Origin of the sequence: Acinetobacter sp. 766875 (assembly GCF_000582055.1) — a bacterium.
Lineage (GTDB): Bacteria > Pseudomonadota > Gammaproteobacteria > Pseudomonadales > Moraxellaceae > Acinetobacter > Acinetobacter nosocomialis.
Map to the genome: position 1 here is coordinate 57,672 of NZ_JEXX01000010.1, position 46,289 is coordinate 103,960.

Annotated in this window: 45 protein-coding genes and 4 pseudogenes (1 of these 49 only partly in view); 12 read left to right on the forward strand and 37 right to left on the reverse strand. The window is 36.7% G+C overall.

From position 1 onward, the window contains the following. The 11 genes from J576_RS10740 to J576_RS10790 form a co-directional block, all read right to left on the reverse strand. Window positions 1–881: the 5' portion of an acetyl/propionyl/methylcrotonyl-CoA carboxylase subunit alpha gene (locus J576_RS10740; protein WP_031951057.1), read on the reverse strand. The gene continues 838 nt to the left of window position 1, outside the view; the window shows 881 of its 1,719 coding nt (coding positions 1–881); its start codon is at window positions 879–881; its stop codon lies off the left edge, out of view. After that, window positions 881–2,464, reverse strand: a complete 1,584-nt coding sequence (locus J576_RS10745; protein WP_002048425.1) for a 5-oxoprolinase subunit B/C family protein — start codon at window positions 2,462–2,464, stop codon at window positions 881–883. The genes J576_RS10740 and J576_RS10745 overlap by 1 nt, the downstream gene beginning before the upstream one ends. A gap of 32 nt (window positions 2,465–2,496) precedes the next feature. Then, window positions 2,497–3,312, reverse strand: coding sequence for a putative hydro-lyase (locus J576_RS10750; RefSeq protein WP_081400864.1), 816 nt, complete (start codon window positions 3,310–3,312; stop codon window positions 2,497–2,499). A gap of 2 nt (window positions 3,313–3,314) precedes the next feature. After that, window positions 3,315–4,079 (reverse strand): LamB/YcsF family protein, encoded by a 765-nt coding sequence (locus J576_RS10755; RefSeq protein ID WP_002048452.1) that lies wholly within the window; start codon window positions 4,077–4,079, stop codon window positions 3,315–3,317. A gap of 34 nt (window positions 4,080–4,113) precedes the next feature. Continuing rightward, entirely contained in the window at window positions 4,114–5,367 is a 1,254-nt protein-coding gene (locus tag J576_RS10760) for an NRAMP family divalent metal transporter (protein WP_081400863.1), read from the reverse strand. Window positions 5,368–5,711: 344 nt separating this feature from the next. After that, the gene (mumR, locus tag J576_RS10765) at window positions 5,712–6,623 is read right to left on the reverse strand and encodes a LysR family transcriptional regulator MumR (protein ID WP_001049897.1); all 912 of its coding nucleotides are present in this window, start codon (window positions 6,621–6,623) and stop codon (window positions 5,712–5,714) included. A gap of 90 nt (window positions 6,624–6,713) precedes the next feature. Next, the gene (locus tag J576_RS10770) at window positions 6,714–6,893 is read right to left on the reverse strand and encodes a zf-HC2 domain-containing protein (protein ID WP_002048456.1); all 180 of its coding nucleotides are present in this window, start codon (window positions 6,891–6,893) and stop codon (window positions 6,714–6,716) included. Continuing rightward, entirely contained in the window at window positions 6,887–7,507 is a 621-nt protein-coding gene (locus tag J576_RS10775) for an RNA polymerase factor sigma-70 (protein WP_002048466.1), read from the reverse strand. Before J576_RS10775 ends, J576_RS10770 begins: the two co-directional genes overlap by 7 nt. Continuing rightward, on the reverse strand, window positions 7,504–8,265 hold the full coding sequence (locus tag J576_RS10780) for an HvfC family RiPP maturation protein (protein ID WP_002048471.1): 762 nt from the start codon (window positions 8,263–8,265) through the stop codon (window positions 7,504–7,506). Before J576_RS10780 ends, J576_RS10775 begins: the two co-directional genes overlap by 4 nt. Further along, window positions 8,216–9,079 (reverse strand): HvfB family MNIO-type RiPP peptide maturase, encoded by an 864-nt coding sequence (locus J576_RS10785; protein ID WP_002048427.1) that lies wholly within the window; start codon window positions 9,077–9,079, stop codon window positions 8,216–8,218. The genes J576_RS10780 and J576_RS10785 overlap by 50 nt, the downstream gene beginning before the upstream one ends. Window positions 9,080–9,148: 69 nt before the next feature. Continuing rightward, complete coding sequence (locus J576_RS10790) at window positions 9,149–9,457, reverse strand: HvfA family oxazolone/thioamide-modified RiPP metallophore (protein ID WP_002048443.1); 309 nt, start codon at window positions 9,455–9,457, stop codon at window positions 9,149–9,151. A 164-nt stretch (window positions 9,458–9,621) separates the two neighbouring features. Between J576_RS10790 and J576_RS10795 the strand changes: the two genes are divergently transcribed. Continuing rightward, complete coding sequence (locus J576_RS10795; RefSeq protein ID WP_002048435.1) at window positions 9,622–10,224, forward strand: HvfX family Cu-binding RiPP maturation protein; 603 nt, start codon at window positions 9,622–9,624, stop codon at window positions 10,222–10,224. Here the strand turns inward: J576_RS10795 and J576_RS10800 are convergent. From J576_RS10800 to J576_RS10825, 6 genes and pseudogenes are all read right to left on the reverse strand, one after another. Next, window positions 10,221–11,018: pseudogene (locus J576_RS10800) on the reverse strand (SDR family NAD(P)-dependent oxidoreductase). The gene J576_RS10795 and the pseudogene J576_RS10800 sit on opposite strands and share 4 nt — an antisense overlap. A 91-nt stretch (window positions 11,019–11,109) precedes the next feature. Beyond that, entirely contained in the window at window positions 11,110–12,054 is a 945-nt protein-coding gene (locus J576_RS10805) for a DUF4424 family protein (protein ID WP_025467671.1), read from the reverse strand. A gap of 194 nt (window positions 12,055–12,248) precedes the next feature. Then, complete coding sequence (locus J576_RS10810) at window positions 12,249–12,647, reverse strand: DMT family transporter (RefSeq protein ID WP_002048474.1); 399 nt, start codon at window positions 12,645–12,647, stop codon at window positions 12,249–12,251. Next, complete coding sequence (locus J576_RS10815; protein ID WP_002048441.1) at window positions 12,644–13,003, reverse strand: EamA family transporter; 360 nt, start codon at window positions 13,001–13,003, stop codon at window positions 12,644–12,646. The genes J576_RS10810 and J576_RS10815 overlap by 4 nt, the downstream gene beginning before the upstream one ends. Beyond that, entirely contained in the window at window positions 13,000–13,884 is an 885-nt protein-coding gene (locus J576_RS10820; RefSeq protein WP_002048437.1) for an alpha/beta hydrolase, read from the reverse strand. The genes J576_RS10815 and J576_RS10820 overlap by 4 nt, the downstream gene beginning before the upstream one ends. After that, the gene (locus tag J576_RS10825; RefSeq protein ID WP_002048479.1) at window positions 13,881–14,600 is read right to left on the reverse strand and encodes an MtnX-like HAD-IB family phosphatase; all 720 of its coding nucleotides are present in this window, start codon (window positions 14,598–14,600) and stop codon (window positions 13,881–13,883) included. The genes J576_RS10820 and J576_RS10825 overlap by 4 nt, the downstream gene beginning before the upstream one ends. A gap of 433 nt (window positions 14,601–15,033) precedes the next feature. Between J576_RS10825 and J576_RS10830 the strand changes: the two genes are divergently transcribed. From J576_RS10830 to J576_RS10845, 4 genes are all read left to right on the forward strand, one after another. Continuing rightward, on the forward strand, window positions 15,034–15,789 hold the full coding sequence (locus tag J576_RS10830; RefSeq protein WP_002048463.1) for a MipA/OmpV family protein: 756 nt from the start codon (window positions 15,034–15,036) through the stop codon (window positions 15,787–15,789). A gap of 78 nt (window positions 15,790–15,867) precedes the next feature. Further along, a complete protein-coding gene (locus tag J576_RS10835) occupies window positions 15,868–17,307 on the forward strand; it encodes an aspartate aminotransferase family protein (protein ID WP_002048430.1) in 1,440 nt (479 codons plus the stop codon). A 9-nt stretch (window positions 17,308–17,316) separates the two neighbouring features. After that, window positions 17,317–18,384, forward strand: coding sequence for a GNAT family N-acetyltransferase (locus tag J576_RS10840; RefSeq protein ID WP_002048436.1), 1,068 nt, complete (start codon window positions 17,317–17,319; stop codon window positions 18,382–18,384). Further along, window positions 18,381–19,271 (forward strand): hypothetical protein, encoded by an 891-nt coding sequence (locus J576_RS10845; protein WP_002048462.1) that lies wholly within the window; start codon window positions 18,381–18,383, stop codon window positions 19,269–19,271. Before J576_RS10840 ends, J576_RS10845 begins: the two co-directional genes overlap by 4 nt. Before the next feature lie 33 nt (window positions 19,272–19,304). On the opposite strand, the gene J576_RS10850 is transcribed toward J576_RS10845, so the two are convergent. From J576_RS10850 to J576_RS10910, 13 genes and pseudogenes are all read right to left on the reverse strand, one after another. Further along, the gene (locus J576_RS10850; RefSeq protein WP_002048460.1) at window positions 19,305–19,622 is read right to left on the reverse strand and encodes a hypothetical protein; all 318 of its coding nucleotides are present in this window, start codon (window positions 19,620–19,622) and stop codon (window positions 19,305–19,307) included. A gap of 278 nt (window positions 19,623–19,900) precedes the next feature. After that, window positions 19,901–20,341 (reverse strand): hypothetical protein, encoded by a 441-nt coding sequence (locus J576_RS10855; RefSeq protein WP_025467996.1) that lies wholly within the window; start codon window positions 20,339–20,341, stop codon window positions 19,901–19,903. Between the two features lie 141 nt (window positions 20,342–20,482). Next, window positions 20,483–20,761, reverse strand: a complete 279-nt coding sequence (locus J576_RS10860) for a hypothetical protein (RefSeq protein WP_002053706.1) — start codon at window positions 20,759–20,761, stop codon at window positions 20,483–20,485. 140 nt (window positions 20,762–20,901) lie between these two features. Further along, a complete protein-coding gene (locus tag J576_RS10865) occupies window positions 20,902–21,417 on the reverse strand; it encodes a hypothetical protein (RefSeq protein ID WP_002053708.1) in 516 nt (171 codons plus the stop codon). A 17-nt stretch (window positions 21,418–21,434) separates the two neighbouring features. Next, window positions 21,435–21,584, reverse strand: coding sequence for a hypothetical protein (locus tag J576_RS20445; RefSeq protein WP_002053714.1), 150 nt, complete (start codon window positions 21,582–21,584; stop codon window positions 21,435–21,437). 180 nt (window positions 21,585–21,764) lie between these two features. Then, window positions 21,765–22,424 (reverse strand): annotated as a pseudogene (locus J576_RS20450) (RHS repeat domain-containing protein); the annotation flags it as partial. A gap of 307 nt (window positions 22,425–22,731) precedes the next feature. Next, a pseudogene (locus tag J576_RS10880) lies at window positions 22,732–23,070 on the reverse strand (hypothetical protein); the annotation flags it as partial. A gap of 259 nt (window positions 23,071–23,329) precedes the next feature. Then, complete coding sequence (locus J576_RS10885) at window positions 23,330–23,998, reverse strand: hypothetical protein (protein WP_002053703.1); 669 nt, start codon at window positions 23,996–23,998, stop codon at window positions 23,330–23,332. Window positions 23,999–24,010: 12 nt separating this feature from the next. After that, a pseudogene (locus J576_RS10890) lies at window positions 24,011–24,547 on the reverse strand (RHS repeat-associated core domain-containing protein); the annotation flags it as partial. Window positions 24,548–24,712: 165 nt separating this feature from the next. Continuing rightward, on the reverse strand, window positions 24,713–25,192 hold the full coding sequence (locus tag J576_RS10895; RefSeq protein ID WP_000589266.1) for a hypothetical protein: 480 nt from the start codon (window positions 25,190–25,192) through the stop codon (window positions 24,713–24,715). A gap of 8 nt (window positions 25,193–25,200) precedes the next feature. After that, complete coding sequence (locus J576_RS10900; protein ID WP_002053701.1) at window positions 25,201–30,084, reverse strand: RHS repeat-associated core domain-containing protein; 4,884 nt, start codon at window positions 30,082–30,084, stop codon at window positions 25,201–25,203. A 12-nt stretch (window positions 30,085–30,096) separates the two neighbouring features. Next, window positions 30,097–33,246, reverse strand: a complete 3,150-nt coding sequence (locus tag J576_RS10905) for a type VI secretion system Vgr family protein (RefSeq protein ID WP_025467994.1) — start codon at window positions 33,244–33,246, stop codon at window positions 30,097–30,099. A 200-nt stretch (window positions 33,247–33,446) separates the two neighbouring features. Next, window positions 33,447–34,010, reverse strand: a complete 564-nt coding sequence (locus J576_RS10910; RefSeq protein ID WP_002053716.1) for a TetR/AcrR family transcriptional regulator — start codon at window positions 34,008–34,010, stop codon at window positions 33,447–33,449. Between the two features lie 689 nt (window positions 34,011–34,699). Here J576_RS10910 and J576_RS10920 point away from each other — a divergent pair. From J576_RS10920 to J576_RS10930, 3 genes are all read left to right on the forward strand, one after another. Beyond that, window positions 34,700–35,947 (forward strand): serine hydrolase, encoded by a 1,248-nt coding sequence (locus J576_RS10920; RefSeq protein ID WP_002054499.1) that lies wholly within the window; start codon window positions 34,700–34,702, stop codon window positions 35,945–35,947. Window positions 35,948–36,082: 135 nt separating this feature from the next. Next, window positions 36,083–36,427, forward strand: coding sequence for a hypothetical protein (locus J576_RS10925; protein ID WP_002054498.1), 345 nt, complete (start codon window positions 36,083–36,085; stop codon window positions 36,425–36,427). Between the two features lie 18 nt (window positions 36,428–36,445). Next, the gene (locus J576_RS10930) at window positions 36,446–36,874 is read left to right on the forward strand and encodes a GNAT family N-acetyltransferase (protein WP_002054493.1); all 429 of its coding nucleotides are present in this window, start codon (window positions 36,446–36,448) and stop codon (window positions 36,872–36,874) included. Window positions 36,875–36,969: 95 nt separating this feature from the next. Here J576_RS10930 and J576_RS10935 read toward each other — a convergent pair whose 3' ends face one another. The 3 genes from J576_RS10935 to J576_RS10940 form a co-directional block, all read right to left on the reverse strand. Beyond that, the gene (locus J576_RS10935; RefSeq protein ID WP_002054486.1) at window positions 36,970–37,428 is read right to left on the reverse strand and encodes a hypothetical protein; all 459 of its coding nucleotides are present in this window, start codon (window positions 37,426–37,428) and stop codon (window positions 36,970–36,972) included. A 251-nt stretch (window positions 37,429–37,679) separates the two neighbouring features. Beyond that, window positions 37,680–37,874 (reverse strand): hypothetical protein, encoded by a 195-nt coding sequence (locus J576_RS19745; protein WP_002054484.1) that lies wholly within the window; start codon window positions 37,872–37,874, stop codon window positions 37,680–37,682. Window positions 37,875–38,030: 156 nt separating this feature from the next. Beyond that, window positions 38,031–38,981: a 3-hydroxyacyl-CoA dehydrogenase NAD-binding domain-containing protein gene (locus J576_RS10940; RefSeq protein WP_002054494.1), complete on the reverse strand. Its 951-nt coding sequence runs from the start codon at window positions 38,979–38,981 to the stop codon at window positions 38,031–38,033. Window positions 38,982–39,225: 244 nt separating this feature from the next. Here J576_RS10940 and J576_RS10945 point away from each other — a divergent pair, with 244 nt between their 5' ends. Continuing rightward, window positions 39,226–39,924 (forward strand): DUF1826 domain-containing protein, encoded by a 699-nt coding sequence (locus J576_RS10945; protein WP_002054490.1) that lies wholly within the window; start codon window positions 39,226–39,228, stop codon window positions 39,922–39,924. A gap of 241 nt (window positions 39,925–40,165) precedes the next feature. After that, window positions 40,166–41,194 (forward strand): MerR family transcriptional regulator, encoded by a 1,029-nt coding sequence (locus J576_RS10950; RefSeq protein WP_033855597.1) that lies wholly within the window; start codon window positions 40,166–40,168, stop codon window positions 41,192–41,194. A gap of 77 nt (window positions 41,195–41,271) precedes the next feature. Here the strand turns inward: J576_RS10950 and J576_RS10955 are convergent, their stop codons facing one another. Then, on the reverse strand, window positions 41,272–41,484 hold the full coding sequence (locus tag J576_RS10955; RefSeq protein ID WP_002054492.1) for a cold-shock protein: 213 nt from the start codon (window positions 41,482–41,484) through the stop codon (window positions 41,272–41,274). Window positions 41,485–42,238: 754 nt separating this feature from the next. On the opposite strand from J576_RS10955, the gene J576_RS10960 reads away from it, so the two are divergent. Continuing rightward, window positions 42,239–42,961 (forward strand): type 1 glutamine amidotransferase, encoded by a 723-nt coding sequence (locus tag J576_RS10960; protein WP_002054503.1) that lies wholly within the window; start codon window positions 42,239–42,241, stop codon window positions 42,959–42,961. A 225-nt stretch (window positions 42,962–43,186) separates the two neighbouring features. Here J576_RS10960 and metC read toward each other — a convergent pair whose 3' ends face one another. From metC to J576_RS10975, 3 genes are all read right to left on the reverse strand, one after another. After that, on the reverse strand, window positions 43,187–44,368 hold the full coding sequence (metC, locus tag J576_RS10965; protein WP_002054497.1) for a cystathionine beta-lyase: 1,182 nt from the start codon (window positions 44,366–44,368) through the stop codon (window positions 43,187–43,189). A gap of 240 nt (window positions 44,369–44,608) precedes the next feature. Next, the gene (locus J576_RS10970; RefSeq protein WP_002054502.1) at window positions 44,609–45,337 is read right to left on the reverse strand and encodes an AAA family ATPase; all 729 of its coding nucleotides are present in this window, start codon (window positions 45,335–45,337) and stop codon (window positions 44,609–44,611) included. A 41-nt stretch (window positions 45,338–45,378) separates the two neighbouring features. Then, complete coding sequence (locus J576_RS10975) at window positions 45,379–45,849, reverse strand: Lrp/AsnC family transcriptional regulator (protein WP_002054496.1); 471 nt, start codon at window positions 45,847–45,849, stop codon at window positions 45,379–45,381. A gap of 177 nt (window positions 45,850–46,026) precedes the next feature. On the opposite strand from J576_RS10975, the gene J576_RS19750 reads away from it, so the two are divergent. Then, the coding region (locus J576_RS19750; protein ID WP_171072082.1) for a transposase at window positions 46,027–46,289 on the forward strand (263 nt) is incomplete at its 3' end.

Sequence of the window (46,289 nt, forward strand, 5' to 3'; positions counted from 1 at the left end):
AAGCGCGTATTTACTTCTAAAAATGAAAGCTTGCCATCACGGCTCAGTAAATATTCAACTGTTCCCGCACCCACATAGTTTGCAGCCTGACAAATATTTTTTGCCGAGCTTAAAATTTGCTGGTAAATCTCATCGCTAATAAATGGCGCTGGCGCTTCTTCGACTAACTTTTGGTTACGGCGTTGCAACGAACAATCACGTGTACCAACCACTACAATATTGCCATGTTGGTCGGCTATGACTTGCACTTCTACATGGCGTGGCTTATCTAAATATTGCTCGACAAAACATTCACCACGGCCAAAGGCAGCTTTTGCTTCACGTACTGCCGACTCATAAAGCTCTTTGACTTCTTCGAGTTTCCACGCGACTTTTAAGCCACGGCCACCACCACCAAATGCGGCTTTAATGGCAATCGGCAAACCAAACTGCTTGGCAAACTCTAAAGCTTCATCTGCATTGTTGAGTGGGTCTTGCGTACCCTGAACCAACGGTGCACCGACTGAAGCAGCAATTTTACGTGCTTCGATTTTATCGCCTAGTTTTTCAATCGCACTTGGAGATGGCCCTACCCATTTTAAGCCCGCATCAATCACGGCTTGGGCAAATTCGGCACGTTCAGATAAAAAGCCATAACCCGGATGCACCATCGTTGCTTTCGATTTTTTTGCAACTTCAATAATTGCAGGAATATTTAAATAGGTTTCACTGGCGGTCGCACCAGCCAAGCCCCATGCTTCATCTGCAAGTTCGACATGCATGCTACCAATGTCGTCATCTGCATATAACGCGACCGATGAAATTCCCATATCACGGCAAGCATGGATAATACGAACAGCAATTTCACCACGATTAGCAATCAATAATTTTTCTGTATTCATCATTCATTCTCAAAATCTGTAAATTCGGCAATTTTTTTAAATTTGATGTGGCAACCTGCCGGAATCTGTGCCACCAAGTCCCAATGGTGTTTAGCAACAGAGGCAATGACCGGATATCCGCCTGTTAAAGGGTGATCATTCATAAACAAAACCGGCTGGCCACTCGGTGGAATTTGCAAAGCGCCAATGCATGTGCCTTCACTTTCCAGTTCATGGGTAATTTTGCGAGTTAAAGACTGCTCACCTGACAGTCTTAGCCCAACTCGGTTGCTCTCATTGGTCACGAGCCATTCTTGCTGACAGAGCAGCTCAATACTGTCTTGTTCAAACCAGTCTGTGCGCGGTCCCATCACAATATCTAGCTCAACGACTTCGCCAGCTTTTGGCAAATCGTTTTTACCCACTTCATTTACACTAATGTTGGTCGCCTTCACCTGTCCTTGGTAAATAGTATCTCCAAGCTTTAATGGTTCTGGCCCTAACACTGCCAAGCTGTCAAACGAAGCACTATTCAGTACTGGTTCAACGTCTATGCCACCACGAACAGCCAAATAGTTTCTTAAGCCTGCTGTTGGTGGCTGAATTTGAAATTCATCGCCTTCATCTAAATCAATCGGCTGATAGCTTGCAAAGTCTGAGGTTTGACCGTCGGCAAATTTCACCCGAATGTTTGAAATGGCACCTGCCACTGCAATGACGCCTGCATGCTGCATTTTGGCTTTTAGGCCGCCATTTAAAACTTCAATAACAGGTGTAGCGGTTGGATTACCCACAATACGGTTAGCACTATGCATGGCAGATAAATCCATTGCACCAGCCACGCCAACACCAATATTGGTCTGGTTTAAACGCCCTTCGTCTTGAATAAGCATTTGTAAACTTGGCGCAATAATCGTAAATAGTGGCACCGATTGTTTCGGCTCAGCCTTACGCGTAATTTGCTGCGGTACATTTACGGTGGTCGGACGATGCGTGACATCTTCAAAATGTACAGTCATGCCCGGTAAAAGTAGTGCAGGATTTTTGCGCTCTAAATCCCACATTTTTTCCGATGTTGTACCAATCAGCTGCCAGCCACCCGGACTGTCTTTTGGGTAAATACCAGAGTATTTCCCAGCCAAGCCCAACGAGCCTGACGGTATTTTTTTACGCGGAACCGTTAGACGTGGAATATCGGTAAAAGGCTTATCGGGACTGCTCATATAAGCAAAGCCCGGCGCAAAACCAATAAAAGCCACATTCCACACGCTTTGGTGATGTTTTCTAATCACATCAGCCACAGACAAACCTTGTAGCTCGGCAACCTGAGCAAGGTCTTCACCATCGTAACGAATCGGTACAATCACTTCTTGGTTGCTACGCTCAAACCCAGAATCAACTTTAAGGCTCTGAATAGAAGTAACCAGCGTTTTAAAGTTGGTTTCAATCTCGTTGAAAAAAACCAAAATTGTTTTTGCAGCAGGGACTAAGTCTTTAATTCCATTCAATTGCGTATTTTGCAATTTATTGTATAACGCCAAAGTTTCTTCTAGGCTCGCAAGCTCAATCAGAAAACAGTCGGCGTTTACCGATAAAAAACGCATTTGCTTATCCTTTTAATTCTTCTTTAGTCCAATTAGCCCATCCAAGCACGGTCAGGAATATCGGTAATAAACATGTAACCCGGAGCATGACTAATCGCAAAAGGAATTTTCGAGTTCATCACCGCAGCTTGCGGTGTTACCCCACATGCCCAAAACACTGGGATTTCACCTGCTTCAATACGGGAAGCATCGCCAAAGTCAGGCTTATTTACATCCTTAATACCTAAGCTTTCAGGGTGCCCGATATGTACAGGCGCGCCGTGCACACTTGGCATACGTGCAGTAATTTTTACCGCTTCACTAATTTGATGAGATGGAATTGGTCGCATGGAAACCACCATATTTCCTGAGATTCGCCCTGCTGGTTCGCACTTGATATTGCTCAGATACATCGGCACATTGGTGTCATCATGAATATGACGCACTTCGATGCCCGCTTCTTGCAATGCCGTTTCAAACGAAAAACTACAACCAATCAAGAAAGTCACCAAATCAGGATGCGCGTTATAAATCTCACTTGCATCGGTCACTTCATCGACCATTTCCCCATCTTTCCAAATACGATAGCGTGGGAAGTCGGTTCGGATGTCTGAATCTGCTGCAAGCTTAGTTGCATAGATGCCTTCTTCGAGTACATCGAGCACTGGACAGCTTTGCGGGTTACGGTGTGCATAGAGCAAAAAGTCGTATGCCCACTCTTTTGGCACCGAAATCATATTGACCTGTGTCATGCCCGCGGCCATGCCTGCTGTTGGTTTATCAAAACCTGCACGGATTTTTAAACGCGCATCTAAAGCGGCTTCAAGCTGAGCTGGGTCGACTTTAATATCCTTATACATGGTGCTCATCCTTATGCTTTGTTTACAAATGGGCGGATTTCAATATTGTTTTTTACAAGTTCGGCTTTAATGGCTGCCGACATCTCAAGCGCACCGTCAGTGTCGCCATGTAAGCAAATGGTATCGGCTTGAATTGGGGTAAAGACACCATCAATTGACTCGACCCCACCATTTTTAAGCATAGACACCACACGGCTCGCAATAAATGCCGAGTCGTGTAAAACCGCACCTTCTAGACGACGAGACACCAGTGAACCATCGCTGTTATAAGCACGGTCTGCAAATGCTTCTGACACAACTTTTAAGCCAGCCGCACGTGCCTGCTCGACTAAGTTCGAACCTGCTAAAGCCACCAAAACCAGTTCAGGGTTATACATTTTAATGGCATCAATCACAGCTGCTGCCTGAGCTTGGTCATGTGCAATGGTGTTATAAAGCGCGCCATGCGGTTTAACGTATTGCACTTTTGAGCCTGCCACTTTCGCCAAACCATCGAGCGCAGAAATTTGGTAAAGCACATCGGCAATAAGCTCGTCACGCGACAAATCCATATTACGGCGACCAAAGCCTACAAGGTCTGGGTAAGACACATGAGCACCTATGGTCACGCCAAGTTCAACTGCTTTACGAACCGTTTTTAAAATGCCGAGTGGGTCGCCAGCATGGAAGCCACAGGCAATATTGGCACTGGTCACGACAGGTAAAATCTGGTCATCATTACCCATTTTCCATGAGCCAAAGCTTTCACCCAAATCACTATTTAAATCTACAAACATGGCATTATTCCTTTATCAATTCATGTTGTCTGGCTTAAAGTTTGGTCAAATAGTTAAACACTGTCGTAAATGACATATAACCCATCCACCACGTTAACAGACATGTTAATCCACCTAAAATAAGCAACCACTTTGGATAGTTATAATTACCCATTAAATCTTTACGGCACGCAGCTACGTATACAAAAATTGTAAGGCCAATTGGTAACACCAAACCGTTAAAACCACCCACAAAAATGAGTAGACCTGCCGGAGTTGCACCCAATAACACATACAGCAATAAAGCCAATGCGATAAAGGTAATGGTCGTATAGTTGGTTTGTTTTGGCGTTAAATTCTTTTTAAAGGCGGTAAAGAATGAAACCGAAGTATATGCGGCACCAATCGTACTGCTAATACCCGCGGCCCAGAAAATTAAACCAAATAATTTAAAACCGAATGTACCTGCTGCATATTGAAATGCTTGGGCTGCCGGATTGGCGTCATGGCTGGCTAAATCAATATGGGCACCGCTCACCACCACACCTAAGAACGCTAAAAACAGCACATAACGCATGATGCCAACTACAACAATGCCTTTGGTTGCAGCTTTAGCAACTTCATTAATATTTTCAGGGCCAACAGCACCTTTATCGAGTAAACGGTGCGCACCCGCATAACAGATATAGCCACCCACTGTACCACCCACAATAGTGGTAATAATGGCAAAGTCGATATGATCTGGAGCAAATGTCTGATGTACAGCTTGACCAACTGGAGGCATCACAATTACTGCAACAATAATAATCAGCAGGATTTTAAGCAATCCCAACACGATCATGCTTTTATCCATGGCAAGCGTTGCTTTTTTAGAAGCAAAAATCAAAATGGCTAAGGCGCCACTTAAAATACCACCCCACTTTGTGTCTAGGCCAAAAAGTGCATTTAAACCTAAAGCCGCACCTGCAATGTTACCGACACTAAAGAAAAACCCACCCAATATCACCAGAAACGCCAGTAAATAACCACTACCCGGTAAGGCTTTATTGGCAATATCAGATGCACGCATCTGGGTAAGTGTCACCACTCGCCAGATATTTTGTTGGACGACATAATCAATCAAAATAGAAATTAAAATTGCAAAACCAAATGCAGCACCTAACTTAACTGTAAATACAGCAGTTTGGGTTAAAAATCCTGGCCCCATTGCAGAGGTCGCCATCATAAAAATTGAGGCAACAATGGCCCATTGGCGATCTGATAAAAAAGAAGATTTCAGTAAAGACATATTAATGCGTTCCTCATCCATTTGAGCTTAACAACGCTATTTTCAAATTGAATCAAGAACATCATTTTTGTCCCAAACGATATTCTTTAATCCTTTTAAATGACAAAGATTCCCTGTTCCCCAATCAACACAATCGGTGATCAAATCTTGTGTTTAAAATAAAAACATAGCTAATCCCTACGAACAATAAGACTTTTTACAGAAATTTAAAATTTTAATTTTTTGATTTTTATAAACTTATCTTCAAAAGTAAGAGTGGGATAAATTTTACTTATTGAAGTACATAAGCTGCTTTTATCGTTTTACCTACAAAACAGCTTTTTTTAATAAGAAAAAATAGGGATAAAAAGCATTCAAGAAATAGCTTATTTTTTAATTTGTTCATTGAGTCTTTTCATGGCACTTTCTGAAACCTGAACCGCCACTTCAGTTAATTTTTCTTTCAAAGCAACGTCATTACCATGAATATAAATAGACGTGAAATGAAAGGTTTTTAAACGGATGGGCGTATTTAATATTTCCAATCGTCCGTCGGTAATTTCCTTTAATGCCGTTAAGGTCGGCACGACCGCAATACCCAAACCTTGCTCTGCTAGACGCAATAACGTTGCTAACGAATAACTGGTAATAGAAAGTGGTTCATCAATCCCCTTTTCTTTCATTTTTGCCTTTAATTCTTTATAGGGATAGGTAATTTTTGGATAGGTTAAAATGGTATGCGACATTAAGGTTTTAAAAGACATTTGCCCAATTCCACCTTTAAAAGATGGCGCCGCCAAGAAACTCAGTTCAAAGTTACAAAGCGACTGCTCAATACATTCAAAAGCCAAAGTTGGCCCAAGCAAAAAGGCCATGTCCAAGTCGCCTGTACGTACCCCTTCTTGCAAGTTAGGGGTCAGATCTACCACAATTTCAACTGAAACTTTTGGGAATTCCTGTTGAACTTTTTCGATATATTCAACCAACCACGTATACACGATAGTCTCAGAAACGCCTAAACGTATGGTTCCGGTCAGGTGCTGATTTTCGGTAAGCTCTGCAACCAAATCAGTTTCTAAACGCATAAACTTTTCGGCATACTTAAATAATGTCATGCCTTTATGGGTCAGTTTAAACTGCCGCAAGCTCCGGTCTAAAACTTTAAAACCTAATTCATTTTCAAGAGATGTGATTTTTTGAGATACCGCAGGCTGCGTGGTTTGTAATTTAGTTGCTGCCTTATTGAAGCTATTTAAAGTCACCACCCAGTAAAATGCTTCAAGATTCTTTAAATTCACGTTTCGTCCTGTCTTAAAAATTCCTTTACTTTTATAGTATGGGAGCTTTTAGCGTGTTAAGGCTAGCAATAAATAAATTTTTAACTAAAGTTAGCCATCCAAATTTTTAAATGCTTTAGAAAGCTGACTAATTGTTTTGATCTGTTTTGCATAACGACGGCATGATCGGCATGCCAATAAATGTAATTGCAAACTACTTTGCTCACGTAAAAACAAAGGTCTATCTTGTTTCTCAGACAAAAGTTGAGTGGCTTGTCGACATGTCAACATGAACAATCCTCCTTCAATAACCATTTATTTTCTAAGCATTCGCGTAATCGGGTACGACTTCGATACATCAACACATTAAAGTTGGAAATAGATAACTCTAGCTTGCTACAAATCTCATTAGAACTCAGCTCTATCACTTCTCTCATCATAAAAACTTGAGCATATTTGGCAGGCAAATGATCTAAGCAAGCTTCAAAAATTATCCAAAAATCTGACTGCTCTATCATTTCTTCAGGGCTTTGCCATGCTTGAGGTGCTTCATATTTATGCCAGTGTCCTGAAGCATCAAATAATTCATCAACACTGAGTTCACTTTCCTCGTCTTTAAATAATTCAGACATGGCAACCAAGCGCGACTTTTGCCGAAGTACATCAATAATTTTATTTTTTAAAATAGAAAATACCCATGTTTTGAAAGCAGCTCGCCCTTTAAATGAATCTAAATGTTGAAAAGCGCTCGTTAATGCTTCTTGCACCACATCTTCAGCTTGCGCAAGTGAGGACAACTGTAAAAAAGCAAATTTAATCATTTGCTGCCTTAAATCTTGTAAAAAGACTGGGCTATGCAGTTGATCCCCTAGATCGTCATGATGTGATGCCGCGGCTGAAGTCATCCTTGTACCTCTTTAAAATCATGGGGAATTTGAATTAATTGTAGTCGTGTTAAGAGGTTTTTGAGTTCTTGAATTTGCAGATAAATTTCAGGCTCAGACAAGTCAGTAAGTACAGAATGAATGAGTGTGAAAATATCATGGTCAGTTAACGCTATATTTTTCGTTAACTGTTCAATCAGCATAGCAAACAAAGGCGAAAGCTGTTCAATACATACTTTATCTTGTTCATCGCGCCAGACCATTACTGCACCTGGTGCAAGTTCAACTTGTTCTAGCGTCATCAAAGTTGTCCACGTATAAACGGGATATTGATAAACCAATACCCATACTTTGGTGGTTAACTGCCAAGCACAATTTTCGTGTAAAACATCATTTTCAATTTCAACAGTATCTAAATACAGTTCAAGCCATTCAAACTGCAATAACTCAGCCAACCAAGGAAAATTTTGTAATATCGGATGCTGTTGCTCTGTTAAATACTCTCTAAACTCTAAAGAAATATCATTATATAAAGGTGAGCGACTCTTAGCTTTTTGAAAGAACTCTAACAGCAATTGTTGCCACTTTAATTCTGGCAACATCGCACGAGCTACCGGATAAACTAACTCAATAAATGAGCTGACATTATTAAAAAGCAAGTCCCGATAAATTTGCATTCGTTGAGCAGGAAGTGCTTGAGGTATTTCCAAATCAGGATCACGAATCCATTCACAAAACTGTCGTTGCATGGTTTGGAAGGATATTTGATTTCCCTTCATAGCCACTCTCCTGTTGTTGAATGAGTTTAATTTTGGCGAGTTCCTCTTCTAATTCTTGCCATGATGGAATATTAAAGTCGCGTTCTAATAAAGTCGGTTTTACTCCACATACTTGATAGGTATATCTCAATAGCTCCCAAACACGGTCACACACTTCTGCCCCATGGGTATCAATTAATAAGTTCTTCTGAACTTTTTCATGCCCAGCAATATGTAAATAACGGATTCTTTCTTTTGGCATTTTCTGGATAAAACCAAATGCATCGCTACCATGATTGATACTGTTGACATAGACATTATTTACATCAAGGAGCAAATCACAGTCTGCATGTTGAATCACTTCACGGATAAATTCAGCTTCACTCATTTCGGCATTCGGCATTAAATAAGTAGAAACATTCTCTATAACTAATCTTTTTCCTAAAATATCCTGCACACGTAAAATACGTTCAGCCACATATTTAACAGCGGCTTCTGTCATCGGTATGGGCAACAAATCGTATAAATAGCCGCCGTCATTTGTATAACTTAAATGTTCAGAATAAATTGGTACATCATATTGTTCTAAAAAGCTTTTTACTTTACCTATAAATTCGAGATTAAGTGGATGCGGCCCTCCAATAGATAATGACAAGCCGTGACAAATTAACGGCGATTTTTCAGCACACTGTGCAAGTAGTTTTGCATGTCGACCACCAAAACCTAACCAGTTTTCTGGGGCAACTTCGATAAAGTCCGGATATGTTTTTGCAGCTAGAAACGAATCTATAAAGTCACGTCTCAAACCAAGCCCCACACCATTCAACTCCATCATGGTGATTACTCCTTTTGGAAATGATGCCGACACTTACTAGAAGGCCGACATCATCCATGATTAGATTGTTTACTTGGCGCCACACTTGCCATCAGCAACTTTTTTATCTGCCCCGCACTTGCCGTCCGCTGCTTTTTTAGTTGCTCCGCATTTACCATCTGCTGCTTTTTTATTTGCTCCACATTTTGCTTCAGCAGACTTTTCGTGTTTTTTCATTTTGTTGGCTCCGCATTTCGCTTCACCACATTTACCATCGGCTGCTTTGGTTGCATGTACTTCGGTTGTTGTATTGGTTGCTGCTACAGCCACTTGCGTAGCACCCGCAACTGAAAGTGCTAATAATGCTGCTACTGAAGTCATTGAGTTGAGTTTATTCATTTTCGTATTCCTTTAATGCTAATTTCTCGGTTTGTACACATGTACATAAAGTTAGACGGACTAAATCCCTTTTTATTACACCGTAAATAAAAAAAAATTTTATGTAAGAAATACAGTTTCCTTCCGACTAATTATTATTCAATCGCATTGGATGTGAAATTATCATGAAGAACTTTATTTATGGCTTATCTCGATATTATCAAAACCTCGGTAAGTCTTTACAACATATTGATGGCATTGCCGCACTTGCTCTTCGATTGTACCTAGTCCCCATATTTTGGATGGCGGGCACAAATAAACTGATGCACTTCAATGACATTGTAGAATGGTTCGGCAGTTCAGATGGAGGATTGGGCCTTCCCTTTCCCTATTTAATGGCCGTTCTTGCAACGTCAACTGAACTGGCAGGTGCCATACTTTTAACATTAGGTTTATTTACCCGTTTAATTAGTATTCCTCTTATTATTACCATGTTAGTTGCAATATTTACGGTACACCTCCCAAATGGATGGCAAGCAATTGCAGACCCACATGCTCCCTTCGCGAACATGCAAGTATTGGCTTCCGCTGAAAAGTTAGATAAAGCTCGAGAGATCTTACAGAACTATGGCAACTATGACTGGCTTACATCGAGCGGCTCGTTTGTTATTTTAAATAACGGAATTGAATTTGCCACGACCTATATGATTATGCTACTTGCCCTTCTTGTACTTGGAGGCGGCCGTTATTTCAGTTTAGATTATTGGATTAGAAATAAACTACGCTAATCGATTATTGTGCCAGCAGTCATGTTTACAACCGTTGCGGTCATTGAGTTCGCATGTTCCGATGCAAGAAAAGCAACGGTTTCTGCAACTTGTGAAAGTGTCGGTAGTCGTTTTAGCATGGTGCTCTGAGCAGCACCTTCAAGCTATTGTCCTATGCTAAGTCCCATGGCCTGTGCTTTAGACTCAAACAATTCACGTGTATAAGAACCCGCTTGAACAGCATCAACTATTGCATGTGAGCGCACACCGAGTACCCGTATATTATTAGGGCCTAGCTCACTGGCAAGCGCTTTAATAAAGGCCTCAATTCCAGCACAGCCCACAATATGTCCTAAATGCCCCGGTATCGCCATTCGTGCTGAAGGTGCCACAATTGAAATGATGGTTCCGCCGCGCTTACCGCCCATATAAGGAACCACAGCTTTAGAGATATTAAACTGCGCCGTTAGAAATGGATTTATTCCCCCAACGAACTCATCAAGGTTTAATTCTAAAATTTCTTTACCTTGATTATGAGTAAAACTGGTCGCATTGATGACGATATCTAAACCGATCGCCTCTTGAGCAATTTGAGCAACTACCTCACTGATTGCTTGGCTATCTAGCACATCGACACTGACGGTATGTACCGCGCCTTCGTATTTTTGCAGTTGTGTCGCAATGTTTTGCAGTTTATTTAAATCCCTTGCGCATAAATAAACATGTGCTCCTTCACGAACTAAAACTTTTGTAATGGCAGTGCCAATTGCACCACTGCCTCCAAAAATTACTGCTACTTTTCCTTTGAGCAACATACGGCATCCTCTTGTTATTGTGCGCCATGCTTAGGTTATGACACACAATCAAAAGTGATGCAATTTTATACAGATTAAAGTTTGTATGAGCTTATGGCAGATGAACAAAAATAACGTCTAAGTCTTGCTTTGGTACAAACTTGGTTTTGGTCATTTGAAATTGAGTCGGACTAATTTTGTTAACTTTGCCATCCCAACAAAATGACACTAGTTCGCCTTTATCACGTTCAATCGTTAACTTAAAGTTTTCAATAGGCTTTGCCCAGTTAGCACCTGTCGTCAAAATATAACCTAAAGCACTAAACGGCGAATGTTCTGCCTGAGCTTTTTTAAGACCCTGCTTAAATTGTTTATCCATGCAAAATTGCTTGCTATCTTCATCTGGATAAAGCGCAACAGAACCGCCGACCAAAGGTTTATATTCATGATGAATTTTAGTCAAACCATTTGCTTTAAAAGTTTGCTTCCAGCTATAAATGACTTGAGATGACCACGGGATTACATCATCTTTTTCAAATTGGGCTAAAATTTTCTGCATTCGTGGTTTATTACATTGTTTTAGTTTGTCTACATAATCGTCATAATTATTATTGTTGCGCGTCCATGGATTGAGCATATCTTTTTCAGTAAAACCGCATTGCTTAAACTCTTCAGTTACATCCATTAAAGGAGATTTTTCATCTTTTTGAATAAACGTTCTAACATGCATTTCAGGTTTTATATTTTGGCCATCCACTACAATTTTAAAGCTCTTTAAAAGTGCTTCAGTATTTGCAAAATCTGCTTCAAAAAAGTTATCTACACGTGGTAGCGGAAATAAAATAGTTTCAGTGACATCCTTATTACTTAAATTTTTATATAGATAATCAACTCTAATTATCTTTTTACTTATAAATAAATCTTCACTTTGCATGGCAACTTGAGAGTTTTTTAAATACTGAATGCCACCTGTTCCGACATAACCCGTCGAGTCATTGGCTAAGCTATAACTTGAGAGCGGAATCAAAACAGCTAAAGTCATTACAAGCTTTTTCATTTTAAAGTCTCTATATCGTTTTTTAATTATGAAATATCAACCTAAATGATAGCTGTTTTAAGACTGTTGAGGTAAGTAAGTTAAAAGTAATTAAAAAGATGTAAATAATTTGGCTAAAACAATCTTTTATGAGCCACTCACTTTCACAAAATCAGCGGCTATAAAGATAATCGCTTTAAAAGAATTCATATATTTTATTTTGTGGCGACTTCTTCATGACTATGGCTCTCTTCTTCGTCTTTAGCCAAGAAGCAAACACCTGCAAAAATAAGAATAGCGCCAGTAACTTTTGTAAATGTTAGCGGTTCATTAAACAGCCAAATCGACAAAAACATCACCGTGATGAGTTCTAAATGTGAAGCTGCAAAAGCCGGCCCTATAGGCGCATGCTTTAATAAGTTCATCCAGATAAAAAAGGCACCTATATATCCAATAAAAGCCCCATAAATCCAAGGATGTCCAAAAACTCGGAACAGCCAATCTACATCAAAAGTTAAAGGCATCGCATGAATGGAAGCTAACTTAAAACTGATTTGAGCCAATGTATCGAAGAGCATTAATATTAAAAAACCAATAATATAAAATTTTTTCATGCCCCAATCCCAACAATAGTGACACCGACCGCAATCAGAACTACACCAATTAAGCGATTTCGAGTTAGTTTTTCATTAAAGAATAAGCGCCCAGCAAGCATAATCACGACAATGTTGATACAGCCTAACATGACCCCAATAGAGAGAGGAACTAACGAGAGGAAAGCAAGCCAAACGACAAACTCAAAGATATAGCAAAAAATCCCGAGCCATATCCATGGACGTTTCGCCATGAACCACCAATGCTCTAGACCTTCATTGGTTTTACTTTCATGAGCAGCGGCCTTAAAAGCCAACTGCCCAACAGTATCAATCAAAATGGTTAGCATCCATACACTGAACACCACAATATTCATAAAAGCTCACCAATTTTTTCAGGTGAAGTTTTACGTTCTTGACGAGTTGATAGATGCTCTGACTGCTTTTTTTGATGTTGGTACTGTTCAATAAATCGAATGGACTCTTCAATCACTTGTTTACGGTCATTATCAATCGTAATCATGTGATAACTATTGTAAAGCCAGATTAAGGTTTTAGGCCCCTTCACTTTGGCATAAATTAACTCACTATTTCTTCGATGAGCAATGTCATCGTCATAGGCATGTAATAACAGACATGGTGCAGTAATGTTGGGTAGATTTTTGCGAACATTCCGCGAAAGTCGCTGTAACTGGAATAATGAATGCCAAGGGTTCCCCGGCAAGCCTGCTTCGCTACTTTCACCGCTATTCATGGCCTGAACAATACGCGAACGCAATACCTCATTTTTGATGCCATAAGGTTCAGCTTCGTCAAAAGTATTGTTACGACAGATATTTAAATAATGAACACTCGGCAGAACAATAGGTGCAAGCACTTTTGACCATAAAGGAATGCTCCAGCCGTCGTATTGGAAGGTCGGACTATAGGCAATGACCCCTGCAACCGGATAAGCCGATGCATATTTTAATGCCAGCAAAGAACCCATTGATAAACCGGCAACAAATATCTCATCTGTATGTTCTTTTAGCGTTTCTGCGGCTGCAACTACGCTATTAAACCAATCTTCCCATTGGCTATTTACCAAATCTTCGACATCACCACAGTGTCCAGCCAACTGCACGCCATATACACTATAGCCAGCCTGATGAAGTACACGTGCAATTCCTCTCATTTCATTTGGCGTACCCGTCAAACCATGAATGAGTAAAATACCAGTTCGGTTCCCCGATAAAAAAAATGAGTTGTCTTTTATCATGTAATCACCGTCACTGGAGTATCTATTCCAAAATCACTGCTTAATAGCTTAGCCAAGGGTTGATAAATTTCTACAAAGTTTTCAAACTTTGTATGGAAAATATGGTTTTCTCTACAATGGTCTATCAAAGATTTTTTTGCAAAAACATAATCTGCATTTCCGGCTAGACAATAGTCTGAACGCCCATCTCCAATCAAAATAATTTGATTTTGAGGTTTCTGGTTTGCAATCTTACATTTGCAAGTTCCACTTTGACTTATGCAGCTCGCTTCTTGATTTGGAAACTCGAGTCGCCATGATCTCTCACCTGTCTGAACGAGATGGTTTGCAATTACAGGCAAATGTTCCAAATTATATTTTTTTAAAATATGACGAATAACGAAATCAAGCCCATCACTTACAATCGTCAACGGAATTTTATACTGCGCAGTAATCTTTACTAATTCAATAAAGCCGAGGTCAATATCAATTTGGTCAAGACATTGCTGCAACTCATCAATAGAGACATCCAACAGCTCAATTTGTTTTTGCATACAGACTTTGGAACCAATTTTGCCTTGCTCCCACTCTTCCTCAATTTCTTCCCAACCAGCTTTTGCATAAGTTTCAAGCAAATAGTCCGTCGTATCTTTTAAGCTGATTGTCCCATCAAAGTCACATAAAATATGCCAAGGTACAGTGTGATCTGTATAGTAATGCTGGTTGACCATGAACATAAAATGCCTCACACGAATAATTTAAGAATTTTTATAAAAAACACCGTCTGACTTTAGGTGGGAAATCTTAAAAATTTCTTTAATTAAAAATATTTCAAAAAAATATGAAAAAATGATTATATTATTCTGTAATTTACAAAATTATTGGTCGTTAATAATTTAACTCAAAAATGTTGAGTCATTTCTTAAAATAAAAAATAATTAATAAAAATCAAATATTTAATAAAATAAAATGTATAAATAATCAATCATTATACCTTCTTCAAAAATCTATTTTTATACAAAATTAAAGGGTTTTAATAGAAAAATACAAAATTAAGATTTTTTTAATTTTTCATTAAGATTTGTATAAGAATTAACTTTTATATTCAAGAAAATTTTGAACAGAACACAACCAGAAAACGATTATTTTTTCACCCTAGAAAGACTGATTATGATTAAACCATTGAAAAAAATCTCCATAGCAGTAGCAATAACCAGTAGTTGTTTTTACTGCCCTGCTTATGCACAAGAAAGCTCCTCACCAGATTTAACAATGGGTTTTAACTATTCTGTAAATTTTCAAGCTTATAAAGGTCATAAAACCTATCAAACAATTTTACCTGTTTTTTTCTATGACAATGACAAATTCTATATTGAAGGCGACGATGCCGGTTATTACCTCTTCAAAGATGACAAAAATCAATTACGCCTCGATGGACACTATGATGGCAACTCATATGATCCAAGTGGTGAACTTTACTTATTAGATAAGCGCAAATGGTCTGTTCTAGCGGGTGCAAGTTATATGCGTATTACACCGTATGGCGGATTTAAAGCACGGCTTAATACCGATGTCCTGTCCCGTAGTAAAGGTACTATCTTAAGGGCTTCTTATCTTGCTGAGCTAGACAAAGGCAATTTGACCGTCTATCCGGAAGCTGGTTTCCAATGGAACAACGCAAAATATAACCAGTATTACTACGGCGTCAGTGATGCTGAAAGTAAACGGAGTGGTATCGCAGCATATGAACCGGGCCAGAGTATATCGCCTTTTGTGAGCATGACAGCCAACTACAAACTTTCCAAACACGTGAACGCTTTTAGTTCTGTTGAATTTAACTATCTATCAAACGAACAGTTTAAAAGTCCAATGGTAAAAAAACGCACAGATATTACACCTGCTGTGGGGCTTACCTTTACTTTTTAACTCTAACCAATTTTTTCACTCAGCCTCTGTATCTAAAACATACATACTGAAAATACCAACCGTAAAAGGAATAGAAGTATGAACAACAATCATACATTCAAGCAAGAAAGCGCTTCTGCAACTAGTTCTAATAATCGCGTTCCACTTAATGAAGCGCAACTTCTAGCAGATGAGGCAAAGTATTGTTCACACGGCGATACAGTACACTATGTAAACCCACCTAAAATTTTTACGGATTGTCAGGGCAGCTATATTTTTGATGACCAGAATATCCCCTATCTAGACTTACAAATGTGGTATTCAGCGGTTAACTTTGGTTATAAAAACCCACGTTTAGATCAAGCGCTCATCGACCAAATTCATAAACTTCCTCAAATTGCCAGCCAATATTTGCACCCAACTAAAATTGAACTCAGCAAAGTCATTGCTGAAGACATGCTTAAAAAAACAGGTGTACAAGGTCGTGTTCACTATAACGTAGGTGGTTCTCAAGCAATTGAAGATTCATTAAAGCTTGTACGTAACTTCTGCAAAGGCAAAAGCCGTATGTTTGCCTTCGAAGGTGGTTACCATGGCCGTACTTTAGGTGCATCTTCAATTACTTCAAGCTACCGCTACCGCCGCCGCTATGGTCATTTTGGTAAGCGTGCTCAATTCATTCCATTCCCATATCCGTTCCGTCGTCCTAAAGGCATGACACCAGAAGAATATGCAGATAAGTTAGTTGCCGAATTCGCGCGTCTTTTTGAAAATGAATACCACGGTGTGTGGGACCCTAAAGTTCGTGAAAGTGAATTTGCGGCTTTTTATATTGAAACAATTCAGGGTACTGGCGGTTACGTTATTCCACCGAAAAACTTCTATAAAGGCCTGAAAAAAGTCCTAGATGACCACGGTATTTTATTGGTTGTCGATGAAATCCAAATGGGCTTCTACCGTACAGGTAAACTTTGGTCTTTCGAACATTTCGATATTACGCCAGACGTTGTTGCATTTGGTAAAGCGTTGACCAACGGATTAAACCCACTTGCTGGTATTTGGGCAAAAGAAGAAATGATAAATCCTGAAACGTTCCCAGTGGGTTCAACTCACTCAACGTTTGCGTCTAACCCGCTTGGTACGGCAGTTGGTCTTGAAGTCATGAACATGTTGGCTGAAAAAGACTACGAAAAACAAATCATGGAAAGTGGTGCTTATTTCCTAGAAGGTCTAAAAGACCTGCAATCACGTCATCCAGAAATTGGTGATGTTGATGGATTAGGACTAGCATTACGTGCAGAAATTTGTCAGGCTGATGGCTTTACTCCAAACAAAGAATTGTTGGATAAAATGGTCGATATCGGTCTTTCAGGTACCCTTGAATACCAAGGTCAACAATGTGGTTTGGTGTTAGATGTAGGCGGTTATTACAAGAACGTAATTACATTCGCACCTTCACTAGATATCTCAAGAGCCGAAATCGATCAAGCGATGGTATTACTTGACCAATTATTAGTTCGAGCTAAACGGGAAATATAAAATTAATTTATGACTATAAACCTGAATCAGTTAGAACCTCAGGCGGTGGTGGATGCTTTTTTAAAGCATCCACCTTTAAGTTTTCAGGTTCATTCGCCTAGCGATTTTTTACCTTATTTTTATACAGAGTTTGATTTATTAACGACTCTAGATACAGACCTTCTTAAAAAAATTAAAGCATTACCAGGCTATCAAATCTGGGGAAAACTCCTTCATTTTAAAACGTGTTTTATCGGGACAACGGTCACAGAATACAGCTTATTACCTAATGGACTTCCTCTGGACTCAATAGCAGATTTTTTAAAAAATAATGACCAGAAAATTAAGTTAGGTATTATTAAAGATCTTCCTTTAGACTCACCTTTGCTCAGCGATCTTGAAAATAATTACAGTCAAACTTTTATTCAAGAAGCAGAAAAAAAAGGTTTTCTATCTGTAGAAGGACAAGCTTTAGCTTATGTTCCTATCGATTTTTTAAGCCGTGAAGAATATCTTTCTCGACTCTCTAAACCACGCCGTAAAAACTTTAAACGTAAACTCAAAAGTTTAAATGAATTAAACATTGAACAGTTATCTACGGGCGATGAGCGCTTTAATGATCATGAGTTTAGAACATATTTATATGAACTCTATCTGGCCGTTTATCACCAAAGCGAAATACATTTTGACCTACTCAGCCCTGAGTTTTTTTCAGAAATTCTTCAAGATGTGCACAGTGGCGGTAAAGTCTTTTTATATTGGGCAGATACAACCCTAGTCGGCTATAACATTTGTTATGAATACAAAGACAATCTGGTTGATAAATATATTGGTCTCAATTACCCGCTCGCAAAAGACTACAATTTATATTTTATTAGCTGGTTCGTAAATTTAGACTATGCCCTAACCCATAACCTCAAATTTTACATCGCAGGTTGGACAGACCCTGAAGTCAAAGCTCAACTGGGTGCTAAATTTACATTTACCCGACATCTGGTATGGATACATTCACCTGCCTTACGTTTTATTTTAAAGAAATTACGTCCTTTATTTGAAGCAGATCATCAGTGGCATGTTAAACAGGAAACACGATCATGAGTTCAGTAAATAACAGAACACCTGTCGTTTTAAATTTTGATGATTCTGCTGGTGATCCTGATGATGCTGTACGCGTTGATCTCAGCTCATGGCAAGAAGTCATTCGCTTTGGTTGTAAATTAAAAGAGTTCGACGAGTTACGTACTTACCTAAACCAGCATTTACCTTCAAAAATGGGTTGTGTTCTTTTAGGTAGTGGTGATTATCACCATGTTACCCAGCTTTTACTGGAAAGATTGCCATCTGCTGAACCAATTCATCTTATTGTCTGTGATAACCACCCTGACAATATGCGTTACCCTTTTGGTATTCACTGTGGTTCATGGGTGTATTGGGCAAGTAAGCTTCCACAAGTTGCCAGAATAGATGTACTTGGAATTAGCTCAAGTGATATTGGATGGCTACATGCTTTAGAAAACCATTGGTCACCTCTATATAAAGGAAAGCTGCATTACTGGAGCATCCAGCAAAATGCATTATGGGTGCGTTTTACAGGCAAAAAGAATGCATGGCAAAACTTCGATCATCCAGATGAGTTACTAACTGCATTTCTCACAGAACTAAAAGCATCGAACATACCTGTTTATTTATCGATTGATAAGGATGTGCTGTCGAGCGATGTCGTCATGACGAACTGGGACCAAGGTAAGTTTCTAGAGAAGCACTTACAGAGCTTGATTGAAGCGTGTAAGGGTCGATTAGTAGCTGCGGATATTACTGGGGATGTTTCAGCCTATCATTATAAAAACTACTTTAAACGGTTTTTAGCAGCTTCGGATGGACAACAAGAGCCAACTGTCGAAGAACTCTCAAATTGGCAGTTAGAACAGAAAGCACTGAACCTACGGTTAATTCATGCCATAGATTCAGCTTGGTCAAATCAATAAGAAAAAACCCACAAACTGTGGGTTTTCTTTTAATTACTTCGCTACGTTTACACCAACAATAAACTGGCTACAATTCGAGCCTTCAGAGGCATTACCTAATTGTTTTTCAGAAAACTTAAATTTTGATGCCACAGAAGCATAATCTTTCTTAAGGGTTTGGCCTGTAAGCTCACCTAACTCTTTTACTTGTTCAGGCTTTAAAATTCCGTGTTCAACCGCTTGATTCACCATTACACATGCTGTTGTCATAGCATCATAACGTGCAGCAGTTTTCGAATAACCTAGAGCACCCACTACACCACCAACAATTAAACCGACTACTACAGCCAAAGTTACATGCATTTTATTCATTTTAAATACCTAAAAATCTAACTAAAGACGAGCACCTTAAGAGTTTGTGCTCAAGTAGAATTAAGATAACTGCTTTTATTTGATACAAAAAGTTAGATTCTGTCAGATTTATTGATAGTTGAGTTGTCGTAAAGACATTACCATGCTCTTTGTAAGTATGGATGTTTACTCTTTCTATTCAATACATAAGAAATAAGATTATTAATTTTATAGTGTTCCAAGAAAAATTTATTTAAAATTATTTATGTAACCCTCTAATTATCAAGATTAATATAAAATCATAAATTCCCGCATATATATTCAAAAATTCTCAACTCCACTAATTTTATATCTTTTCTGGAACTATCTATACTTAAAAAATAAATAAAATCCAGAAAACAAAATTCATCCATAAAGTTAAATAAATTCAGAAAAAATTTGTTAATATTTATCTTGATCGCTGGTTCAGATCCGGAAAAATATAAATATACTCTCTCCTCATTTAATAATTTAAATTTTAAATTCGAGACAATTTCATTTATCACACTATTATCAATTTCATTTGGAAAACTCAATTTTAAAAAGTCTGTATTTGTGATTTCCCAATTCATTTTGCCTGTTGTCCCCTTCCATAAAGGGGTCATAAACTCATTAATTTCATCAGTTAAATCTAAGGACATTATTGAAAAATCAATCTCATATTTTCTACAAAACACTTCAATATCTTTAATTAAATTCATAACTTATGCACTAGTCCTACTATATTAAAATTACAATAAAAATTTAAATTCATTTTTGATTTACACATGAAAAATTTTCAGAATTATCTAAAATAGGACCTAATAACAAATATAAAGTTCTATTTTGAAATTTTATACAAACTATAACCATCTATTAGCTGGTGATGATTCCTCATGTTTTTTTAAATCAGTCTGTTTAATTTTTCCTAAAGATACTGCCTTATTAAACAATTTATCAAATCTAGCTAAAGATTCAGCATCTCCTGCTAATGAGGCATAAAGCATTAAATATTTTTCAATTTCTTTACTATCTAACTTTATTATTTCATCTATTTGATCATCTAAGATTTCATCAACTTTTTCATATTCTTCCTGTTCCAAAAACTTATCTACAAGTTGATTAAACTCTTTAAATTTCACAATTAATTACTCCAGCTTATACTTTGATTAGCATGTTTGATCTATTCAAGTTGCCCAAAAGTATATGAATTTTTCATCAAATTACTGAAAATTTATAAGAAAATTGTGCCTTTAAATTTTTAAATACACTAAATTTATATTTACTTAATTTCTTCAAAATATTCATACGTTGGTAAATCAGGTTCTGATGAATTTGTATTTCCAGCATAACTATCTAACACTAACTTAAAATTATCAGAAATAATTGCAAGAAAATAAAGATTATTATATATATAACAATCAAATAAAAATGAAATTTGATCCTTGTTCAATTTAAAAACAGGTAAAGGCGAAATATTATAGTATTCGCCATCATCTAAAAATGTTTCATATTGACTAAAAGATACATTAAATAAAAGATCTTCATCAGAAATATTCTTAATAAAATTAATGATCTTTTTACTTATTAAAACCTTATCCTGTGTTTCTGTAGCTTCTATCAACATCTGATTTGATTTTTTTAAAGATAATATTTCATTGTAAAAATCAATACTTTCATCGACAGGCAACTTATCTGAACTATCTAAAAATTTAAATTTTAAATTAGTATCCTTAATAAAATTTGATAGATTCAGATTTTGTCTTTGTTTAATCTTAAGTAGTGTAATTCTTTTCACTCATGCGCTCCTTATCACTAGTCATGAGTAACCACTGGCCCACTTGAAATATATTTCCAAGCGCCTTGATTATTAGACCTAACTTGACCATTATCCATCATAGCTGGAGCTGCATGCCAATGCGAACATGGATGCTCTTTATCTTTAGGATGATGAGAAACTATCATAATTTTTTCTCCTTCTCCCGTTCTAACACTATACATATATTGTTCCCAATTAGGAATTACCCTTTGTTTAATTGGCGTAGAAGATGTTGGAATACCAGCTTTTCTCATAACTTCTCTTCGTGCCTGTCTAGAAGTCCTACCTTGACCACAGGTTTCTTCTTTACTCTTTTTATGTTGTGTATTTTTATTTTTGTTTTTATTATTTAGTCCTAAAGGATCAATCCAAGCTATTGAGTTTGGTGCATATGCATATACATTATGCCCCCATCAACCCAATTGGATCTTTACTTACAAACCGTCCCACATAAGGCGAGTAATAACGATAACGATTGTAATGTAACCCTGTCTCTTCATCGAAATACTGTCCCTGGAAACGGATATTATTTGAAATAATTTCACTATTTTCGAAGAAATTGGACTTGGCTCTCTCTGCTTTACACTCGGCCCAAGCTTTATATTCGGCTTTCCAAATAATTGCACCTGTATGATCGGTCATTTCTTGCGGTGTGCCTAAATGGTCACAGTGATAGAACCATACATCATCAAACTCTTTACCCTGTTTTTCAGTTTTCCAAAGCGGGTCACGGTGTATGTTATGAGGTCTATCTGACCAATCTGGTGTTTGGTGTAATTCTATTGGACTTAAATAAACAGTTTGTAGCATCGGTACAAAACTGTCTTTTTCATAGATGTAATGCTTAGTCAGTTCCTCTGTGGACTCATAAGCAAGCGTATCGCGCCATCCCATCCATAAATGATATTCTGTTCTTGACCTATATGGTGATGCTTACTCCGCTTTTGAATACGGCGGTCTAATGCATCATAGCGATATTTTGCCGTATTTTATATTCTAAACCCGAATTGCCCATATATAATTCGCTGTACACTATTCTAAACATCCAATGTTCCCAAAAATAAAAAACCTTCAGGCCTAATAGTGAATTAATAATTTAAATAATTAATTCACTATTAAAAATTATTAATTTTAGTATTCCAAGAAATTCATTTTGAATTTAAATTTATTAACAATATCTACAAATTTTTTGCTCACTACGTAGATATATGGTTTATCAGTATCTCTAACAATAAAAAAGTCATCTATTACAAGATCATCTTTTATAAAGTCATCTTCATCTAGTAAATTATTTTTTCTTTTAATATACATGGCGTAAATATCTGCTTCTTGATTTCTTACATAACATTGATAGAAATCACATTCGTCTGCAAGAACTTCCTTCATTTCATTAAAAAATCTTTTTGAAAAAAGTAAAATTCCTGAAGATGAATAATAAAAATCCGTATCCAATATTTCATTCAATTGATCAGAAAAAATATTGTCAAAATCTAAATTTATTCTAGGATTTTTTAAAAATTGATTACTTAAGTCAAATTTAAAAAAATCAACAATAATTTCTTGCTTCCCTTTCAAATCAAAAGAAAAATCTCTATCAATATACTCAGACGGATAAATTGTATAAAAATTCATCAACCCACCTTTAAAAACACCTTATTTAAAAGTAGTACTTCGAAATAAATATATAGAAGTATTACTTATTCTTTGAATAGCACTTAAAATTTAACTGTGGACTTTATAGCCTTACTGGTGTTCACGTGCTAAATTATAGGCCAAACCAACTCATTTATTTCTTCATCACTCAAATACAAAGAATTAAATAAATCATCTGGATCACGCCATTTTTCTATATCTAACAAATATTATTTTTTATATGAGAGAGATATATCTGCTAAATTGGCCACACAAATTTATTCACCTCATCTTCGCTCAAAAACATAAAACTAAAATCATCAGAGTCTCTCCATTGAGCCAAACTAAGGTCAAAAATATTTATACCTTGATATTTATTTTTTTCAATTTCTTCTTTAACGGACTCACTGATAAAAAAAGTATCTTGAGCAGAATCCACATTATTAATTTTCAATATATCAACATCTAAATTATTTAAAAATTCTACCTTTTCTAAAACCAAAAAATCATTATCCAATCTATAAGTTGACTTATTTAAATCTAAGACATTTTTAAAATCAAAAATTTGATTAAATCTAAAAATATAATAATTTTTGTTATTTATTTTTTCCAAACTTTCACTCAAGACTTCAACCCTTATAAAATCAGAATTAATATATTTTCCAAAAATATTTTTAAAAATTTCATCAACAACATATATATTTTCATTTATATTTCTAATACTTATTTCTATTTTTTTACTTTTTAAGATAAGTACACCTTCGATAGGTAAATCACAGTTTTTGCTAGTTTTATAACTATACCATGGTAAAGATCTACATTCGATATTTTGGCTAGCTTGCTCTTTATTCATATATAGAACAGCATCATCCACAAGTGAAATTGGACAAAGACTACTTTGCATCGCACTTAAAACAAAATACTTCATATTTATTTAATCCTAACTTAATCTGATTGGTTTTGTACCAGGTGTTATTAAAACAAGTCTCATACTTGACTGTAAATTTGCCACTTTATCTCTAGCTTGAGAAGCGGTTATTTTCTTACTTTCAAATTCTCTCTGTATTTGTCCTAACTTTTGATTAATACCTGCAGAATAAATTGGATGTGATCCACAATGATATAATTGGCGCTTCATTTGTTTTGCCTTAGCTTCACTGTCAGGCATTAAAACGCCATTTTCTGCTTTATCTCTATTTCCGCCAATACCAATATCATCTAAAAAATCTTTGCGCTTGGCCCAAATTTCTTCAGGAATAATATGATGAGCTTGTAAATGATCACCTTTTACTCCACCTAAATTTCTATTTAAGGTGGTACTACATAATCCCTTACTATCTATCCATGTAATCGGGTTGTTAGCATATACATAAACATTATTACCACCCAACAACCCAATTGGGTCTTTACTTACAAACCTACCTACATATGGGGAATAATAACGATAGCGATTGTAATGTAATCCTGTCTCTTTATTTATTATCCTATATTTTAAAATATTCATGCCTAAAAAACTTTTAATTGTATTTTCCAAATCAATTGAACTTAATAAAACTCTATTAAGTAGAGTTTTATTAAGAAATGAAGGATTAATAATCACATCATCTTTGAGAAAAACAAAAAGTTTATAAAAATATATTTCTTAGAATAACATATCATTATATGACTCTATTAACTTAATCTTCCTATTCATTTCTAAAACCTCATCTTTATTAAATTTTTTTTCAAAATTAAAATAATTAATAGCACCACTAAATAAAGATCTTAAAAAATCCATTGAGTTAAATTCTTTATTCAAATAAATAACTTTTTCTGATGAAATTTTGAGATTAATTAGATTCATTTTACGTTTCATTATAGTAAAACGTATTGGTTGAGAAGGAAAACCAATATCATAATTTCCATTTTTAAAAAAATCTTCAAAACCATCTGCAATGAATCCCCAGAACCAATTTATATCATCTACAACATTTGATCCAAAAATTTCTTTTTCATAATAAAAAATTACTATTTTTCCTTCAACATAATCCCAATCAATATTTTTTAATTGATAAGAAAAAGCAATGTCATTTATATCAATATAATCATCATTAATTTTAATGAGTGACTTAAATTTAATCATACGACCTCTTAATAAAATTGCCCTATTCGTCCACGATTTAATCCAACTACCCTACCATTTGTTTTTGGTAGTTGGAACATTTTAGCATTTGCCCCTGATTCAGCTAATTTTTCACGATTTGCCTGTAGTACATTTCTAATTTCTGTTTCAATTTGCTTAATTGATAGATTTGGGCATAAAAAAGACTGTGTACTTTTAATTGAGCCATCCCAATATTCAGGGTGATGTCGTTTTAAGATATGTGTCATGGCTGCTTTGTCTAAAATATATGTATTACTTCCAAACTGATATCTCTTTGTTTTGAAACCATCTAAAGCATTCACTACATTTGAATGCGGACATGTTTTTTTAGGAGTCCCTTCTTCTGGTTTCGCTGATCCTTGCTTTTGCTTGCTGCTAGTTTTTTGCAAGCCAAGTGGATCAACCCAACTAATTGAACTTGCAGCATATTGATAAACATTTATTCCTCCCCATAACCCAATTGGATCTTTACTTACAAACCGTCCCACATACGGCGAATAATAACGATAGCGATTGTAATGTAACCCTGTCTCTTCATCGAAATACTGGCCTTGAAAACGGATATTATTTGAAATAATTTCACTATTTTCGAAGAAATTGGACTTGGCTCTCTCTGCTTTACACTCACCCCAAGCTTTATATTCAGCTTTCCAAATAATTGCACCTGTATGGTCAGTCATTTCTTGAGGTGTGCCTAAATGGTCGCAGTGATAGAACCATACATCATCAAACTCTTTACCCTGTTTTTCAGTTTTCCAAAGCGGGTCTCGGTGTATGTTATAAGCTCTATCTGACCAATCTGGAGTTTGGTGCAATTCTATTGGACTTAAATAAACAGCTTGTAGCATCGGTACAAAACTATCTTTTTCATAGATGTAATGCTTGGTCAATTGCTCTGTGGACTCATAAGCAAGCGTATCGCCATCCCATCCATAAATGATGTTCTGCTCTTGACCTGTATGGTGATGTTTACTCCGCTTTTGAATACGGCGGCCTAATGCATCATAGCGATATTCTGCCGTATATTGACTATTACGGCTCTTCACCATACGGCCATAGACATCCCATTCAAGGTTTAAATCACCTTGGCTCGTTTTCTGTCTTACGAGTTGTCCATAAGCATCATATTGGTATTGTTGATCTAAATATTCTTTAACTACGTTATTAACCAAACGATTATAACCATAGCCTGTTTCATCTAGCTTTTGTGAGTGGCTTTGAGCCTTCTGACTATGATACGAATCTAGAATGTTACTAGCAGGGTCAAAGTTAAACGTTTCTTTTCCAAGTTTACTGCTCGCTTCAAGTAAACGCCCTACAGGATCGTACTTATAGGCAATATTGCCACGGCGTGTATCTCTAATTGCCGTTAGCTCACCTGTTTTATCATATTGATAAAGTCGCTGTACCAGTTGACTGGTCTGCTCTAATGCATTGTTGTGCGGCTTATATTGGTTTTGATAGCCATTTTCATGTTCACTTAACATGATTTGGCTTTTCAAACGACCTGCTAAGTCATATTGCTGTTCCTGACTCACTCCATTGGCATAGTGACGTGCAATTTCTCGGTGTAAGTCATCACGCTCAAAGCTAACTAGGTCTTGACCATTCACGATTAAACTTTGTACATGACCGCTACCATAGGTCAACCAGTCAATAACCTGCCCATCTGGACGAGTTGTTTTGATTCGATCATTAATTTCATCATATTGGTGTTTCCACACCGCGGTTTTATTAATTTTATAATCTTGCTGGTGTTCTTGTACTAAATTGCCAGCCGCATCATAAAACCATTGTAAATTGCTTTGAGTATTTTTAGCTTGAATGATTCGCCCCATATAATCATAGGCAAATTCTTCAGTCTGTTTTTCTTCGAGTTCTAAACTATAGTGACCATAACCCGCAGTACGCTGTTCTAAACGCCCCATACTGTCAAAGATAAATTGTTGAATTCGGTCTTTCGGTGCAGCTCGGTCTTTGAGGTCTTGTCCATAAGCAGATGCAACTTCAATACTGGTTGCCAGTTGGCCCGAGTTTTCATCATAGTGGTATACCGTTTCCTTACCATCAAAGTCGATTTCTTTAATTAAACGCCCACCAAGGTCATAAAAAAATTGATAACTTGCACCATTTTCATTAATGAGTCGGGTTAGACGTCCCAATCGATCCCATTTATATTTTAATTTGTGGTTTAAAGCATCTGTACGAGACAGAATTAACCCCGCCTCATCATATTCATAGCGAGTGATGTTCTGTTTAGGATCTACATGTGCCAGTAAACGCCCTTCCGCATCATGAATGAAGTGTTCTTCTGTGTCATCAGCATGTTTGATCTTTTCAAGTTGACCAAAAGCATTCAGAGGTAAACCCTTTATAATTGGTTCTCGATTTTCTAAAGTAAGTTCAGTATAAAAATACTCAACTTTTTGTTTTAATGCATTTTCAATGCTTATTACACGACCACGCTCATCATATTGCCACTTAGTCTCTTTACCTGAACAATCTGTATAACTAATCAAATTCCCTTGATCATCATATTTAAGTGACTTACTTTCACCTTTAGCATCTATAATGGAAGTGACTAAGCCCATGGCATTGTAAGCATAAGCAGTTTCATGCTTAAGTGGATCAATTTCTTTGATCAGGTTTCCAGAACCATCATATTGCTTAAACCAACGTCCCTGTTCGGCATCAACCATACCAGTGAGTTGATTTTTTTCATCATATTCAAAATAACTTGTCGCACCATCATCTTGAGTTGTAGTCAAGACATTACCGCGCTCATCATAAGTGTAAGAAGTTTTCGAACCGTCTTTAGCAATATGGAGCGTTATATTTTTCGCATCATCTCGAAAGAACCACTCTTCAAAATTATCAGGATAAACAATACGGTAAGTATAGCCATCTATATCGTAGTAATGTTCAGTGCTATTCCCTTCAACATCCAATACTGTGGTTTTTCGGATATTTTTATCCCACTCCAGCTTTGAAGCACGACTAGCATTGTCGGCCCATTCTTCAATGGCTTTTGAAGTAGGTAAAATACCATCCCATTTTAGGTTCATCCCACGATGAGTAAGATCTGTATAACGTGTAATTAAGTGATGGATATATTGATAATAATAAGAAGCTGCAAATTCATTTGTTGCCTGAATCAAATCACCTTGTTGATCATAATCATAACTTGCCAATACACGATCTAATTGGCCATTTTTGATGGTCCAAATATCGGAAACCAAACCTTGCGGAGTTAATTGCAAAGCTAAATGAGCTAGTAAATTATCGTCCTGTTTAAATAAAATGTCCGATAAAATTGTTTTATTATCGATAGAAACATGGTCATAACGTAAAGCGACTTTGAAACCATTTTTACGTTCAATATAAGATAGACGATAGTCCTCACCATATTTTTCATAATAGCGTTTCTCGTCCTCACCGTAGGCAATTAAATGAAGCTCATCTGATAAAACTGTATAAGTGTATTGCTCAATCGGATCATAAATACTTTGACCTTTCTTTAGGTCAGGCAGATTGATTGCCCGACCATCTAAACCAATGTATTCAAGCCCATTTAAATAGTCTTTATGGTCTTTTTTCTCTGGACTATATTTAAATTTACGAGAAATTTTTGTGGTAAATGGAGTAACCCAACGTGCTCCAAATATAGCGTCATCCATCTGGTAAAGGTTTGAAACATAGGTACGGCTAATGCTGTCCTGAATTATTCCACCAAGTTGTGCATCGACATGGGTAAAGAACTCGGTACCCATTGCAAAGGTAATTGAACCACCAGTTCCGCCCATACAGTTTTTACACTGATTGGCATTATTCTCGGCATGAGCTTGTTTATTTGATTTGTCAGTCGCAGTTGATGGATGAGTTGCATTGGCCTTTGTCGTTTCTTTGGCCTTAATCTGCGCTTTCTTTTGCCGATGTTTTGCGGCAACCATTCCCATAATGCTAAATAGCCAACCAATAGTCCATAAAGTATTAGGGTCACTTAAACCATTTACTTTTCCTTGAGCAACTTGTCCGATAGATCTTATTTTTGTACCTAAAGCTAAAATTTTAGCTCGTGTTTCGGTGGAAATTCCTAAATTGGCTAGGTTGACATATCCTTTACCCACAGTCTTTGCAACGTTTTCGGTAGCATATTTTGCATTATTTACTACACGGGTTCCATCAAGTTCAAATATTCCTTTTATAACTCCTAAAGACTGCTGGCCTGCACGCTTAAGGTTTGGAAGACCATCTAATGAACCACTGACTAGTTTTTTTAAGCCAGTATCAATGGCATTTGTTAATGTGATAATCCAGTTGCCAACGTCTTTTAGAACCTGATTAAGTAAACTTTGTCCTTCTTTAGCAAATTTTTCTAAAGTCCCTGCTACATTTTCAGCAATGATAGTTGTTAAAAATACACTTGCACTGTCTTTAAAACCGGTACTTAAAGCTTTTTTTACTTCTTGAGAAGTTAACGTTTGTTTACCTAATTTCTTTGCTTGTGCTTTGATAATTTGTTCTGATTCATTCTTTACATAAAATAATGCTGGTCGTGCTACACCACGAATACCCAGACTAATAGATGGGATCGGTGCCAATCCAATCACATCAATTCCTAAATTTAACCAATCAAAAATTTCAACTTTATCAATACCTTTATTAATCATACTTATGATATCAATAATGATATCACCAACAGCAAAGGCACTACCTAAAACAGGTACATTTCTACAGATTGTCTCTAGTCGGTCAACAGTAACAATACCATCTGTATATTCCCTAAACCATTTATCAACTTCTGCCTTTTTTGTTGTTAAATCTTTGGGACTAAAAGTATTTAAAGGAGCAACGACTGAATTTTGTGACATGTTCTTCTCAAATTATACAAACGTTTCAAATGGTGATTGGATTTTTGTTATTGCTGTTTTGTTAGAACCAGCTTGAGCTAATCGTCTGAGTGGATTACTCTGCTGACTTGCAGGCATAAAGCTATTTTGACTAACAAATGATTGAGTTAACTTAGATCCATCACTCCCCCCTAAAATCTGTTCCGTCGCCATTGGTAGCAATGCTTTAGCACCTTGATCTTTAATTCTTTTAACCGATTCAATCTTTTGCTGCACAGATTTCACATTGCCAGCAAGTTGACTTAGCTTTTTAAAGTCATTTTTCAATGTTTCGGTTAACCCTTTACTGCCAGATGCAATACCAATGCTTCCTTCTACATCATTTTGATTTGGCCACTCTACCTTGCGTTTAAAATCACTTGCCTCATCCCAAGGATTACGAGGATCTGGGTCAAACAGAACCTTTACCGAACCTGTTGCTAAACCAGAAACACGAGCAAAACCTTTATCGTCTAGCTTTCCATTAACAACTTTGCCTAAATTATCAGTTACGGTATAACCAGCTCCTTTGACAAAAGCTCCATGTGAATAGTCATGCAAAAGCTCAAGTACACCTTGTGCACGTTTTGGTGGTGGTGGCAAACTAGATTTAATACTTGCCGATGCTCCCCCCATAAACACATGCTGTCCAGCCTTCACTTCAAACTTACCGCCAGTGACAGGGAAAATGCCTGAACCATTAATCTTGATTTGAGAACTACCGGCTGTAATAACAATTTCTTTAGAAGCACTAATTTCAACTTTGTCTTCTGTGGAAATAATCTGGATGCCTTTACGGGCAATTAAATCTGCCCCATCACCTTGAGCTTGTATTTCAACCTTTCCTTTGCCCGCATACAGCCGTGCTCCCTGTTGCGCTGCAAAAAGGCTAATCTTATTTTGAGCATGTGCAATCAGGTTCTTTTGAGTGCTTATATTAATGCTGTCGCCGGCACTTTGGCTTAACTGGCCATCTGCGCTTAGGTGTATGTCTTCATTACTCGCTACCGCAATACTGTTGGGTGCAGTTAATACCATCAAGGCTTGCTTGAAAGCAGCCGCTTTGTCTTTATCTTGCTGTTCAATCTGTTCTAAGAAAGTTTTTAAATTATCTAATACTTCCAATGGGTCAGTTTGCTGGTTTTTAGCCACTTCGCTAAGTGCCTTAGCATTATTAAGACCACCTTCTATTTGTTGTTTGGCATCGGCTGCGTCTAAATGTGTGCCTTGAGCTTGGTCCTGTTTATGAGTGGTAATGAGTAAGCCTTTACCTGCTCTAACAGCACCCCACTGGTCAGTTCTCAGTTCAAAACCTTCACCACGACCATCACTTTCCGCTTTGTCTTTTGGATGGCTTAAGTTACCTAAGTTTAACTGACTAGCCGCATGGCTACTTTGTAGCTGAGCACTAATTTGTCCAGTCGTATCATCAAGACGTAGCTGGTTAAAACCTTTGCCACCTACTTCTTCTGACCGAATACCACTCAGCTTTTTAGTGTCAGGTAGATGTCCTTTCTGGTCAAACTGGGTCGGGTAGCGTTCAGCTTCATGAATACGTCCTGCCACAAATGGTCGGTCAACATTACCGTCAAAGAAATCAATCACAACAATTTCACCGACACGTGGCAAGAAGCGTGCCCCATAACCTTTTCCCGCCCATGGGGTTAAAACATCAACCCAAGCCGAGTCTGTGTCATTGTCATTACTTCCTGCTCCACCATCATGGCGGTGGTCATCAGCTCGGGTAAACAAGAAACGAACTTTAATGCGTCCCCACTGGTCAACATAAATTTGCTCACCTTCTGGCCCAACTACACGTGCACGTTGTACAGAGGCTTTAGGCCGATGTTGCAAAGGTTGATACGCAGGAACAACTTTAATATTACGGCGTTGTAAAATCAGTTCATTACCTTGGCGCTCATCTGTTTGACTCGCTTGCCAATGGCTTTGTTGAACTAAGGCTTGAATTTGCTGGTTTAAATCTTTGGGTAAGTTATTTTGGTTGTAATAATGCTTACCAATGATCAGAAACTCTTTATCCGCACCGTCATGAAGATCAATTTCAGGGTGTTCATTAAGTTCAAACCAATAGCCGACTTGTGTATCTCTTACTGTGGTTTTAGCAATAAACTGTTTAGACTGAGCATCATAATAAGCACTTAGGTTCTGATTGAACTTTTCAAGTTGTTGATTACTTGCTGAAGTTGCACCATCTTCACCTTTTAAATCTTGCATCCATGCGGGACTAAAGTGCCATGCATCTTCAAGACTTAAACTTTGATTGTCATAGTTAGAGCTATGCTGATGTTTACTTTGTACACTACCAGCCCCATCTGTTTGTTCTAATACATCTGATTGCCAACGCTGCACAAAAACAGAAGTCGGCTGCAAACTACGGTCAGCCTTTAAGCTGGTCATGCTATCAAATTGTTCAGTTGCATGACTTCGATGGTAGCGAATCGTTCTTCTTGTTAACGCTTGATATTGGTTATTATCGTCAATAAGACGTAATTTTTGTGGCTGAATATGGTCCGTATTGCTCGGTACAGTAAGCTCAGCTTCATCAATGAGCCAGTTAATGCCTTCACTACGCCATAAGCGGGTTAAAAAATCATAGTCACTTTCATTGAGCTGCATCACAAAAGGACGGACATCATAGGTCTGTTTCAACCCACTCAAATCTAAAGTCAAACTAGATGCAAATAATGGACTTTTCCCCTGCCATTCTTGAAACAGAATTTCACTAATTTCTTTCACACTCTTGTTCATAAACACACGACTGTTTCTGCGTTTATGCCAGAGATAAGTTGGATCACTTATGGTGAGTTTATATAAGGTTAGAGCACCATCACTTTGCCCCTGCGATGCTCCAGTAATAATACCTGTAGTACGGAAAAGACTGCCTCGATCTGTTACCTGATCAACAGCAACCTGCACCCCAATAAATGTCTTGAGTGAAATATGCGCATTGGTTGATAAACAAATCAGCTCGGCTGTTGTACCCTGATTAAGATAATGTTGCCCATCTATACGTTGTAAAAAAACCTGACTATTCAACGATGCATCTGAAAATTGGAGATACACCGAACGATGTTGTGAGAGAAAACCTACGCTCTCTAAGATTTGGGAAATATTATTAAACATTACATTTTTATAAATTGGGGTCATAATCAACTATATTTTATAATAAAATATACAGAACTGTCTATTTTATGCTATTGCAAAATAAGTTTGCACACTCATAAATGACATTCAATAAATACTAAATTAATGGCGAGCACTACTCACCTACAATACTCATAGCGTACTAATCCTGAACTCTGCCATTAATCTAAACAATTCATTTATCTTAAACAGATAGGCTTAAAGAAACACTCCACCGCTGCATCCCTGTTCTCTACACTGTCTGTACTTAAAAACTCAAACATTAAGCCATCTATTAAGTTTAAAACCATGTCGGCATCGGGTTTTAACACACTCATTTCTAAGCTAAAAATCAGTTCAAAAATTTCACGGGTCAGCCATTTTCTATACTCAACTGCCATACGGTAAGCCTGCGGGTAAACCACTTTAATTTCAAAAAAAGCCTTAAGTAATAAGTGGTACAGGCTGTTAGAGTTAACATGTAAGACCACGATTTCTTTGAGCTTATCAATGGGTGTGCGGTAATGGCTTGAGTAAATAATGGCGAGTACTTCTTCTTTAAGCAGGCTTTTTTGAAAGGCAATGCACATTTCAATCAGCCCTTCTTTTGAGCGAAAATAGTTATATAGCGTCGCCTTGGGTACTTCGCACTGTTTGGCAATCAGATCTACACCTGCGGTGTGAAATCCATAAGTGGTAAATAAACCAATAGCCGTTCGAATAATGTGTAGTTTTTTGGAAGAGATTTCTAAATAATTTGGCATAGTTTTACCGTTATAAATTCTTGTTGTTTCTAAACGAGATACTTTTTTTGGGAGAAAAAAAGGCACAGCAAAGCCGTAAAGACTGTGCTTGGCACATCTCAAGTTTTATTGTTGATACAAATTTTTGAGCCGTAATGACTTAAAGTCTGAAAACCCAAAAGGCTATCAAACTGTTTAAAGATGATTTAAGTGGTGTCGTTATAGCTTTTGGCATAGGCTGCCAAGAAATAATGGATGTGCAAAGCCAACTCCTTTTTATTGGGAGTTCTGCCAGACATTAAAATTATGGTGGCAGAACGAAAGGGGGTTAGCAGACTGGCCGAAAAAACCCAGCACACCCGAAGGTGTCCCCCTCCCGTTCCGCCGCAGAGGGGGCACGAGGGTTCGTCACTAAAAGATTGCTCTTTTAATGCTTTTCGGAACGGTCTGCTAAAACCGACTGGCAATGTGGCCAGCAGGCAAAGAATAGTGTCCAAGTCTCTTGCCGTCAAGCACACAAAATGACATTTGCTTTAAATTAGATCATTAAAAAAGTAAGGCTAAATAATTTAGCTTTATTATTAAAATTTGGTTTATAAAAGCGAATAAATTTATATAGATATATGATTTTTGATAGGTCAAAATGAACATTTATTTTTAAAGACATTTATAAAAAATTATAGATGAGACCGAGTATAAGAGGACATTGAATGAAGAACTTTCTAACTAAGAAAATGTACGCGTCTAGAGCTTTATTTTTTGCTGTAGGCGTTATGGCTTTAAATGTGTCCCCTATTGTTGTTTCTACTGCTCATGCAGCAGCAGAACAAAAAATAGATACTTTATCTAGTAAGCTTTCATCAATTTTTGCAGATAAACCCATAGAAACTTCTTTATTTAGCCCTCAATTTTTAGGACAAGTTTCCATAACACAAATTCAAAAAATCGTTGATGATTTAAAAGCCTCTTTAGGCACTCTTAAAAGTATTAATGTTTCTAACGGTTCAGGAACGATTGATTTTGAAAAAGGAGAATTACCTGTTTCAATTAGCTTAGATCAGCAAGGGCAAATTAGTACCCTTTGGTTTAGCGCACCTCATTTTAAGACAGTAAGCTTAGATGAAACAGTCAAAGGTTTACATGAAAATGCGGTGGGTAAAACTTCTCTTTTAGTTGTTGTAGATAACAAACCTGTCGTCGTTGAAAATGATAAAACCCCTATGGCTGTAGGTTCGACTTTTAAGTTAATCATTTTAAAAGCATATGAAGATGCTATAAAAAAAGGCGAATTAAAAAGAGAAACTATTGTTTCTTTAAAAGAAAAAAATCGCTCATTACCAACAGGAGTTTTACAAAACCTACCTGCTGGTACACCTGTAAATCTCGAACTTCTCGCGCAGTTAATGATACAAATTAGCGATAACACAGCGACCGATAGTCTTATAGAGGTATTAAAAAAACCTCGCATAGAAGCGTTGTCACCTAAAAACTCTCCTATGCTGACCACACGAGAACTATTTCAACTGATTGATTCGAGTAATGAACAGCTCAGAAATAAGTTTAAAACAAGTACAAAATCGGCTCGTTTAGAAGTGCTCTCTGAGCTAGATAAACTGCCATTACCAAGTGTGAGTAGCATTGGAAAATCGGCTACTTGGCAAGATGCTGAATGGTATATGTCAGCCAATGAGATTTGTCCTCTTCTTGAAAGTGTTCAAAATGCCCCTGCTCTGAACAGTTCTTTAAACCCACTTTTTAAAAATTTAAATTGGCAAAAAATTGGTTTTAAAGGTGGTTCCGAATACGGCGTGATTAACTTTTCAATGATTGGAAAAACTCAAAAAGGCCATAAAGTTTGTGCAGTATTTACCGCAAATGGAAATGAGCCACAACCTGAGTCAAAACTAGCAATATTATTTACAAGCTTACTTCAAGCAGTTGATTCTATAAATCCTTAACTATAAAGACCCATCATGACTAGAAGACTTTTGGTAACGCCTTATGATGGGTTGTTTTTGATTTGGAGTTATTCAGGCATTCGCGTACAGTAGTTGTGGAGAAATTTATTATTAAATAAGTAGTTGGTGATTAAGATGTCATTAATTATACCCGTAGCAGTGGATGAGGGAGCGCTAGAAGTTCTTTGGTATAGCCTTTTTGAAAATATTGAAGATATTATTCAATGGTGGAAAGAGCAAGAAAGTATTGATATATATAAATATAAGACTGACTTAGAAGCTGCTGAGGCTATTCTATCAAATGGCAAAATAGTTACTGTTAAAACAGAAGAGCAATATGATCTCTACTATGCAATAAGTGCAAAAACAGAAACTGTAACGCTCATGATCGACACTGACTATACCTCGTGCTTGTCCTATAAGGGAAAAAAGTATTTCCATAAAGGAAAGCTTCATTTTTTACCTCCTCCTTTAAATTAATGGTACTAAAAAAATATCATGGAAATTTCATTAAGACTTGCTAACGCTGCCGATCTCAAAGCTATAAACGAACGTTATGCCGAGGTTGATTTTGTACCATCCCATGAAGATGAACTTATTGTACTAGCTTCTATTGGCGAGAAAACTGTTGGTCAAGGTAGAGTTGTCTCCATTGATTCGAACAGCGGTGAACTCGGTGGAATTTATGTTTTTCCTAGCAATGAAGGGTTAGGAATTGCTCGTAAAGTGGTCGATTTTCTAATTAAAAACTCGGAATTTTCCAAGCTTTACTGTTTACCCTTTGCTGAACTGGAAGGCTTTTACGGATCAATGGGTTTTAACCCTGTAAAAGATATGGTTCAGGTTCCCAAAGCTGTACTCAAAAAACATGAGTGGTGTAATAGTAATTACGACAAACCAGTTTTACTTTTACAAAGAAGTGAATGAGGTAATACCCATAAAAAAAACCGCCCCAGAAGGCGGTCGCTGAGTATAACCAGCAGGTATATAGAAGTATGGTGGACGAATACTTCTATATTCTTTTATGAAGGAGCTTTATTAGATTTCATAAAATCTTCAGATTTAAAATAATTAATGATCATATCTGCATGCTCTTCTTTTGGAGGAGCAACTGTCACAGGAAGTGATTCTTTAGACATTTTAAATCCGTGTGGGATTAACTGTGAAATTGGCGGGAATTTAGGTTTTCCTCCTTCTGTAACCCGCTCAATAAAACTGGCTAACCAGAGTAAATACTCTCCTTCATTTTCAAACTTTGGCATTACACTTACATCAACTTTAACCTTGCACTCACTAAGCGGTTTAGTTAATTGCTCATCAAAATCGATATAATTAAACTTAAGTTTGAATTCAGTTCCTTTAATGGCCTTACGAATCTGACTGATTAAACAATTCAGATTTTGTGTAAGGTCATTGGTGAATAAGTCATCTTTTTTAATATTCTTATAAACCTTTTCAGCCACGGCTAAATATTTTGGCATTTTTAACCTCCTCAATCTCAATTGTTATAAAGTTTTGATCTTAAAATGATTTATGGTTCTGATTATGGTGAAACAAATGTTAAGGAGTGAAATGTTATTATTGTTGAATGTAAGTAGTTAAAGCTTTCTGTAAGTTGCACCAAAAAAACACCGAAAAAAATTATGGTTTTGTTAAATCCTCCGCAATATTTTTTAAATTATTCTCTTCTTTTGAAACATTTATTTTCAATTAAAATTTACCATTTGATAAATTAATACGATCTCATTTGCTGATCGCGTCTTACTAGTCCTAAAACTGATCTACGCACCCTAATTTCTTCTTCAGAAAAGGGCAGATGTTGTTTCAACTCATCAATAGAAAGAGAATTATTTTCTATTAAAAAACAGTCTTGTTCGGTCGTCCATTGAGAAACTACCGATTCAGTTTGCTTGTAGTAACGTTTCATATGTCCTAGTAAATTGATGAGGCTAAAAAGCTTATAAATAGAACAGGCTTTTTAGTTTTCGAGCAGAAAGAAGAGTAAGAATACTACCGAAATACACAACAATATAAAAGCCAAACATCACAGTAAAGCATTGTTTGGCACCTGTTAAAAATTAGCTTAATCCAACTTTAATTGCTGTCTCAGCTTTAAAATATCGACCAGACCTTTATCTCTTTTTTGAGATAAGTCGATATGTTTATAGTGGGTTAAAAGCTCTTTTGTTTGTGTTTCTAGCATCTCTGTAGTTTCATCAGAATGCTGAAACGCCTGCATATCATTCCACCATTCGGTCATAGGTGGCCCTAAGTGATGAATTGCCTCTTTAAAACCCTTCTGGTTTGCAAGTTCCATATTTATATAAGGGCCAAATAATGCCCATCTCAGCCCTGGCCCACTGGTAATTGCGATATCAACATCTTCTGCTGAACACACACCTTCTTTCACCAGTGAAAATGCTTCTCGCCATAAAGCTGCTTGCAAACGGTTTGCAACATGACCTTTTACTTCTTTATTTAAAATAATCGGATGCTTACCCAAACTTTGATAAAACTCGGAAGCTTTCTTTAAAATTTGCGGATCTGTTAATTTTCCACCGACTATTTCAACCAAAGGTAATAGATGAGGTGGGTTAAATGGATGACCTAAAAAAATACGCTCCGGATGAGTTGCCTCTTTTTGAAAATCAGAAACTTTTAGACCAGAAGAACTTGAGGCAATCCACGTTTTTTCTGGACAATATGACGTGATGTCTTGATATAACTTTTGCTTTATGTCCAAACGTTCCGGTGCATTTTCTTGAATAAAATCGACATCGGTTACTGCATCTTTTAGGTTGTTATAAAGCTCTAGATTTGACAAAACGTCTTGTAAATGACGGCTAGGTTGCGTTTGTAAATCTAAATCGCTTAAATCTTTCAAATTTGCTTGTAGTCTTTTTTTAAATAACTGTTCATCTATTGGGTAAGGATCATATACCTTTACTTTAAAGCCTTTATATAAAAATAAAGCTGTCCAGCTTGCACCAATGACACCGACACCAACCACACCAATTGTTTTAATTTCTTCCATATTTTCCTCGCGAACCTATTGCTTTTAAAACTTCCCTTTTTGACTTATCCAATTATAAAAATGTCGACTTCTCATCTTTTCTCAGTTCATCAAAGCCATTTTATAATAGGTAAACTGAAACTAAAGATCATATATTTATTGTACTTTTCTTGCATTTCAAATGCTGAAATTGTGGTTGAGCATTACAGCTCTATAAGCGCTAAACGTGTATGATTAGCAGGTTTTTGAGCGATTTAACTTTAATATGACCAATACACTTTCTGAGCACAAACAAGTTGAAGTGGTAACTACTTTTGCTGAACTTGTAAATACACAGTTTCAGGGGGATAAGAACGCTATTTGTTGGGCCAGAAATTTGGCAGGCGACTTTAAAGAAATTGTGGCAAAACTTCAGTTAAAAGAAAATATTACTGAAATTTCTATTGAAGATTTATTAGCACTGCCGCTTTCAGAACAAGGTGATTTGGCTCGAGACATTATTTTAAAGGACATACAGCTCTTAACTAATATAGGTGCATCACCTGTACTGAACTTACTTAAATATTATGAGCGTGATGATGAGCTAGATTTTATTTCAACAGATGTCTATTCATTTCACGTTGATCGCTCCCCTATTGAAACCGATACGTTCTTATGTACTTATCACGGTGCAGCTAGCGATATTGTGCCTAATGATCAAGTTGAACAAAAAGTTTTAATTCCAGAGATTAGAGAAAAGCTTAGAGCTTTACACGACGGGTCAGAAGCCGAATTTGAAAGCTTTTTAGCAGAGTATTTCTTTGATTTACATTATCAGCCTAAACCCAATGCACAACCTATAAATTTAGGTACGGGACACTTGTGGCGTTTGGCGGTAGACCATCCCACTCAAAAGGTTTTACCGTGTGTGCATAGAGCACCTGTTGAAAATGACGGTGAATATCGGTTGCTACTCATCTGTTAATTTCTGACATGTTGCTAATTTTAAAGACTTAAATATCTGTTCTTTCATTATTGAATTGGCTTAAAGTCAATTTATATTAAAAAGGATTTCTAATTTCCCGTCGTTCAGTCCAATAATGAATAAAATAAATTTGAATATTTACTAAAGCGAAAAAAATTAAAAATTATGATTTAAAGTAGTTGACCCTCACGTAACGTAAGCCCCTAGCATAAAACACGCCTAAGGAAGAAGGAGCAAAAAGATGCTGTTAAAAGTTGGTGAATTGGCTAAGCAAACAGGACTTACTGTCCGTGCTCTTCATCACTATGACGATATCGGTTTACTTCAGCCTTCGGTCCGTTCCGATGCTGGTTATCGACTATATACCCGTAAAGACATTACCCGTTTGCATCAGATTCAAGCATTACGGGGACTGGGAATGTCGTTAGCCGAAATCCATACGGTTCTTGAAGACCCCAATCTTGCACTTCTACCAATTATTGATCAGCAGATTCAAGCAATAGATCAGAGATTGAACGAGCAAAAGAATTTGCGAAATCAACTCAGCAAATTGAAATCCCAACTTATAAGTGGTGAAGAGCTTGGATTGGAGGATTGGCTAAAAACACTGGAGCTTATAGCAATGTTTGAGAAATATTTTACAAAAGAAGAGCTTGAAAAACTTACTTTCTTACAAGCAGGTACTAAAAGTCACCAAGAGTGGCAAGAATTAACACTGGCAGCAAATGCACTATTTAATGCAGGTGAACCATTTAACAGTGAAGCGGCTCAAGATTTAGCACGAAAGTGGATGAAAACTCTTGAGCATAATACGCGGGCTAACCCAGAATGGCTTGTTAAATTAAATACCATAAATTCAGCCGAGCCTGAATTTCAGGAAAAATTAGGGGTAACACCCGAAGTTGTTGAGTTTTTACTTCAAGCATTTTCTGAAAGTAAGCTGAGTATTTTTGCCCGTTATTTATCTGATGATGAGTTTAATTTTCTAAAAGAAAATTACATTCGTGAGATGAAAAAATGGCCTCAATTATTGGTCGATATTGAAAAATTGATTGATGCCGAGGTCAAACCAGATAGTGAAGGTGCGCAGCGTTTAGCAAAACAATGGCTTGCTATGTTACAAGGGGATGCTGGCAATAACCCAAGTACTCAAGCAAAAATTCGTACTGCAATGCAAAATGAACCAAGCCTTGCTGACGGTACTTGGCTCAAACCAGTTACTCTACAATTTCTGGAAAAAGCCGTAGCAGCCTTAATGCGTAGTGCTTAGTTATAAGGAAAAGCTAAATCTTATTGACAAAAAAAAGCCCTCTTTAGAGGGCTTTTTTATTTATTCTACAGAAATAATTACTGTGGAATAATGTTAGTAGCGCTAGGGCCTTTTTGACCTTGTACAACATTAAAAGTCACACGTTGACCTTCATGTAAAGTTTTGAAGCCAGAAGATGCGATTTCTTTGAAGTGAGCAAAAACGTCTGGACCTGAATCTTGTTGAATGAAACCGAAACCTTTAGTTTCGTTGAACCACTTAACTGTACCAGTAGCTGTGTTGTTAGACATGATATACATCCTATTGAATTTTAAGAACTTAAAGTCATGAGACATGACGGGTTTAACTTGGAAAAAATAACGAATTGAGCTTAAGATCTTAAAAACGGAGGATTATGAATAAAGCTTCGATACTAAAAGAGGATTTACTAAACTAATAAGTCTTTTTTCTAGTTAAGCTAATTATACACTAAAAAATCACTTATACAAACATTTTATATGAATTATTTATTACGGTTATTCTAAATATTTGTTTACATCTGTACAAATAATTACACATTATTATCTAAATATATAACATTTTATTTGTTATAGAGACTTTTAAAAAATGATATTTATAGTCATTTGAAAGTTTGATTTACATCCCCGGTATTTATTAATTACAATAACTTAGGCTATCCATCCGCCCACCTCAATAATATGCATTAATATTATTAATATTTAGATCTATTCCATATCTTTTCATTTCACAAATATAGGGCAAAATAATAATCTTTTAAAACTCTATTAGAATAAATATAAATCACATTAAATTTAAAATAAAAAATTCTAGTCTTTAATATATTTTAACCAATTCCGTTAAAACTATGTTTAAAACATATAGGCTCCTGCCAAATTTATTTAATTTAAACACTCCCTACTCTCACTGGACCATATAACTTTAAAAAACTGGATGTATTCATTAGACCATAGGCTTCGTAACCTATAGATGGCTTATATCTAGCAATGAATCTATCACTACACTCTTTAAATTTTGAGGACTATTATGCGCCTACATTTTATTGTTCATGAAGACTTTGAAGCACCGGGTGCATATGAAATTTGGGGGCAAACTAATAACTTTGAAATGACATATTCAAGAGTGTATTTAAACGAACAATTACCCTCTACAGTTGAAAATATTGATTTTCTTATTGTGATGGGTGGTCCACAAAGTCCTGATACGACAGTTGAAATGTGCCCTCATTTTAATTCGCTCGCAGAACAAGCTGTCATAAAGAAAGCTATAGAGGCGAATAAAGTTGTGTTAGGTATATGTTTGGGTTCACAACTCATTGGTGAAGCTTTAGGTGGTCAATTTGAACATAGTCCTGAAAGAGAGATTGGTAAGTTTCCTATCATGCTGACTGAGTATGGTGTTAAAGATTCTCTATTTTCACACTTAGGAAAAATGACAGAAGTTGGCCACTGGCACAATGACATGCCCGGGTTAACAAGCAATGCCAAAATTATTGCTTTTAGTGCAGGTTGTCCGCGGCAAATCGTGGAGTATTCGAAATTAGTCTATGGCTTACAGTGTCATATGGAGCTAACGCCTGAAGTCGTTGAACTACTTATTCAACACTCAGCAACTGAACTCGACCAAGCCCCTGCTTATAAATTTGTTAATACCCGTGAGGAATTGAGAAATCATGACTATCAAGAAATGAACCAAAACTTGTTTATTTTCCTAAATAAATTAAAAGATAAGTATTTAAAACTTAACTAAATCATGGCAAAGCCCTTTTAATAGGGCTTTCTTTCATAAAATTAGATGATCTATAAATTTTAAATTCCATTTTGCACCGCCAGTAAACGAGCATGATATCGCAACAACAAAATCCCAAGTAATAGATGGTCGCTATACTGATAGCCAAGGTCTAACAAAATGATAGCGTCAGTCACACATGAAGCAGCTGACGTGCAGAAAGTTAGCTTTTAGGTTTTAAGACGGCTATATAACACTTTCAACACGCATTTGTTCTGCACACTGTAGGGCATATTGCAAATCTTTTTGTAAATCGACCACCGATTCCAGCCCAATATTTAAGCGCACTAAATAGCCATCTTTAGGTAAATTGGTATGGGTTCGATAAGCTTGCCCAACAGGTAATATCAAACTTTCAAACCCTCCCCAAGACAAACCAATATGAAATAATTGCAACGAATCAAAGAATTTTTGCACATATGAAGGTTCAGATTCTTTTAAGTAAAAAGCAAATACTCCAGATGAACCATCAAAATCTCTCAACCACAAATCATGATAAGGACTTGTTTCTAAAGCAGGATGAAGCACTTCTTTAATAGCCGGATGTGTTGCTAGAAATCGGGCAATAGTTAAAGCACTATCTTGATGCTGCTTTAACCTTACCGCCAAACTTCGCAAGCCACGCGATGCCAAATAAATGTCGTCTGGGCTTGTAGTTTCACCAAACAAATGTCCAGTTTTAGTGAGTTGTTCGTATGTTTCGGCATTTGCAGTAGCCACGCCCATGAGTATGTCAGAATGGCCACCAATGTATTTGGTTACAGACTGAATAGATATATCAGCACCGTGCTTTAAGGGTTGAAAAAGTAACGGCGTTGCCCAAGAGTTATCGACTAATACTTTTGCGCCGTATTGATGACTAATTGCAGAAATTGCCGCAACATCACTCAATTCAAATGTCATTGAACCAGGTGACTCAATAAACACCGCAGTGGTACGATCATTAATTTTTTCGGTTAATGCTTCAAGATTGGTAGAGTCAAAATATTCAACACTTACCCCCATTTGGACCAATATATTGTCAGCAAAATTTCGTGTTGGACCATAGATATTATCGGCAATCAAGACATGACTATTTGCCTCTACACAAGCGATAAGTGCATGTGTACATGCCGACAACCCAGATGGAAATACCATACTACCCGCACCGCCTTCAAGCGCACTGATTGCAATTTCAAAAGATTTAGCTGTTGCGGCGCCGAAACGGCCATAATGTCGATATACCCCACCATTTCGCTTAAATTCTTCCCACTCACTAAAGCTATTTACAACAATAGTAGAACCACGAAAAACAGGTGTGTTGACTAGACCATCAAAACGCTCAGGTGTTCGTCCTAAATTAATGACATCTGTACTGAATTGATTCACTTTTATATTCCGAGAAACATATCAACTTTATTACCAATTCATGATAGTGAGGTTTCAATGGATATAAATTTTAATTTTTTCTACTTTTTATCTTAAAATTAGATTTATATTTCCTATTTTTACTTAAAAATAGAATTTAAATCCGATATTTATTTCTTAGGGTAAAATATTATTTTATAACGCTCTATGCATTGATCTACTTGTTGTTCGAACTAGCTGTTATGAAAGGTACTTCTCACACTATCCTTCATCTATGATTTGCTGGATACGCTTTTGGTAATTATTTAAAAAATCATGTGTCACACGGAAATGTTCCGTTTGTTCATACTGGATTTCACGAATCCCTGTGTCAGAAAATTGATAGATTTTAGCGTTAGGGTAAGCTAGTAAAATTGGGGAATGCGTTGCAATAATGAGTTGTGACTGGTTTTTGCATAATTCATGAATAGCCGACAAAGCTACAAATTGCATGGTAGGTGAAAGAGCAGCTTCAGGTTCATCTAATAAATAAAGCCCCTCACCTTGTAATTTATGGGTGAGCAACTTTAAAAAACTTTCACCATGTGAACAAGCATGGATATTGCCACCATAACTTTTTACATAGTTCAATTCATTCATATATGTGCCAATATTGTAATAACTCTCAGCTCTTAAAAAATAATAGTCTTTCGGCTTTTTAAAGCTTTTAATCATTCTTAAATACTGAAATAAATTTGATGAACTACTGGCTGAATTAAGCCGCACGTTTAGAGTGCCGCCTTCTTCGGAAAAGCCAAGTGCCAAAGCGATGGCTTCCATAATAGTCGACTTACCAGAACCATTTTCGCCAACAAAAAAAGTAACGTCTGGATGGAAGGTTAATTGTTCAATATCATTAACGGCTGGTATCGAAAATGGATAAATTGACCAGTCTGCCTGCATATTTGCTTTAATTTGTACCGAACGTAAATAAGGTTTAGCTTGTAGCATTTTGGCTGGTCCTTAATTTTTAATAGTATCTTCAGTTTTTATTAGAAAAAATTTAAAGGAAGTTCTGTCGTATATTTAATTTGCTCCATGGCAAAACTCGAACTCACATCAGCCAAACCTTTAATTTCAATTAATTTTTTATAAACTTTATCGTATTCAGCAACATCCGATACGGCGACTTTAAGTAAATAATCTGTTTCACCTGCCATTCTATACACTTCAATCACTTCATCTATGTTATAGATATGAGAGTGGAATTTCTCAATCCACTCAATATTGTGTTGTGCAGTTTTAATAAACACCATCACAATCACATTAATGTTGAGTTTTTTACGATCTAGCAAAGCGACTTTTGCACGAATAATACCTTCTTCTTCCATCTTATGTATTCTGCGCCAGCAAGCCGTATTGCTTAATCCCACTTTTTCAGCAATATCACCGATTGCCAATGTGCAGTCCTTCTGTAGAAGATCTAATATTACACGGTCATATTTATCTAAATTTAACTTCATACCTTTAAGCTTCTCTGCACAATGTATTTGCAATAAATCAAATCAATAAACAACATATTAAATTATTATTCTAATTTTAATAAAAAGATATTTGCCCTACATTTTAAACAATCACCTTATATTGGCTTTGTTGCACAAAGCTGTTCTTAAGGGCTTCTTCAGCAATATAATTTTCAAATGAAGAAGCCTACACAAAAAATCTACCGCACAACCAATTGGCCCGCATATAACCGAGCTCTCATTAATCGTGGGAATATTGCCATTTGGTTCGATCCAAAGACCCAGTGGTATGCACAATCACAAGGCAAGCATGGTCGAAATCAAACTTACTCTGACACCGCTATTCAATGCTGTTTAATGATCAAATCTTTATTCAGACTCTCTTTACGTATGGTCACAGGTTTTGTTCAAAGTCTGATTAACCTTTGCGGATTAAATTG

Excerpts from the sequence above, each read along its gene's own strand:
- J576_RS10745 (WP_002048425.1), bottom strand. The coding sequence starts at position 2,464 with ATGCGTTTTTTATCGGTAAACGCCGACTGTTTTCTGATTGAGCTTGCG.
- J576_RS10750 (WP_081400864.1), bottom strand. The coding sequence starts at position 3,312 with ATGAGCACCATGTATAAGGATATTAAAGTCGACCCAGCTCAGCTTGAA.
- J576_RS10755 (WP_002048452.1), bottom strand. The coding sequence starts at position 4,079 with ATGTTTGTAGATTTAAATAGTGATTTGGGTGAAAGCTTTGGCTCATGG.
- J576_RS10760 (WP_081400863.1), bottom strand. The coding sequence starts at position 5,367 with ATGGATGAGGAACGCATTAATATGTCTTTACTGAAATCTTCTTTTTTA.
- J576_RS10770 (WP_002048456.1), bottom strand. The coding sequence starts at position 6,893 with ATGTTGACATGTCGACAAGCCACTCAACTTTTGTCTGAGAAACAAGAT.
- J576_RS10775 (WP_002048466.1), bottom strand. The coding sequence starts at position 7,507 with ATGACTTCAGCCGCGGCATCACATCATGACGATCTAGGGGATCAACTG.
- J576_RS10780 (WP_002048471.1), bottom strand. The coding sequence starts at position 8,265 with ATGAAGGGAAATCAAATATCCTTCCAAACCATGCAACGACAGTTTTGT.
- J576_RS10785 (WP_002048427.1), bottom strand. The coding sequence starts at position 9,079 with ATGATGGAGTTGAATGGTGTGGGGCTTGGTTTGAGACGTGACTTTATA.
- J576_RS10790 (WP_002048443.1), bottom strand. The coding sequence starts at position 9,457 with ATGAATAAACTCAACTCAATGACTTCAGTAGCAGCATTATTAGCACTT.
- J576_RS10795 (WP_002048435.1), top strand. The coding sequence starts at position 9,622 with ATGAAGAACTTTATTTATGGCTTATCTCGATATTATCAAAACCTCGGT.
- J576_RS10805 (WP_025467671.1), bottom strand. The coding sequence starts at position 12,054 with ATGAAAAAGCTTGTAATGACTTTAGCTGTTTTGATTCCGCTCTCAAGT.
- J576_RS10810 (WP_002048474.1), bottom strand. The coding sequence starts at position 12,647 with ATGAAAAAATTTTATATTATTGGTTTTTTAATATTAATGCTCTTCGAT.
- J576_RS10815 (WP_002048441.1), bottom strand. The coding sequence starts at position 13,003 with ATGAATATTGTGGTGTTCAGTGTATGGATGCTAACCATTTTGATTGAT.
- J576_RS10820 (WP_002048437.1), bottom strand. The coding sequence starts at position 13,884 with ATGATAAAAGACAACTCATTTTTTTTATCGGGGAACCGAACTGGTATT.
- J576_RS10825 (WP_002048479.1), bottom strand. The coding sequence starts at position 14,600 with ATGTTCATGGTCAACCAGCATTACTATACAGATCACACTGTACCTTGG.
- J576_RS10830 (WP_002048463.1), top strand. The coding sequence starts at position 15,034 with ATGATTAAACCATTGAAAAAAATCTCCATAGCAGTAGCAATAACCAGT.
- J576_RS10835 (WP_002048430.1), top strand. The coding sequence starts at position 15,868 with ATGAACAACAATCATACATTCAAGCAAGAAAGCGCTTCTGCAACTAGT.
- J576_RS10840 (WP_002048436.1), top strand. The coding sequence starts at position 17,317 with ATGACTATAAACCTGAATCAGTTAGAACCTCAGGCGGTGGTGGATGCT.
- J576_RS10845 (WP_002048462.1), top strand. The coding sequence starts at position 18,381 with ATGAGTTCAGTAAATAACAGAACACCTGTCGTTTTAAATTTTGATGAT.
- J576_RS10850 (WP_002048460.1), bottom strand. The coding sequence starts at position 19,622 with ATGAATAAAATGCATGTAACTTTGGCTGTAGTAGTCGGTTTAATTGTT.
- J576_RS10855 (WP_025467996.1), bottom strand. The coding sequence starts at position 20,341 with ATGAATTTAATTAAAGATATTGAAGTGTTTTGTAGAAAATATGAGATT.
- J576_RS20445 (WP_002053714.1), bottom strand. The coding sequence starts at position 21,584 with ATGATAGTTTCTCATCATCCTAAAGATAAAGAGCATCCATGTTCGCAT.
- J576_RS10885 (WP_002053703.1), bottom strand. The coding sequence starts at position 23,998 with ATGAAGTATTTTGTTTTAAGTGCGATGCAAAGTAGTCTTTGTCCAATT.
- J576_RS10895 (WP_000589266.1), bottom strand. The coding sequence starts at position 25,192 with ATGATTAAATTTAAGTCACTCATTAAAATTAATGATGATTATATTGAT.
- J576_RS10900 (WP_002053701.1), bottom strand. The coding sequence starts at position 30,084 with ATGTCACAAAATTCAGTCGTTGCTCCTTTAAATACTTTTAGTCCCAAA.
- J576_RS10905 (WP_025467994.1), bottom strand. The coding sequence starts at position 33,246 with ATGTTTAATAATATTTCCCAAATCTTAGAGAGCGTAGGTTTTCTCTCA.
- J576_RS10910 (WP_002053716.1), bottom strand. The coding sequence starts at position 34,010 with ATGCCAAATTATTTAGAAATCTCTTCCAAAAAACTACACATTATTCGA.
- J576_RS10920 (WP_002054499.1), top strand. The coding sequence starts at position 34,700 with ATGAAGAACTTTCTAACTAAGAAAATGTACGCGTCTAGAGCTTTATTT.
- J576_RS10925 (WP_002054498.1), top strand. The coding sequence starts at position 36,083 with ATGTCATTAATTATACCCGTAGCAGTGGATGAGGGAGCGCTAGAAGTT.
- J576_RS10930 (WP_002054493.1), top strand. The coding sequence starts at position 36,446 with ATGGAAATTTCATTAAGACTTGCTAACGCTGCCGATCTCAAAGCTATA.
- J576_RS10935 (WP_002054486.1), bottom strand. The coding sequence starts at position 37,428 with ATGCCAAAATATTTAGCCGTGGCTGAAAAGGTTTATAAGAATATTAAA.
- J576_RS19745 (WP_002054484.1), bottom strand. The coding sequence starts at position 37,874 with ATGAAACGTTACTACAAGCAAACTGAATCGGTAGTTTCTCAATGGACG.
- J576_RS10940 (WP_002054494.1), bottom strand. The coding sequence starts at position 38,981 with ATGGAAGAAATTAAAACAATTGGTGTGGTTGGTGTCGGTGTCATTGGT.
- J576_RS10945 (WP_002054490.1), top strand. The coding sequence starts at position 39,226 with ATGACCAATACACTTTCTGAGCACAAACAAGTTGAAGTGGTAACTACT.
- J576_RS10950 (WP_033855597.1), top strand. The coding sequence starts at position 40,166 with ATGCTGTTAAAAGTTGGTGAATTGGCTAAGCAAACAGGACTTACTGTC.
- J576_RS10955 (WP_002054492.1), bottom strand. The coding sequence starts at position 41,484 with ATGTCTAACAACACAGCTACTGGTACAGTTAAGTGGTTCAACGAAACT.
- J576_RS10960 (WP_002054503.1), top strand. The coding sequence starts at position 42,239 with ATGCGCCTACATTTTATTGTTCATGAAGACTTTGAAGCACCGGGTGCA.
- J576_RS10970 (WP_002054502.1), bottom strand. The coding sequence starts at position 45,337 with ATGCTACAAGCTAAACCTTATTTACGTTCGGTACAAATTAAAGCAAAT.
- J576_RS10975 (WP_002054496.1), bottom strand. The coding sequence starts at position 45,849 with ATGAAGTTAAATTTAGATAAATATGACCGTGTAATATTAGATCTTCTA.